Raw genomic sequence first — 57,671 nt, forward strand, 5'->3', positions numbered from 1 at the left:
TTGCGCAACAGCAGCTGATCGAGCGTCAGCAGGCCGAACGGCGCGCAGCCGAGCAGGCGGCGGCCGAGCTGGCGCAGGTCGCCCGCCAGCTGGCGGAACGCCAGCGTGCCGAAGCCGAGCAGCAGCGCCAGCGCGAGGAGGAACTGGCGGCACTGGCGGCAGCGGCGCGCCAGGCGGAGCAGCAGCGCGCTGCGGAGCTGCGCGAGGCGGAGCGCATGGTAGCGGAACGCCTTGCCGCCGAACGCCGCGCGGCCGACGAGCTCGAGCGCCTGACGCAGGCCCGCGAACGCCAGCGTGCCGACGAGCTGGCGCAGCGCCAGGCCGCCGACGAACAGGCACGCCGCGTGGCCGAGGAACGGGCCAGGTCGGAACGGCTCGCGCGCGAGCTTGCAGAAAAAGCGGCAGAAAAAGCGGCGGAAGTAGCGGCGGAAGAAGCGGCACGGCGCGCCGCCGGCGAGCGGCTGGCCGGCGCCCCGGGTCCGGCATCGGCCGGCAGCGCTGTGCCCGGTCCTGGCGGTCCTGGCAACAGCAATGGCAATGGCAGCGGCGGGGGCGGCGATGCGACCCGGCCGGGCACCGTTCCGAGCGGCGCCATGGCCAGCCGTGCCCGCGAACTGCTGCGCGGCCTGACGATCCCGAACGTGGCGCCGCCTCCGGCGCGTCCCGCCGGCGACGCCCTTGGCGCGCGCCGGGCGCTGGCCGATGGCGCCGAGCGCGACGTACCGCTGCGCCTGTACGTCGACAGCGTGCGCCAGAAACTGGAACGCACCGCCGTCCTCGGCGGCGCCAGCTTTTCCCGGCGCGAGGTGCGGATCGATCCGCTGGTCAGCCTGACGCTGCGCAGCGACGGCAGCATCGACGACATCACCATCGTGCGCTCGAGCGGCCGCGCCGACCTGGATGACGCGGTACGCCGCTTCGTCCATCTCAACGCCCGCTATTCCGCCTTCCCGCCGAACGTCGCCGCACGCTTCGACATCATCGAGATCCGCCGTGTCTGGCGCTTTGCCGACGGCCTGAAGTTACTCGAGGAACTGCGCTGAGCCGCTGCATGCCCGCAGTTTGATCAGGTACAAAGCCTGGCCTGATGGACACCGTACGCTGAACTGAACCGTTCAAGTATGACGTCTATTTTTGATAGGCAACAATCATGGCTGCGATTTGTTCAGTTGCAATATCGGGTTGCCGGCCGCTGGTACAGACCCTGGCACTGGTGCTTACCTTCTCGGCCCTCCTTCCGGGCTGCACCACCGGCATCGGGTTCGCCGCAGGCGGCAAGGACAGCGGCGGCAGGGCGCCTCCCACCGAGCTGATCACCGAATCGCTCATCGACGCGGAGCGGCGCGCGCATGCCGACCAGTCCCGGCAAGACCTGTCGCCTTTGATCGAGCGCAATCCCGCGCCCTACACCATCGGCCAGGGAGACGTGTTGTCGATTGTCGTGTGGGACCATCCGGAACTCGCCGGCAGCGGCATGACCACCGCCACCGCCTCGGTCGACAGCGGCACGGCGCCGCCCAACGCGGCCCAGCCCGGTTTCGCCGTCGACCACATGGGACGCATCCAGTTCCCGCTGATCGGCTTGCTGCATGTGGAGGGGCAGACCGAAGAGCAGGCCAGGGCGCTCCTGACCAAGAAGCTGGCGCGCTACATCGCCCAGCCCAGCCTCACGCTGCGCGTCCAGTCCTACCGCAGCAAGCGGGTCTACATCGATGGCGAAGTGAAGGCGCCGGGCCTGCAGGCGATCAACGACATTCCCATGACCCTGGTCGAAGCCCTGAACCGTGCCGGCGGCGTGTTGCCCAGCGCCGACCAGAGCCGCATCATGATCGAGCGCGGTCCCAGCCGCTACATGATCAACCTGCGCGACCTGGTGCAGAAGGGCGTCAACCCAGGCACCGTGCTGCTCAGGCACGGCGACGTCGTGCGCGTGCATTCGCGCGACGAAAGCAAGGTCTTCGTGTCCGGCGAGGTCGTCACGCCGAAAGCACTCACCATGCACAATGGCCGCCTGACCCTGAACGAGGCGCTCGGCGAGAGCGGCGGCGTCAGCCCCTTGAGCGGCGATGCGCGCCAGATCTACGTGGTGCGCAAGACCCCCGAGCGCACCCGCGTGTTCCAGCTCGATGCGCGCGTGAGCGGCGCCCTGGCAATGGCCGAATCCTTCGAGCTGCGGCCCAAGGATGTGGTCTATGTCGCCGCCTCGCCGCTGGCCAACTGGAACCGTCACCTGAGCCTGCTGTTCCCGGGCGCCCTGACCTCCGCGGTCGGCGTGACGACGCGTCCCTGAGCACCCGACCCCGAGCACGCCCATGAGCACCATCCCGAGCACTGTCCCCAGCACTGTCCCGAACACCGCTACCGAGCAAGGTCCGCAATCATGAGCAATCCCGCCGACGCCCACCCGCTGACCCACATTTCGCACAGCCCGCCCGTGCTGTCGGTGCCCTTCGATCCGCGCCCACCCGAGCCCCTGCCCGAGGAGCCCACGGTCGACCTGAAAGGCTATTTCAATACGCTGTACGACAGCCGCTGGCTGATTGGCAGCATCACGGCCTTCATCACCGTGGTGGCGGTGCTGTACGCGCTGGTGGCCAAGCCGGTGTACGAGGCCAACCTCATGATCCACGTCGAAGAGGAAAGCCCGAACGCCTCCAAGAACATCCTGAGCGAGGCCTCGTCCCTGTTCGAGACCAAGAAGGCGGCCATCGCCGAGATGGAGCTGCTGCGTTCGCGCATGGTGGTGTCGCGGGCGGTGGACAACCTCCAGCTCTACATCGAAGTGCAACCGAAATACTTCCCGGTGGCCGGGTTCTGGTTCGCCACCCAGAACGCCGGCAACCTGTCGAATCCCGGCCTGTTCGGTTATGGCGGCTATGTGTGGGGCGGCGAAAAGGCCGACGTATCGGTGTTCGAGGTGCCCGAGTCCTGGCTGAACCGCGACTTCGTGCTGACCGCGCGCGCCGGCAACCGCTACCGCTTCTCCGGCGGCGGCCAGCGCCTTGCATTCGACGGAACCGTCGGCCAGCGTTACCGGGTACCACTCCCGGATGGCATGCTGGAGATCAAGGTGGACCGGCTGTACGCGAACCCGGGGGCACGCTTCCGCATCAAGCGCAAGTCGCGCCTGGGGACGATCCAGGCCATCCAGAGTTCGATGGTGATCACCGAGCAGGGCAAGCAGTCGGGCGTCATCGAAGTCAAGCTGCAGGGTGAAAGCTCGACCCGCATCAACAGCCTGCTGAGCGAGATCGGGCGCGAGTACATGCGCCAGAACCTGGCGCGCAAGACCGAGGAAGCCGAGAAGTCGCTCGCCTTCCTGAACCAGCAGTTGCCCATCCTCAAGCGCCAGCTGGAGCAATCCGAAGACCGCTACAACCAGTTCCGCAATGCGCACGGCACCGTCGACCTGCGCGAGGAAGCCCGCATGAGCCTGACGCAAGCCGCGGCGGCGCGGACGCGGCGCATGGAACTGCTCCAGAAGAAGACCGAGCTGCTGGCGCGCTTCACCGAAGACCATCCGGTGGTGATGGCGATCAACCGCCAGCGCAAGGAAGTCGACACCGAGATCGAGGCCATCGCCAGCCGTATCCGCACCTTGCCGGAGATCGAACAGGACGAGGCGCGCCTGACCCGCGACATCAAGGTCAACACCGACCTGTACACGGCGCTGTCGAACACCGCGCAGCAGCTGCGCCTGATCTCCGTCGGGCGGGTCAGCAACGTGCGCCTGGTCGACGCCCCGATCGCGCCGGAGAAGCCGATCAAGCCGAACCGGCCGCTGATCGTTGCGATGGCAGTGGTAACCGGGCTGTTCCTTGGGACGCTGATCGCCTTTACCCGCAAGGCCATGCGTGGCGGCATCGACGACCCGCAAAAGATCGAACGCATGCTGCGCGCGCGGGTCGTGTACGCCTCGATCCCGCACAGCGGCAACCAGGACAAGCTGATGCGAAAGTCCAAGCCGGACGGCGTCCTGCCGCTGCTGGCCCAGATCCTGCCGGAAGACCCGGCCGTCGAGAGCTTGCGCAGCTTCCGCGCCGCCTTGCAGTTCTCCATGCCGCACTTCAAGAACAATGTCGTCATGATGGCCGGCCCGACGCGCGACCTCGGAAAATCCTTCATCGCCGCCAACTTCGCGGCCGTGATGGCGGCCAGCGGCAAGCGCGTGTTGCTGATCGACGCCGACATGCGCAACGGGCACCTGCACCGCTACTTCGGTGTCGATCGCGGCAAAGGCCTGTCGCGTGCAATCGCGGGCGGTGCGAGCGTCGACGAGGTCGTCCATCGCGACGTGCTGGAGCGGCTCGACTTCATCCCGACCGGCGAATTACCGACCAACCGGGCCGAATTCCTGCTGCACCTGAACTTCGGCACCCTGCTCGAGACGGTCAGCCCGCAGTACGACCTGGTGCTGATCGACCCGCCGCCACTGCTGGCCGTGGCCGACGCCCTGATCATCGGCGCACATGCCGGCGCCGTGTTCCTGGTGACCCGCGCCGCCGTGACCACCGAAGGGCAGATCAACGAATCGATCAAGCGCCTGAACCATGCAGGGATCTCGCCGCGCGGGGTGTTGTTCAACGACATGGCCCTGCGGCTGGGAGACTTCCGCTCGCAGTACGGCGGCGGACCGCAACTGGCTTACGTGGCCTGAGCGCCCGCCAGGCGAAAATGTTCCATGCGCAGGTCCGGCATCGAGCCGTGACACGGCCCAGCGGTCTTGCTTGGCTCGTGCCGCTTCATACCGGCGATCGCTCAGGTCCCTGATCCGCCGGAGTGTCCAGCAGGCCGAGTAGCTAGCGCCTGAGCACGGGGAGACCCGCTCACGCACCGCAGTTCTCAGTCCGCATGAACCGGCATGCGCCGGCGTCTTCCCATCATCCAGAATGCCGTGCCGCGCGACTTGGCCGGTGCGCGGGTTTGCGGCGGGCAGTGCAGGGCGAATGTCGCCGACTCGCGAATGCGATACGGACCGGCGCCGACACCCGTTTGGGGCCGCAGCCGGTCCGTGACTGTGAGCCCTAATCGATTGCTTCAGTCCGGCGACAGTGCGACCTGTACCGGTTTGGCACGCGGTGCCAGCAGCCAGTTTTTCAGGGCATTGCGGAGTCGGATGGTGTGCCGCTCGAACAGCAGATAGAACAGATACCCGGCCAGCACCACCGCACCGAGCATGACGACGTACCAAAGGAAATCCGTTGCGGAGTTCGGGTCGAGGCGCTCGCTCCCCAGGTGTTCGCGCCTCAGGTAGCGCATCAGGCCGATCACCGGGACGTGGAGCACGTACAGCGAGAACGAAAACTCCGAGAAGAACACCGCGACCCGGTTGGCCCGGCCATAGGCCGGCGCACGCGCGTCGACCCCTTGCTGGAACGAAGCCAGCAGGAGCAGGAAGGGAATGCTGCAGATGATGTCCTGCACGAATGACCCGGGCACAAGGTCGTCGTTGGTGCCACGCAGGCGGTAATACACGAACAGGGCTGTGGTCAGCACCAGCAACAGCGCTTGCCATGATTTCCCGCAATCGATACGGATGCGCGAAAACGCGGCGCCCAGCAGCCAGACAGCGAAATACAGCGAGATCATGTCGCGCATCGTCGCCAGCAGCAGGACCAGGGCAGCGGCGGCGGCGGCACGGCGCAGCACGCCGCCTCCGGCGATCACTAGCAGCAGCAAGGGGAACTGGATGTAGTACCAGGTTTCATGCGCCAGGCTCCACAGGGGATAGTTGCCGCCGAATTCAGGCACGCTGACAGTCTGCAGGCCGAACAGGTTGCCGGCCAGGGACGCGGCCGAGAATTCGTTGGCCGGATTGAAATCCACCGGGCCGGGCGCGGCGGCGCCGACGACCACGCCAATCACAAGTGTCAGCAGCAGGGTCGGGACCAGCACGGTCCAGAGGCGGGTGAAGCGGTCGATCGCATAATGGGCGATCGCCTGCGGCTTGCCGAAGCGGTTCATCAGGCTGCCTCCCACCAGCCAGCCGCTGATCAGGAAGAAGACGACCACCGCCTGGTGCGCGAAACCGGTGAAGAAGGCCAGACCCATGTAAGCCAGCGAGGGGTCTTCGAGCGTGCTCAGGCCCGGATAAATCTCGGCGCGCAGGTGCGCTGCCGCCACCTGCAGGGCCGCGAGGCCGCGCAAGGCGGAGATCAGGAGCGACTGCAGCGCGTTCTCGCCCAAGGGCGCTCGTGCTTGCCAATGTATCGAGGGGAAGGAAACCATGTGTCTCTCCATTTGTAGAAATTTGCTAGCCGCACGTGTCCCAGGAATAGGGCTGCGCGTTGCCTGACAGCACGATCGCGAGCTTGATCATCCAGTAGCCGACATGCGCCGATTGCATCAGCGAAGCCGATGCAAAGAAAACCGTAAGCCCGCAGATGGCCGCCGCCGGGCCGGGCACGACCCCGCGCCGCGCCGCCTGGTTCCCGGCCTGATGGTCGGCTTGAAACCCGGCTCGAAACACGGCTTGAAACTCGGCTTGAAACACGGTGCCGACGCTCGCGACTGCGCCCAGCAGCCAGCCGGCAGCCGCTTCAGCGACCGCATGTTCGTCCTGCCGGACCAGCGCGGCGGCCATCAACAGGCCCAGCGCCAGCCCGGCACCGGTAGCGGCAAGCGCGCACCTGCGCCCGGCTGGACGGCACAGCAAGTAGCCCAGCACCGGGTACACCGCAGTCACGCCGGCCGCGTGGCCGCTGAAGGCCTTGAAATCGAGCACGGCGATATCGAGGCCCCAGCCCAGGTAGGCGATCTTGCTGCCGCCGACGAGGGCGATGACGCAGGAATACAGGAGTACCCAGGCGCCCGCTGCACGCCAGGCGCGGGCACCTGCCATCCATGCGCCTGCCGCCGCAGCCAGCGGCAGGGTCAGCTCGAGGTCGCCGAGGTGCAGCAGCTGCATCGCTTGTCCGCCGATTCAAGGCTCAGCGAACGATGGCGGCGAGCGTGTGCGCGATGATCCGCACGTCGCCCCAGAAACTGCGTTCTTTCACATAGCGCACGTAGTAGTCCAGCTTGACCGGCAGCACGGCTTCGACATAGGCCCGCTCCGCGTCGGCCGCGCGCGCCAGGATTGCGTTCTCGTCCTTGTAGCGGATCGCGGCCCAGTCGGTGATTCCGGGCGCGACGGACAGCACCACGCGCCGCTGCTCGGGCGGATAGCAGTCGACATAGCGCGGCACTTCGGGCCGCGGTCCAACCAGGCTCATGCTGCCCTGGACGACGTTCCACAGTTGCGGCAGTTCGTCGAGCTTGTAATGGCGCAGGAAGCGTCCGGCCCGGGTCACGCGCGGATCGGCGCCGACGGTCAGCTGGGAACCGTCCACCGGGCGCTGCTGCATGGTGCGGAACTTGTAGATCGTGAACGGCTTGCCGCCGCGACCGACGCGCTGCTGGCGGTACAGCACCGGGCCGCTGGAATCGAACCTGATCCAGACCGCGATCAGCAGCAGCACCGGGGCCAGCAGCAGCAGCCCGGCCGCGGCGCCCAGCAGGTCGAATGCGCGCTTGCTCATGACAGCAGCTCGTGCAGCGCCGCGGTCACGCGGTCCTGGTCGGAATCGAGCATCCGGGTGTACAGCGGCAGCGTGAGCATGGCCTCGAAGCTGGCTTCGGCCACCGGGAAACTTTCCGGATTCAGGCCGCAGCTGTCGCGCCAGTAGGGCTGGCGGTGGAGCGGAATGAAATGCACGCTGGTGCCGATGCCGCGTTCGGACAACTCGTTGATGAGCTCGTCGCGTGTGACGCCGGCGCCGTCTAGCAGGCGCACCACGTACAGGTGCCAGGCATGGGTGCTGCCCAGTGCGGGACGCGCCGGTAGCCGCAGGGGCAGTTCGGCCAGCGCTTCGTCGTAGCGTTGGGCCAGCCAGGTGCGGCGCTGCTGGAAGCGGTCGATCTTGCGCAGTTGCTCGATGCCGATCGCCGACGCGATGTCGGTCAGGTTGTACTTGAAGCCCGCCGCGATCACTTCGTAGTACCAGGCCGGCACGCGCGAGGTGTAGCGGTCGAAGGCGTCGCGGCTGATGCCGTGCAGGCGCATGGTGCGCATGCGCGCCGCCAGTTCCGGGTCGCGCGTGACCACCATGCCGCCTTCGCCGGTGGTCATGGTCTTGTTGGCATAGAAGCTGAACACGGTGATGTCGCTGCCCAGCGTGCCGACCAGCCTGCCGTCGAGGCGGGTGGGGAAGGCGTGCGCCGCGTCGTCGATGACGCGCAGGCCGTGCCGTGCCGCCAGCGCCAGGATGGCGTCCATGTCGCAGGCCAGGCCGGCGTAGTGCACCGGCATCACGGCACGGGTGCGCGGCGTGATGGCGGCGGCGATGGCCTCGGGCCAGATGTTCAGGGTAACTGGGTCGATGTCGACGAACACCGGCCGTGCGCCGAGATAGCGCACGACTTCGGCGGTGGCGGTGAAGGTCATGGTGGGAACGATGACTTCGTCGCCGGGGCCGATGCCCACGCTCTCCAGCGCCAGGTGCAGGCCGGCGGTGGCGGAATTGACCGAGATCGCCTCGACGTCGCCGCCCAGGTAGGCGCGGAATTCCTGCTCGAAGTTGCGCGTGACCGGCCCGGTGGTCACCCAGCCGGTGCGCAGGCAGGCCGAGACGGCGCGGATTTCCTCGTCGCCGATGTCGGGCAGCGCGAAGGGCAGGAATGTCGGGGGCGAGTCGTCCAATGGGTCGGTATGCGACGTCGCTGCGGCTTGTGCCTGTTCAGCCATGGGTAACCTCGTGTGCGAAAGTGGTCAGGAAACGTTGTCCGAGGACGGGATAGGTCAGGTTGGCCAGTGCGTGGATGCGACCGCGCTCGCCCAGCGCGCGGCGTTCGCGCCTGGACATGGCCAGCAGGGCGGCCAGCCCGGCGGCGACGGCGGCAGGGTCTTCCGGCGCGACCGTCAGGCCGCAGCCGGCTTCGTGTACCGGATCGTTGCCGGCCTCCACGGCGTGCAGCACCGGGCAGCCGCCCATCATGTAGTCGATCAGCTTGTTCGGCGCGATGCCGAAGCGGTACAGCGGCTGGCGCTGCCAGCCGAGGTAGGCGATGTCGAGCAGGGCCATCAAGGCCGGGATCTGGGCCTTCGGGATCGGCGCCGCGAAGTGCAGGTTGGAGAGCCCCAGTTCGCGTGCGCGCCGCGCCAGGCGGGCCTTCTCGGGACCGTCTCCCACCAGGACGAAGGCCAGCGGCCGGTCTTTCATGCGGGCCGCAGCCTCGAGCAAGGTGTCGAGCGCATTGGCCAGTCCGTGGCTGCCCGCATAGCCGACCACGGTGCGGCCCTGGGCGCGCAGGCCGGCCAGCAGGGCGTCGAGCTCCTCGGGCAGGGCGGGCGGCGCTGCCAGCCACTCGGCCGGGTCGGTTCCATTGGGAACCACGTGCAGCTTGTGCGGCGCCATGCCGCGCGCCTCGAGGTGTTCGCGCACCTTGGGCAGGATCGAGACCACCGTGTCGGCGTGGCGGCAGGCGTAATCTTCGGCCGCCTGCAACAGCCGGATGAAGGGATGGTGGCGCGAGAAGCCGCCCAGTTCCATCGGCGACAGCGGCCACAGGTCGTGCACCTCGTGCAGCAGGCGGGCATTGGCAAGACGCGCGATCCGGTGCGCCGGCCAGATGTCGAGCGGGTAGGTGCTGGAGGCGATGACGACTTGCGGCGCGACCTCGCGGGCAAGCAGGCGCGCCTCGCGCCACAGGCGCAGGACGAAAGCCGCCATGTTGCGTACCCGCGCCAGTCCGTTGCCGCGGTAGGGCGGCGTCGCGAGCCAGGTGTAGTCGATGCCGTCGATGTTCTCGTCGCGCCGGTCGCGTCCCGCCATGTCCGGCGCGATGGCGCGCACGTGGGCGTGGCTGGCTGCGACGATCCGCACCCGGTGTCCGAGCCGGACCCACTCGCGCGCCAGGTAGTAGGGCCGGTATTCCATGCCGTGGTGGACCGAACCGGCATAGTGGTTGATCAGGAGGATGTTCATTGCATTCCCGGGATAAGCGCGCGTCAGGCGCGCCATGCGACTTCTTCGACCAGGCGGCGCACGTTGCAGCGCGTGCTTTCCACCCAGTTGGTTTCCCACTGCACCGGGTGGGTGAGCAGGCAGATATGCCGGTGCTTCCCCAGCGCCTCGAACGGCGACAGCGGGTAGTAATAGACTGGATGCTTGCGGTCGCTGATATAGATGTCGAAGCAGCGCAGCAGCTCGGCGTCGTAGGATTCGCATTCGATGCCGCAGCGCTTGCGCAAGCCTTCGTCGCGCAGCAGTTCGTGGTTGATGACTTTCAGGCGGCGGTTGGCGAAGTCGCCGTGGCTGGCCACCGTCGTGATCGGCGATCCCAGGCGTTCGACGATCCCGCTGATGTTGCGGGCGAACAGTTCGCGGATTTCAGGGAAACGCAGGCGCACGGCGTCGGCGCTGCGCAGCCGGTGACGCTTGGCGAAATCGGCTACCTCTTCGTAGTGGTAGCTGGCTTCGCTGCCGGCGGCTTCGATCTCGCGCATGAAGCCGAAATCGAGCGTACACAAGCGGAAGTAATAGCTCGCATGGACGCCGTGGCGCGACTCGATGTCGAACATCTTCCTGGCGGTGCGCAGGTCGCTGTCGATGTCGTGCCGGTGCACGAAGCTGGGGCTCCTGGGGCATACGGCGGACTTACCGGATGTGTCTTGTGCGCCCTGAATCTGGCGAAAGAAGTCGCGCACCGACAACTGGGCGTAGCCGGCGGCGGCCACTTCGCGCACCAGGGCATCGTATTCGCCGAGCCGGCTCGGCATCAGGTAATCGGCATAGACACGGTTGAGCATGGCGTTCATTGCAGGAAATAGCTGGCGCGGTAGGGGCGGAAACCCAGGATGGTCTTGAAGTTCCGGAGTCCTTGCTGGGCGCCGAAGAAGGTGTCGTACATGACGTAGCGGACCTTACCGGCTTGTATCAGCTGGCACACCGCCTCGCTCAGCAACAGATGCATGATGCCGTCGTTATTACGAATTCCCATCATCTGGGAAAACGAGGCAAAATTCCCGTAAATGCCCAAGGTGGCATAAGCGACGAGCTTTCCCTGCGGGTTGAATACGCCCCAATAATGGAAATGCTGTTGGTTATCAAAACGTTCCTGTTTTTCCAGGTATTTCTCGTCCATCCTGCGGCCCTGGCGAACGTCGAGACTGGTATTAATGTCGTGAATATCGTCGATGTGCTCATTACGGTCTATTTCACGTACGACATAACCGCGGCTGCGGGCCCGCTTGGCGTGATAGGCGCCCTGGTTCTTGCCCTTGATATGTTCCAGGTAGGCTTCGCCCGTTGGAAATTGCGCCAGGTCGATCAGGGCGGCGCCGATGGTTTTATGCCGGATGATCTTGAAACGGGGATGCGGTTTTGTGTAAGCGCGATAGGCCGCCTTGATATCGACCGGATCGATTTGTTGCGAGAAATAGAGCCGGGCGCGCGGCAGTTTCATTACCTCGAGAAATGTATTGTAGTGTTGCAATAACATAGTCGGTCTCATATTTCTTTGATAACTAGACAATACGGCTGATGGCCCTGGTCCCATTTGAACTAACGTAAACACCGGCCCTCCAACTTAGTCAATTGATCGGATTGAATGGGTGGCCAGGCTACCTTTCCTGAACGGATTCGTTCGATAGGGATGTGGCGCCAGCAGGTCGGCATAAAATGCGATCAGTTTGTCCTCTTCGTTTTTCCAGTTGTAGCGTTCGAGCACCGCGCGGCGGCCGTTGGCGCCCATGTCGCGCGCCTGGTTCGGATGGCTGGCCAAGTGGTCGATGGCGGCGGCGATCGCTTGCGGGTCGCGCGGATCGACGCACAGGCCGCACCCGCTGCCTTCGACGATGTCGCGCCACAGCGGAAAGTCGGAGGCGATCACGGGAACACCGGCAGCCATGTACTCGAACATCTTGACCGGCAAGGCTTCGCGGTAGCTGGCGGTCGGCAACAGGGTGACCAGGCCGGCGAAGGCGCGTTCCATCACCCCGGCGACGCCGCCGCGGTCGAGGTGGCCGAGCGCATCGACCCGGCGCCAGCCCGGCTGGCTCCTCACCTCGGCTTCGAGCTCGGCCTCGGCGAAGCTGCCGGCCAGCTTAAGGCGTGCCGGCGCGTGCAGGAGGGCGCATGCGGCCACCAGTTCGCGTATCCCGCGGATTGCCGAGATGCTGCCGACGTAGCAGACGCTGTCGCGCAGCTGTGCCGGCCCTGCCAATTGCGGCCCCATGAACTCTTCGGCGCGCGGATAGTTGTTGACGTCGACGGTCAGCGCGTTGTGGGCGGCCAGCCGGTCGCGGATCAGCGGCGTCGCCGCCAGCACCCCGTCGAAGCGGCGCAGTGCGCTGCGCTCGAGCGCCGCATAGGCGCGCGACAACAGGCGCGCGTTGCGCGGCGACAGATAGGGCTTGTCGAGCAGCTGGGAAGGCACGTCCTCATGGGCGTCGAACACCACCTTGCGGCCGGCAAGGGCCAGGCGCAGGCCGACAGGTATCAGCTCGGGATCGTGCAGCTGATAGACATCGCCCCCGAGGGCCAGGGCGGCGCGCCCGACCCGCTGCGTCGTGCGCAGCATGCGTTCGCGCCGGCTGGACGGGCGCCCGACATCGAGGATCCGGATGCCGTCGCGGTCGGCGTCACCGAGACCGTCGGCCACCACCAGGGTGAGCTCATGCCCGTGGCTGGCGAGGCTACGGCACTGCTTGACGAAGATCCGGGTATCGAAGCGCGGATGTGCCGAGCTCAAGTGCACGATGCGGGCCATGTTTCCTCTCGTACGAATAACGTGCGCAGGCGCCGAGGGTGGCGCTGAGCAGCATGTCGGTGAAATAGTGGGACGTCACCAACAGCAGCACGGTGACGCAGGCGAAGGCAAACGCGCACATGAACAGTCCGCGTGCACGGGCGGCAAAGTACTCGTGGAAGAACATCGGCGTGATGGGCAGGATCGCCAGCGCCGCCAGGTAGACCATGCCGAACAGGCCGAGGTCGACCCAGGCCGACAGCACGTTGTGCGAGTAATGACCCGGCTTGTAGCTGGCATAGTCGCCGAACAGCGGATGGGCGGCCACGGTCTGCCAGGCGTGCACGGTGAACTGCCGGCGCCTGTTGGCCGAGGTCGAATGCGACAGGTCGAGCAGTTCCAGGATGCGGTTGGAGGGAAGGGACGCCAGGATCTGGTCGAAATACATGGCGGCCAGCGCCGCAAGCATGGCGACGGCCAGCAGGAAGACCAGCTTGTGGCGCGAAAAGTAGAATTCGATCAGCGGGATGGCGAACATCAGGGCCGCGAATTCGCTACGGGCCGTGTTGACGAACAGGGTCGCCGCACCCAGGCCATGCAGCACCAGGCGCAGCGGCAGGCTGCGTGTGAAGCAGACCACCGCCAGGTAAGTAAACAGGTAAGAGCGCGAAAAGCCCTGGTAGGTGGCGAGCGCGTTCGGATCCTTGGCGATGCCCAGTGCGCCCAGGTAGAACACCCCGTCGACCGAGTTCGAGAAGGCGATCGAGGACATCGCCGCCAGGCTGAGCAGGCCGACGATCCGGAAGCGGCGGCTGTCGAAGTCGATGAAGCTGAACTGGATGAAGACCAGCGCCATGAACAGCACGCCGAGGATGTGGTTGGTGACGATGACACGGTTGGCGCCGGCCGCACCGTTGACCACCACGACCGTCAGAAAATAAGCGAAGAACAGGCCGTAATGGAGGTCGACCATCGTCAGGCGGCGTGGGTCGCGGCGCATGCGCGACAGGTAGATCAGGCCCATCGGGATGGCGAACAGCAGCGCCATCGGTGCGAAATAGCCGCCCAGGAAGGCCCCGGTGGTACCGGTGCCGAGCAGCGTGTGATAGAAGAAAAATCCCGGGAACAGTGCGAAGAAACTGCCGACCAGCACCAGCTGGTCGCGCCGCTCCCACCCGCGCAATGCCCGCTCACCCTTGCGTGGCGTGTTCATGCTGCCACCATGACGTTGCGTGAACACTGCCAGGACATGTGCAGGTACACCAGGTACAGGCAGCCATACCCGATCACGTACCACAGCACGTTCTGCACCACACTGCCCGGCGCCAGGAAGGCGCCCACCGTCACGGCGAACAGGGCTATCTGCCACCACAGGTCGGCCTGCTGGCGCCCGGCGGCGGCGAATACGTAGCTGAGCGGGCTGGCGATGAAATTCAGCAGGAACAGCGGCGCCATCAGCTGGGCCAGCTCGCCAGACTCGCGCCATTGCTTGCCGAACACCAGGGCAAACAGGTCCGGGGCGAACAACAGCAGGATCAGGGCCGGCCCCGCGCCGAGCAGCGCCAGGGCCTTGAAGGTGTGGCGGTAGGCCCGGGTGCAGTTGCCGTGTTCCTCGAACTCGCGCACGGATTCGCGCTTGAACACTTCCAGCACCGAGGCGGCGATCAGGGAAACCGGGGCCGACAGCACGCGCTGGGTGAGCGCATACAGGCCGGCGGCCAGGGCGCCGTGGCGCATGCCGATCAGGAACAGGGGCAGCTGGCTGACCGCTCCGTTGAGCAGGTTCGAGGGCAGCGAATAGCGCCAGAACTTCTGGTGCCGGACCAGGTGGCCGCGCTGCTCGGCGTCGAGGCGCCAGCCGATCGGCGCGCGGGGCGGGTGCAGCAGCCTGCGCGCGGTGGCGTAGCCGACTGAGGTCCCGAGCAGGTGGCCGAGCACCAGGCCGACGCCGCCCAGCCCCGCGTGCAGCAGGGCCAGCTGGGAGGCGACGATGACGGCGGCGGTGCTGACCTTGGCGCGCGCGGCCTTGCCGAAGGCGTTGTGCGAGGTGGCGAACGCCAGCGTGGTCTGCATGCAGCCGGTGAGCCAGGTGCCGACGCCGATGGTGAGCAGGGCGGTCCATGGCAGCCTGGCGGCGGCCTCGACGCCGGCCAGCCGGGCCCCGGCCGCCAGCAGGGTGAGCGCCAGGGCGGTGACGGTGGCGCTGTAGAACACGACCCGGAAACAGGCGCGCTGCCGTTCTGGTTCGTGATCGAGGATCATTGCCGACTCCATGCGCAGGGTGGCGCCGATTGCCGCGATCGCGACGATGCCGAGCCAGACGCTGTACGCACCCAGCTCCCCCGGAGTGCACATCCGGGTCAGGAACGGCGCGGCCAGCAGCGGCAGGGCCTGGGCGCCCACGGCCCCGCTCAGCACCGTGGCCACGTTGCGCCAGAAGGGCGGCACCGGCATCGCGCGCAGCCTCATGCAAATCAGCCTGACGCGTCCGAGGCTCATGCCGCCTTGTCGCCGGGCTGGCCCTGCACTTGCGCCTGCACCTGGACCAGCGCCTGCGCCAGTGCCTGCACGACCCGTTGGGCGCTCGGGCGGTCGAGGTAGGGGCCCATCGGCAGGCTCAGCACTTCGTGGGCCAGGCTGGCCGCCACCGGGCAGCCGCCCGGCCCGGCCCAGCGCGCGTAGGCGGGCTGCTGGTCGATGGGCACCGGATAGTGGACCGCAGTGGGTATGCCGGCCGCATGCAGGATTGCCTGCAGCCGGTCGCGCTGCTGCACCAGCACCGTGTACTGGGCAACCACGCTGGTACGGTCCGGACGGCAGCCGACCGGCTCGATCAGCTTGCCGGGGTTGCCCGGAAGCGTGCTGCCGAATGTGCTACGGATTGTGCTTCCAAGCAGGTCGTCGTAGCAGTCGGCCGCGCGCTGGCGCTGCTCGACTTCCCATTTGAAGCGGTCGAGTTTGGCCAGCACGATGGCGCATTGCAGGGTGTCCATGCGTCCGCCGACACCGATGCGGGTATGCACGTAGCGGCGCGACTGGCCGTGCACGCGGATCTCGCGCATGGCGCTGGCCAGCGACTCGTCGCTGGTAAAGATGGCGCCGCCGTCACCGTAGCAGCCGAGCGGCTTGCTGGGGAAGAAGCTGGTACAGCCGATGGTCGACAGGTTGCAGCTTTTGCGGCCGCGGTAGGTCGCGCCGAAGCTCTGGGCGGCGTCTTCGATCACGGCCAGGCCGTGGCGTTCGGCGATCGCGTTGATCTCGTCCATGTCGGCCGGCTGGCCGTACAGCGACACCGGGATGATGGCGCGGGTGCGCGGCGTGATGCGGGCCTCGATCAGGCGGTGGTCGATGTTGCAGGTGCCGGCTTCGACGTCGACGAATACCGGCGTGGCGCCCAGCAGCACGATCGCTTCGGCGGTCGCGATGAAGGAGAAGGGCGTGGTGATGACTTCGTCGCCCGGCTCGATGCCGAGCGCCATCAGGGCGATCACCAGCGCCTCTGTGCCTGAGGACACGGTGATGCAGTGGCGCGCGCCGGTGTAGGCGCTGAGTTTGCCTTCCAGTTCGGCCACCTCCGGCCCCATGATGTACTGGCCATGGTCGAGGACCGCCTGGATGCGGGCGTTGATCAGTTCGCGGGAAGCGAGGTACTGCGACTTGAGGTCGATGAAATCCATGGGATCCTCGTCAGGTTAGGAAGCCGCGCGCTCGAGGTGGCAGATACCCTCGTGCAGCACGTACAGGTCGCCGGTGTGGGGGCAGCGGGCTTCGGCTTCCGGCCTGCCTTCGTCCTGCACGGCGCCCGGCAGGGGAAGGTCGAGGCGTTCGCCGAAGCGGCTGATCCAGCCGATCTGGCGCGCCGGCACCCCGGCCACCAGGGCAAAGGCGGGCACGTCGCGGTTGACGACGGCGCCGGCCGCAACGAAGGCGTATTCGCCGACGGTGACGCCGCATACGATGGTGGCGTTGGCGCCGATGGTGGCGCCGCGCCGCACCAGGGTGCGCCGGTATTCGTGCTTGCGCATGACCGCCGCGCGCGGGTTGTAGACATTGGTGAACACCATGCTCGGGCCGCAGAACACTTCGTCTTCGAGCGTGACGGCGTCGTAGATCGACACATTGTTCTGGACCTTGACCCCGTTGCCGAGCACGACGTCGTTGCCGACATAGACGTTCTGGCCCAGCGAGCAGTCTTGGCCGATGCGGGCGCCGGCGCAGACGTGGGCAAAGTGCCAGACCCGGGTGCCGTCGCCGAGGGCGGCGCCGTGGTCGACGATGGCGCTGGAGTGGATGACGATGGCCATGTTCAATACTCCAGCGGCAGGGCGATGCGCTTGCCGTCGCGCGCCGAGCGGTAGGCGGCCACCAGCACCTCGAGCGACTTCAGGCCTTCGCGCCCGTCGGTTTCCGGCTCGGCTTCGCCGCGCAGGGTCTTGATCACGTTGTCGTAATAGAGCGGGTGGCCGAAACCGTACACCGACGTGGTCTGGTAACTGGCTTCCTTGACACGCTCGTCGTCGGGGTCGGGCGTGGCGAACTCCCACTGCTGCACCTCGTTGACGGCGACGCCGCCGATGCGCACGCTGCCGTGCTCGCCCAGGATGGTGATCGAGCCTTCCATGTTGCGCGGGTAGGTCAGCATGGTGACGTTCATTGAGCCGAGCGCGCCGTTGCGCCAGCGCAGGCTGATGACGCCGGTGTCCTCGACTTCGATGTCGCGCGCCAGGGTCGCGGTGTAGGCCTGCAGGCTTTCCACCGGCCCGACGATCCAGTCGATCAGGTCGACGTAGTGGCTGGCCTGGTTCATGAAGGCGCCGCCGTCGAATTCCCAGGTGCCGCGCCACTTGGCGCTGTTGTAGTATTCGTCCGGGCGGGTCCAGAACACGTTCAGGTTGACCATGTAGATGCGTCCGAAGCGCTTTTTCTCGACCGCGCTCTTCAGCAGCTGGAGGGTAGCGTTGCGCCGGTTCTGCTTGACGACGAACAGGCGTACCCCGGCGGCGTCGGCTGCCGCGACCATGGCCTTGCCGTCTTCCCAGCGGGTCGCCATCGGCTTTTCGGTGATGACGTGGCGGCCGGCGCGCGCCACCTGGATCGCTTGCTGCGGGTGCAGCCCGGACGGCGTGCACAGGATAAAAGCGTCGGCCTCGCACTCGGCCAGCATCCGGTCGAGGCTGCGCCAGGCGCGGGCTCCGGTTTCGCCGGCGGCGGCCTCGAGCGCACGCGGGTCGACGTCGCAGACCCCGACCAGTTCGCAGCGGTCATGGTGCTCGCGCAGGGCATTCATGTGGTTCTTCGCAATGCGGCCGCAGCCCACGAGGGCGAAGCGGATCTTGCGGTCAGTGATGGCAGGGGGGTAGGAACGCATTCTTATTCTCCGGACAATACGGGCGCTTGTTGGTCGGTAGCTTGGGGTCAGGCCTTGACGACATTCGGCAGGCGTTCGGTGTAGACGCCGCGGGTGTCGACGATCAGGTTCGCGTATTGGCGGACCAGCTCGTAGTCGAAGGCGCTGTGCGCGGTTGCAATCAGCACCACGTCGTAGGAGGCGATCACGTTCGGGTTCAAGGGCACGCTGGACAGGTCGAAGCGGTGCTCGCGCATGCGCGGGAACACCGGCACGTGCGGATCCGAGTAGTCGACGGTGGCTCCCTTGCGGCGCAGGATCTCCATCAGGGCGACCGAGGGCGATTCGCGCATGTCCTCGACATCTTTCTTGTAGGCGATCCCGAGCACGAGCACGCGGCTGCCCATGATCGAGCGGCCGCGCTCGTTCAGGGCATCGGCCACCTTGCCGATCACCCAGTGCGGCATGTCGCTGTTGATCTCGCCGGCCAGCTCGATGAAGCGGGTGTGCACGCCGTATTCGCGCGCCTTCCAGGTGAGGTAGAAGGGGTCGATCGGGATGCAGTGGCCGCCCAGGCCGGGGCCCGGGTAATAGGGGGTGAAGCCGAAGGGCTTGGTCGCGGCGGCGCGGATCACCTCGTGGATGTCGATGCCCATGCGGTCGGCAATGATCTTCATTTCGTTGACCAGGCCGATGTTGACGGCGCGGTGGATGTTCTCGAGCAGCTTGGTCAGCTCGGCCGCGCGGGTCGAGCTGACCGGCACCACGTGGTCCACGGCGGCGCGGTACAGGGCCACGCCGGCCTCGAGGCAGGCGGCCGTGGAGCCGCCGCAGACCTTGGGAATGGTGCGGGTCTGGAAGTGCGGGTTGCCCGGGTCTTCGCGCTCGGGCGAGAACACCAGGAACAGGTCGCGTCCCACCGTGAAGCCGCGCGATTCGAGCCGCGGGCGCAGTTCTTCCTCGGTGGTGCCGGGGTAGGTGGTGCTTTCCAGCGACATCACCTGGCCTTCGCGCACATAGGGCAGCAGGGCGCTGACGGTGCCGAGCACGTAGGACAGGTCGGGTTCGCGGAAGGCGTTCAGCGGGGTCGGCACGCAGATGATCAGGGCGTCGGCCTCGCCGGCACGGGTGAAGTCGGCGGTGGCTTCGAAGCCCAGTTCGCGCGCCGAGCCGATCGCCCTGGCGTCGATGTGCTTGATGTAGCTCTCCCCGCGGTTCAGGCGCTCGACCTTCTCGGTATCGATGTCGATGCCGAGCACCTTGAAGCCTTGCGCCGCGTAGCAGAGGGTCAGCGGCAGGCCGACGTAGCCGAGGCCGACAATGCCGATGACGGCGGTGCGGTCCAGCAGCTTGGCCAGCAGCTGCTCCAGGTGAGGGGAGGTGTTCTCGTCGCGCATGTGTTTCCTCGTCGGTGAGTAGCGGTGGGTGAAGGTTCAGATCCGGAATGGCACGAATCGCTTGATCAGGCTCGGGGCCTGGGTGTCGGCCACCAGGGGCGGCGGCGCCACCGGCGAGGTGGGCACGTACTCGGCGACGATGGCCTTGACCATCGATTCGATCGTGCCGCGCTCGTGGGTCTCGCAGGCCATCATCAGGCAGGTGATGCAGGTTTCCAGCACGCTGGGGCGCAGCGCGCTTTCCTTCATCCGCATGATGCGCGGGTGCTCGCTCGGGAAGACGGTGCCGTCGGTCAGCAGTTCCTCGTGCAGCTTCTCGCCGGGGAACAGGCCGACGAACTGGATCTCGATGTCGCCGCGCGGGTTCTGCGAGGTGCGCTCGGTGAGGCCCGACATGGCGATCATGGTGCGGGCCAGGTCGACGATCTTGACCGGCTCGCCCATGTCGAGCACGAAGACGTCGCCGCCCTTGGCCATGGCGCCGGCCTGGATCACCAGCTGGGCCGCCTCGGCGATCAGCATGAAGTAGCGCGACACTTCCGGATGGGTGATGGTCATCGGGCCGCCGCGTGCGATCTGGCGCTGGAACAGCGGGATCACCGAACCGGACGACCCGAGCACGTTGCCGAAGCGGACCATGCAGAAGGTCGTGTGGGCGCCGTGGCGCACGGCGGCCGCCTGGAAGATCAGTTCGGCGATGCGCTTGCTGGCGCCCATGATGTTGGTGGGACGCACCGCCTTGTCGCTCGAGATCAGCACGCAGGTCTCGATCTGGTGGCGGGCGGCTGCGCTGGCCACCACCTGGGCGCCGATCACGTTGTTGCGCAGTCCTTCGACGATGTTGGCTTCGACCAGCGGCACGTGCTTGTAAGCGGCGGCGTGGTAGATCGTGTTCACCTTGCCGTCGCGCAGGACGCGCTCGAGCAGTTCGTCGTTGCAGACCGAGCCCAGGTGGGCATGGATGGCCAGGCCCGGGAAGCGCGCGGTCAGCTCCTGGCGCACCGTGTACAGGGCGTATTCGGAGTGATCGAGCAGGTGCAGTTCGGTGGGCGTGAGCGTGACGATCTGGCGGCACAATTCGCTGCCGATCGAGCCGCCCGCGCCGGTGACCAGCACGCTCTTGCCGCGCACGCAGCGGGCGAACAGGTCGAGCCGCGGGGGCACCGGAGGGCGTCCCAGCAGGTCCTCGAACTTGAGTTCGCGGATCGAATCGCGTGCCGGCGGCCGGTCGTCGGCCAGGTCGACCAGGCGGCTCAGGATCTTGACCGGCACCCCGGCCTGGCCCAGGCGCTGCATGATGTCGCGCAGCCGCTCGGGCGACACCGAGGGCAGGGCGATCACGATGGTGCTGATGCCCTGGCTTGCTACCAGTTCGGCCAGGCGCGTGGTGTTGAATACGCGCAGGCCGGCGATGGTGCGTTCGTTCAGGGCGCGCTTGTCGTCGAAGAAGCAGACCGGGCGGTATTCGTCGCTATGGCGCATTGCCTGTACCAGGCGTGCACCGGCGTCGCCGGCGCCATACACGGCGACTGCATCCGAATTGCCGGCGGGCCGCCCGCCATAGGCACGGAGCAGGTTGCGCAGGCCGATCCGGGAAATCACGACATACGAGAAAACCACGAACCAGTAAATGGCGAGCGCACTGCGCGGAAAGCGTGGCTCGTTCATGATGATTAATACGACATACACGCATAAAATAGCGAATGCGAGTGCCGCACCGGTAAAACTGAGTAAACGCTGGTCGATAAAACGGATGACGGCCCGGTATAAATCGGATACCGAAAACGCGGCGATCGTGACCACGGCGACAAGCGCATAGGACGCCGGGCCGAAATTCTGCGCGAGCTGTAGATCGCCGCCGCGCAATATCATCGCGATCAGGAAACAGACCGGCAGTGCCAGCAGGTCGCACCCTACCATCAGGGCGATTTTGCTGGTGCGGCTCATCGACACCATCCTTATCAAAAGCTGGCTGAAAAGATCGGATCTGAAATTGGGCATGGCAATCCGCTGCGGGTTAGGAATTAATCGAAGCCTAAATACAATCGGGCGCGGTAATGCATAGAACGAGATAATCCGGTCGTTATCCAGAGGGCAGGGAATGAAACAATAAAGAAGTTTTGTAAATTTATTATCGGCCGGCTACTACTAACGGAGTTTGACCTGACTCAACGGCGGCAAGTGAATTAATTAGAAAGGTACGAAAAATAAATATAGGAAATGAAAATAAGAAATAAATCGCCTATTTCATTTCCATTGATTATTTAATTGATGAGCGGAACTGATGAGCAGGTCGCGTGCAAGGTTCTCTGCGCACGACCGAGCTTGAGGAAGGGAGCGGAAACAAAAACGCGCCGGCATGGCGGCGCGTTGCGAGGGGCAGAGCCGGAAGGCAGCGGCTCAGGCGCCAGGAATGCCCGGACGGGGCTGCGGCGCCATCGGCGGCACCGTGATGTGCTCGTTCAGGCGCAGGAACTTGAAGCCGGCCAGCACCTGTCCAGGCTTGCCCTCGCGCGCATTGCGCGCCTCGCGCTCCTGAGCGCGTGCGATGAAGGAGTCGAAGCTTTCTTCGCGTACCTGCGGCGCCTGCGAGTGCAGGAGGCGCCGTTCGCCGTCCGGCCCCAGTACCACCAGGCCGACATGCGAAGCCCAGTATTCGCCGTTGCGGGTCGAGATCACGTTCACGAAGTCGCCTTCCTGCAGCCGGGCGGCGATGGCCGCCACGCCTTCCTTGGCCACGTAGGCCTGACGGCTGCTCTCGACCGGAATGTCGCGGATGGTAGCGTGGCGGGTGCGCAGGAAGCGCGCGCGGTCCACCGTCATCGCATACGAGGGCCCGCCTGGTCCGGCCAGTTCCGCGCTGACGTCGGTCACCAGCCAGCGGTTGGCCACGTTCCAGTCCATCTCGGTGTAATGGTTGCGGCTGGCCACGCCGATCACGCCGTCGCGGTAGCGGATCCGCTGCAGCATCCAGAAGAACTCCTCCCACGACTGCGACAGCGCCATTGCATAGGTGTGTTCCGCGAACACGACACAGTCGCTTTCCTTCAGGCTGAACAGCGGCAGGTTGTCGTGTATTTCATACGGAAATTCGCCCAGCAGGTGCAGCGAGTAGGGCTGCCCGAGATTTTTGCGGCCGATCGCCGCGATGCGCTTGCGCAGGTCCGGTTCGGCGCCGTGGATGTAGGCGATGTAGCGGCCGGCTTCCTGGGGCGTCATCTGGTAGAGGGGCTTCTGCAGCACCGTGGCGAGCGGAATCTCCGCAGGCGGCGTGGTGGTGGAGGGCGCGGTCGGGGGCGCACTGGCGCAGCCGGCGAGGGCGGCGCCGGCAAGCAGCAGGCTACTGAGGCGATGGGCGAGGGGCATTTGCAAAAAAGAGACAAACGAGGTGATGAAGATGCTGCCACGCTACTACCGCTCGTGCCTGAAAGGGAATGAAATTTTGTTCTTTCACTATAACTTCGACGATGGTCGAATATGTACATTCCTGAAAGTTATATACAGGTGAAAACAAGTGATTATTCAGCAAGCATTTCATCATCAATACTCCGACCATGGCTGAGAAACGCCTACCAATTGCATACCAATAGCTATAAACTCAGGAGAGACGTCATGTTCAAGCAGAAGCCGCTCGCAGCGGCCGTATCGTTGGCTGTGTGGAGCCTGGCCGCCGCCCCGGCCCTCGCGCAGGATGCACCGGCAGGCCAGATCCAGACCGTCGAGGTGACCGGTATCCGCGCCTCGATGGCGAAGTCGCTGGCCGTTAAGCGCGATGCGGGCGCCAACGTCGAGGTGATCACCGCTGAAGACGTCGGCAAGATGCCTGACAAAAACCTGGCCGACTCGCTGCAGCGCCTTGCAGGCGTGGCCGTGCGTACCGACTACGACGAGGCCGAGAAGGTCGCCATGCGCGGCTCCAACCCCGACCACACCCTGATCCTGTTCAACGGCCACACGGTCTCGGGCGGCGACTGGTATGTCGCCGACCAGCTCTCCAGCAGCCGCTCGACCAGCCTGTCGCTGATGCCGTCATCGGTGCTGAACCAGGCGATCGTCTACAAGACCTCGCAGGCCAACATCGTCGACGGCGGCATGGCCGGCACCATCAACGTGTCCACCCGCAAGCCGCTGGCGCAAAAAGAGCGCCTGACCGGCGTGGTCAACCTCGGCGCCGTGTACTCGGAACTGCCGGGCAAGGCCGCGCACGACACCAATGCCTCCATGAACTGGAAGAACGAGGCGAACACCTTCGGCTTCATCCTGCAGGGTTTCGCCGAGAAACGCCACGTGCGCCGCGATTCGGCATCGCGCTTCGCCTACTCGGGCGGCAGCGGCTGGGACGTGATCAATACTTCCACCATGCTGGGCATCACCGACGCCTCGCTGGCCGGCACCGGCTTCAAGGCGGCGGACCTGAACGGCGTGCGCATTCCGGGTTCGATGAGCACCGAATTCGTCGAGAGCGTGCGTGACCGCAAGGGCGGCATGTTCTCGGCCCAGTTCAAGCCGAACGCCGACCTCGACATGACCATGACCGGCTTCCATTCGGAGATGAAGGCCGATAACTTCGGCCGTCTGAATGCCGGCGCCATGTTCAGCATGTTGCGCGGCCTGGGCGGCATCCAGGGCGGCGCCGCGCCGACCAGCTCCAACGGCCAGCGCGTCTACGCGCAGATCAAGAACCCGGTCATCGTCAACGAGCGCACCATCTACGGCCATGATCTGAAAGTGTTGAAGTCGGCCGACATCGTCTACCCGGCGGGCACCACCCCGCAATACATCGGCGAAACCGAGGGCGCCTACCGTGAGGGCGCCAAGGCCACCAGCGCCTTCCTCGACCTCGACGTCAAGTATCGCGTCAGCCCGGACCTGACCGTCAAGGGCCTGCTGTCCACCACCAAGGGCGTCGGCCAGACCGGACTCGACCAGGGCCTGACCTACACCCGCTATGGCACCGGCGTGCGCTATGCGCTGGGCGACCTGCGTGACGCGCCGTTCGTCCAGTACCTCGGCACCGGTCCGAATGTCCCGGGCCGCAATGCCGACGGCAGCGGTTTCATGCTGAGCGGCCGCGCCGCGTCGGGCGTGAAGACCACCGACAAGGAAACCAGCCTCAACCTCGACGCCGAATACAAGCTCGACCGCGGAATGGTGAAGTCGCTCGACTTCGGCGCGCGCCATGCCGACCACCGCCGCGAGAGCGCACGCCGCTTCCCGCAGCTGCGCACCGGCGCCCTGTCGGCGAACGAGCCGCTCGCCGGGTCGAACTTCATTCCGTATCCGTCCGATTTCGGCGCCGACCTTGACGGCCCGGCCGGCTGGGACAACACCAGCTGGACCCTGACCCCGGAAGCGCTGAAGGCCTACTTCGCCGCCAACTACAAGCCGACCAACGCCGACTGGGAGCGCCGCGTCTCGACCGAGCTGGACATGCGCGAGCGCCAGAGCGCGGCCTACCTGATGGCCAACCTGGAAGGCAACCGCTGGTCGGGCGACCTCGGCCTGCGCTATGTACGCACCAAGATCAACGCCAATGTGCCTTCGCCACTCCCGGCCGGTCTGTGCCCGCGCACGGAACCCGGCAAGCCGGTGACGACCTGCGCCGCGGTGCCGGACGCGATCACGACCGCCAGCGACGGCGTGCAGTATTACGACAACGTGCCCTTCGTGATCAATTCGGGTGTGATGTACCGCAAGCTGGCCAAGGAAAGCACGTTCAACAACCTGCTGCCCAGCATGAACATTCGCTACGAGCTGACCAAGGACCAGATCCTGCGCTTCGGCGCCAGCAAGACCATCGCGCGCCAGAACTACAACCTGCTCGGCGCCGGCTATGGCTCGCCGGCCTGTACCGACGGCGTCTGCCAGGTCACCGGCCCGAACCCGAACCTGGAGCCGCTGTTCTCCAAGAACATCGACCTGTCCTATTCCTGGTACTTCGCAAAGCGTTCGATGTTCGGCTTCAACCTGTTCGCCTCGAACATCACCGGCTATCCGAAGACCGGCGTCGCCGGCCAGGATACGGTGGAGCTGCTCGATCCGCGTGATTCGCAGATCAAGACCTTCGCGGTCAATTCGGCCTCGCAGCAGGGCGCCCGCATCCGCGGCATCGAAGTGATCTACGAACAGCCGTTCGGCGAAACCGGCTTCGGCTTCACCTCGAACGCCAGCAAGTCGCGCACCCGCGTCGACGATGGCCGTCCGATGGTGGGCGCGTCGGAATACGCGGCCAACCTGGGCGTGTACTTCGAGGACGACAAGCTGTCGGCGCGCCTGGTCGCCAACTACCGCAGCGAGTACATCAACACGTCGACCGCGCCGGCCCCGAACGCCAACAGCCAGGGCCTGTCGACCATCAACGGCATCCTGATGCCGGTCGCGCCGACCATCGCCGCACCGGTGACCACGCTGGCATTCAACGCAAGCTACAACCTGACGCAGAACCTGCAGTTGCAGTTCAACGCAACCAATCTGACCAACGTGAAGCGCGCCTACTATCGCTACAGCGAAGAAGAGCAGCAGAAGCTGGACGTCAGCGGCCGTATCTACTACCTGAACCTGAAGTACCGCTTCTGATTCATCGTCGATCCGTCTTGAAGGGGAGCTCCGGCTCCCCTTTTTTCGTCTGGGGACGGCGTACTTCCAGCCGTGCCCGCGGCCTTGTAGGAGGGGACCTATCGAAAAGTGTGCGGCACTTAACGGTGACTATCGCGACCCATCGGTAAGATGGACCTGTCTGAGTGAGGGACCTGTGCGTTACGCGCACGGTACCGACAGCTCAACAGGTTAGCCGGTCGCCTCGAGGACCGGCACCAATTCGGGCCGGCGCGCAGGCGGCGGCCCCCAACGGAAGTGGAGGTCGCCATGTCCGAGATCAAGCAGCCACCCAAGCACCTGGTACGTGAATACCTCGAACGCCGTGCACGGGACAGTGCGCCGCCGCCGACGCCGGAGGAAATCCGCCGCCAGCTCGGTTGGGGCATGCTGATGCCGTCCGATCTCAAGATGGGGACCAACCGCTCCTAACTCCGCCGTGCATACGGTGTCCACCAAGGAGACGTTCATGACCAAGAAGATCGGCAACAAACACGAGGCACAACACCGCGGCAAGGCAGAGCGCCTCGAGATCCGCCGCACCAACATCGCGCGCGAAGCGGTCAAGCTGGCAGAAGCCCGCGCCAAGTACCGCAACCAGGTCAAGGGCCGTCCGCAGATGGACCTGTCGGCTTCGGCCTGACCTGTCGACCGAAAGCTTGTCCGAAGGCCCGCCTCCATGGCGGGCTTTTTTACGTCCGTCGCCAGGCGCATCCTTCGTTCGCCGAATTCTTCGCCATTCACCGCCCGCCCACCGCCGTTCACCGAAAGCCGCTTTCGCCGGCACTCGCCCTTCCGGTAAGCTGTGTTCATGCCATCCACACACGAGGAGTGACGCAACATGCATACCGAAGAAGCTTACCGCTGGCGCAAACAGGCCGTCTGGGGCCTGCTCCTGATCGTCGTCGGCACGGTCGTCCTGCTCGACCGCCTGTACTACATCGACGCCGGCGCCTATTGGCACTACTGGCCGCTGCTGCTGGTCGTCATCGGCATCAACCAGACCATCGGCTACCCGAGCCCGCGCGAATTCGGCAACGGCCTGTGGACCATCTTCATCGGCCTGTGGCTGTTCGCCTGCTTCGAACACATCTTCGGCCTGAGCTTCCGTAACAGCTGGCCCCTGTTCATCCTGGCCTGGGGCGTCAAACTGGTGTTCCAGCCCCTGGTGGCGCGCCGCTTTGCCCAGCAGAGCGCCCTCAATCAACCGGAGAGCAAGCAATGAAAGACCAATTCCAACCGAAGGGCGTCACCAGCCAGGTCGTGCTCGGCTTGCTCGTGATCCTGATGGGCCTGCTGTTCCTGCTCGATAACCTCGACTTCATCGAGATCCGCCGCATCGTGAGCTTCTGGCCGATGGTGTTCATCATCGCCGGCACGGTCAAGCTGTGCGACACCCAGACCCGACACGGCCAGTTGATGGGCGGTGGCCTGATCGGGCTCGGGGTCCTGATGATCCTGGACCGGACAGGCGTCATCGACTTCGACGTCCGCACCTTCTGGCCGCTGTTCCTGATCGGCGCCGGCGGCTTCGTCCTGTACAAGGCGCTGGACTCACGCCGCGCTGCGGCGACCGGATCGCCTTTCAAGGATGATGGCGGTCCCGGAAACGACGTGGTCAACGTGGCCGCCATCCTGGGCGGTTTCGAGCGCCGGGTCACCACCCAGAACTTCCGCGGCGGCGAAATCACCGCGGTGATGGGCGGCTGCTCGCTCGACATGCGCACGGCCTCGATCCAGGACGAAGCGGTGATCAACGTGTTCGCGTTCTGGGGCGGCGTGACCATCAAGTGTCCGCCCGACTGGACGGTGGTCCTGCAGGGCACCCCGATCATGGGGGGCTTCGAGGAAAAGACGGCGAATCCGCCGCACAACCAGAAGCGCCTGGTCATCCGCGGCTACGCGATCATGGGCGGCGTCGAGGTGCGCAACTGATGGCGCAATCCTTGGCAACCCGGCGATGAACGGCGCGTTCCGGGCGCGGCGAAGCGTCGCCCTCTACCTGCTGGCCTGGCTGATGCTGGGCGTGCTGCTGGCGGGACTGATCGTGGCCACCACCGGCGCCGGGGCCGGCGCCAGTTTGCTGTTCGCGCTGCCCCTGACGCTGTGCTACGCCATCGCCTGCGGCTTTTCCGCTTACTACCTGTGCCGCGCCTATCCGCTGGCCCAGCGCTCGCTGGGTGCGGTGCTGTCGGTGTTCCTGTTCAGCGGTTTCAGTGCGGCGCTCCTGTGGTGCGTGGCCGCCAGCGCCTGGGCCGCCCTGTGCCGGCTGGCGCTGGCCGGTTCGGGCGCCGACGCGGTGGCGTTCAGCCGGCCCTTCGTGGCGCTGATGCTGGGGATCGGCGTGCTGCTGTACTGGATGACCGCGGTGGCCCATTACCTGGCGATCGAGTTCGAACGGGCGCGCCGCGCCGAGACGCGCGAACTGGAGTCGCGCCTGCTGGCCCAGGATGCCGAGCTGCGCATGCTGCGCACCCAGATCGACCCGCACTTCCTGTTCAACAGCCTGAACTCGGTGAGCGCGCTCACGATGATCGACGCGGACCGCGCGCGCGACATGTGTCTGCTGCTGGCCGGCTTCTTTCGCCAGACGCTCGGCCTGGAGGCGCATCGCAAGGTTTGCCTGACGGATGAAGTGGCGCTGGTGGAGCGCTTCCTGGCGATCGAACAGGTGCGCTTCGGTCCGCGCCTCGCTTTCGAATCGATCATCGGCGATGGCGCCGGGGCCTGCCTGCTGCCGCCGATGATCCTGCAGCCGCTGGTGGAGAATGCGGTCAAGCACGGGATCGGCGGGCTGCTGGAAGGCGGTATGATCCGTGTTGCCGCCGAACGCGCGGGATCGCTGCTGCGCATCCGGGTCGAGAACGACGTCGATCCGGCGGACGCCGGGGCGCGGGCCGAGGTGCGGGCCGAAAGCGGCATCGGGCTGGTGAACGTGCGCCAGCGGCTGGCGGCGGCGTATGGCAGGGAAGGCAGCGTCTACTTTACGCGCGAAGACAATCTGTTCCGGGTGGATCTCGTGCTGCCCGCGGAGAATGAGGAGAAATGATCGATGCGGGTCTTGATCGTCGACGACGAACACCTGGCGCGCGCGCTGCTGCGCGAATACCTGGCCGGCCATCCGGACATCGAGGTCGTGGGCGAATGCGCGAACGGCTTCGAGGCCGTGAAGGCGATCGGCGAACTCGAACCGGAGCTGGTCTTCCTGGACATCCAGATGCCCAAGCTCGACGGCTTCGAGGTGGTCGAGCTGGCGGGCCCCAAGCCGCACTACATTTTCGCCACCGCCTACGACGGATTCGCGCTGAAGGCCTTCGAGGTGCACGCGATCGATTACCTGCTCAAGCCCTTCAGCCGCGAACGGCTGGCGCAGGCACTGGCGCATGCGCGCAGCCGGCGGCCGCAGCCGGGGCAGATGGAAGCGGTAGTGGCCGACGCGGCGCACAGGCGCGGCATGCTGGAGCGCGTGCTGATCAAGGATGGCGCACGCGTGCATGTGGTCCCCAGCGGCGCTATCGACTACATCGAGGCGCAGGACGACTACGTGCAGGTGACGGCGGAAGGCAAGGCGTACCTCAAGAACCAGCGTCTGTCCGAGCTCGAAGCCCAGCTCGATCCGCAGATGTTCATCCGCATCCACCGCTCCTACATCGTAAACGTGGGCGCAATCGCGCGCATCGAACCGGCCAGCAAGGACAACTACTGCGCGGTGCTGAAAGACGGCGCCAGGCTGCCGATCAGCCGCAGCGGCTACCAGAAAGTGCGTGAACTGATGCGCTAGTCCACGTCCCACCAGCCGGGCAGCAGGGCGCGCACCTCGGGCCGCGCGAAGCGGTCGTCGATCAGCCAGACTACGCCGCGGTCGGTTTCGGTGCGGATCACGCGGCCGGCGGCCTGCACCACCTTCTGCATGCCGGGATACAGGTAGGTGTAGTCGTAGCCGGAACCGAACATCGCCCCCATCCGCGCGCGCAGCTGTTCGTTCACCGGGTTCACCTGCGGCAGGCCGAGGGTGGCCACGAAGGCGCCGATCAGGCGCTCGCCCGTCAGGTCGATGCCTTCGCCGAACGAGCCGCCCAGCACGGCGAAACCGACCCCGCGTCCGCCAGGTGCGAAGCGCTCCAGGAAGGCGGCGCGCTCCGCCTCGCTCATGCGCCGTTCCTGGCGCCAGGCCGGGACTTCCGGATGGCGCGCCGCGAGCGCGTCCAGGACCTGTTCCAGGTAATCGAAGCTGCTGAAAAAAGCCAGGTAATTGCCGGGACGCGTCGCATACTGGCGCGCGATCAGTTCCGCGATCGGCCCTAACGAGGCCGCGCGCTGCTGGTAGCGGGTCGAGATGCCGGCGGCGATATGGACCTCGAGCTGGGCGGCGCTGAAGGGCGAGGCGACGTCGGCCCAGGCGGTGCTTGCGGGCATGCCGAGCAGGTCGCTGAAATAATGCCAGGGACTGAGCGTGGCCGAGAACAGGGTCGCCGAGGCGGCGTGCGCGAAGCGCGGCGCCAGGAAGGGCGCGGGCACCACGTTGCGGATGCTGAGGACCGAATCCCGCAGGCCGGCACGCGACAGGTCGCACAGCGAATGCTCGCCGAAGGATTCGGCCAGGCGGATGAAGCCCAGCGCGTCGAAATGGAAGCGCTGCAAGTCCGGGTCGAGCGGGCCGCTTGAATCCACCAGGTAGTCGTTGACGGTGCTGGTGGCGTTCTGCAGCGCGTCCAGCATTTTTTGCGGCGGTTCGGGCAGCACCTGGTAAGGCGCCGGCGCTTCCTTGTCGACGCCGGTCCAGGCGCGGCCGACCCGATCCAGCGCCTTCCTGACGATCTCGGGCGCATTGGCGCGCGCCACCCGCAGGTTGCCGCGATCCAGCTCCGCGCTGTACATCGCGCGGGCACGCGAGACCAGGTTATGGGCTTCGTCGACCAGCACGCTGGCTTTCCAGCCGCGCTCGAGCGCAAGCGCGTACAGCATGGCGCTGCCGTCGAAATAATAGTTGTAGTCGCCCACCACCATGTCGGCCCAGCGCGCCATTTCGCTGCCCAGATAGTAGGGACAGACATCGTGTGCCAGCCCGACCTCGCGCAGGGCCTCGCGGTCGAGCAGCGTCGATGCCGACCTGGCGGCTGCCGCCGCGCGCGCGGCAGGCAAGCGGTCGTAGAAACCTTTCGCGAGTGGGCAGGCGTCGCCCTGGCACGCCTTGTCGGGATACTCGCAGGCCTTGTCGCGCGCCGTGAGTTCGAGTACCCGCAGGGGAATGCCGGTCCCGGCGCCCAGGCTGGTGGCGGCGTCCAGCGCCAGCCGCCGGCCTGGCGTCTTCGCGGCCAGGAAGAATATCTTGTCGAGGCTTTGCGAGGGCATCGCTTTCAGTACCGGGAACAGGCTCCCCACCGTCTTGCCGATGCCGGTCGGCGCCTGCGCCAGCAGGCAGCGCCCGCTGGTGTTGGCGCGGTAGATGTTTTCCGCCAGCTCGCGCTGGCCCGGCCGGAATGCCGCATGGGGGAAGCGCAGCGCGTCCAGCGCCGCATTGCGCGCGGCGCGGTGAGCGGCTTCCTGGGCGGCCCAGGCCGAAAAACGTTCGCACAGCCCGGCGAAGATCGCCGACAGGTCCGGCGCACTGCGCGTTTCGCGCAGCACGGTTTCCTGGCCGCTGCCGATGTCGTAGTAGACCAGCGCCAGGTGGACTTGTTCCAGCCCGAGCTGGCGGCACAGCAGGTGGCCGTACACCCGCACCTGGGCCCAGTGCAGGTGCCGGTGGTTGTCGGGAATCGACGAGAACTTGCCGCGGTAGGTCTTGATCTCTTCGATCAGGTTCTGGTCCGGGTCGTAGCCATCGGCGCGGCCGCGCACCACCAGGTCCCCCCAGCCGCCGTCGAGCGACACTTCGGTGCGGTAACTGGCCCCGCGCCGGCCCTGCACGACCGCATGCCCGGCGATGCCTTCCTGGGCGGTAGGCGAGGGTGTGAAGCGCAGGTCGAGGTCGCCCTGCTTGGCGGTGAACTCGCACAGGGACCGCACCGCAACGGTGTAGGTGGCGCCAGCCGTCAAGCGGCCTGCTCCCACTGCAGGTAGCACACCGACACCGGCATGCCGTGCGCGGCGCAGTAGTCGATCCAGCGCAGCTGGTTGTCCTGCAGGCGGTCGCCCGGGCCCTTGACTTCGATCATGGTGTAGCGGCCCTCCAGTGGCCAGAACTGGATGAGGTCGGGAAAGCCGGTGTGGTTGGCCTTGACGTCCACCAGGATGCGCTCGCACCACTTGCGCAGGTGCGCGGGCGGAATGCAGGCCAGCGCCAGTTCGAGCAGCTCTTCGCTCAGCGTCCCCCAGTAGACGAAGGGCGACGAGATGCCGGCCTTCTCCAGGAAATTGCGGCGGATGGTGTCGCGGTAGCTGCCGTCCTCGAGTTCGGCCAGGCAGGCCGCGAACTCGGCCGAGCGGCGCTGGTGGAAGTCCGGACTGTGCAGGTCGGCCGGACCGCGGTGGAAGGGGTGGAAGAAGGCGCCCGGAATCGGCGCGAACACCGCGCGCCAGCACAGCAGGCCGAACAGCGAGTTGGCCAGTGCGTTCTCGACGTAGAACACCGGCCCGTCCGCACTTGCCAGGTGGTCGCGCACCACGCCTTCGACCCACCAGTCCTCACCGGGCATCGGCAGGCACAGGTCGAGGCGCTGGACGACCGGCTTGCGCGCCGGCAGCCGGGCGTGGCCCAGGCGGCGCGCCAGGCGCGGCCCGATGCGCGCCAGCTGCTGGCGCTCGGCTTCGCTCTCCGGCGCCTCCTGGGCCAGCTGGAACAGGGCGTAGGCATCGTCAAAGCGCTCGTGCTTTTCCAGCACGCGGATGGCGCGTCCGCGTGCGCCGGGGAAGCGGCAGCGCGCGTAGACCGCGTGGGCATTGCCCCAGTCCTTCAGCTTCTCGAAGCCCTGGCCGATCTGGAACAACAGCTTTTCGCGCCGGCCGGCCAGCCAGTCGTTGTCGAACACGTGGGCGGGCAGGTCGCGCAGCACTACGTCGAGGGACTCGCCGGCGTAAAAGCGTTCCTTGCAGCCGTGCAGGAGGATGTAGTGGTCGACGTCGGCGCGTGAACGGAAACCGCGCGAGGCCTGCGAGAGTTCGACCTGTTCGAAGCGGAACATGCCGAGGTCGGCCAGCACGAATTCGGTCCAGTCCTGGTGCAGGTTGCCGAAGAAAATCAGGCGCAGGCGGTCGCACAGCGGCTTGACCAGGATGCGCAGGGCGGCGTCGCCGCAGCCTGCGTGCCAGCTTGAAAAGGGGCGGCTGTCGGCGAAGCCCGCGCGCAGTGCGTCCAGTTGCTCGCCCTTGCGTGCGTTCTTGTGCGGCAGGTGGGCGCCGAATGCCTCGGCGATTTCGGGCTTGGACAACAGGTCGAACAGCTCGTCGAGCGAGAGCAGCGGGTCGGCTTCGACCCAGCCGGCGCCGAGCAGCTGGCTTGATGCCTCGACCGGACAGCCGATTTCGGTATACACCAGCTTACTGGCGCGGAACAAGTTCCCCTTGCGCATGACCATGCGCACGAACAGCGCGCGCGCATTCCGGGACAGCGCGGGGAAGGCGGCGAGGAAGGCAAGCTCGTCCTCGTCGAGCAGGTCGCGATAGCGTTCGCCGATCCAGTCGAGGACGCGCTGGAAGTTATCCAGATAATAAAACTCGTTTTCCAGGACCCTGATCATCTCGTGCCGCCTTACTGTGCTTATGTACAGTATAACGCCACGAGGGATCACTAGCCCAGCAGTAACCCGAGTTTTCGAAGCAATTGGGGGCTTTTCGCCACGTTAATCGCGGGGCGGACGGGCCCGGCAATTGTCATTCGGGCACAAGAGCTCGGTCATCTGCGAGCCTTCGGGTGCGTGGCCGTTGGCATGGACGATGACGGCCGAGATCAGCGCCACGTCGGCATCGACGCCCCCGTCCGCGGCCCTGGAAGGGTTGACGCCGCGCTGGGCCCTGGGCTGTACTGGCCGCACGACGGTTTTCGCGACCGTGACCGGTTTCGGCCGGGTCGCGGTGGCGACCGGACGGGCGGCAGGCTTAGGCGGGGCCGGGCTTGCACTCGGCGTGGCGGCCACCGGGCGGGGCGGCGGCGTGGGCCTGTCGACGGCGCGTGCAGCCGGCGTTGGCCGGTCCTGCGCCGGACTGAGCAAACGCAGGGGCGGCGCCGCCTCGGCCGGCGGCTGGTCCACGATCACGGCCGCGCTGCGCTGCTGGGCGTCAGGTGCTCCGGCGACCGGCGCCATCGCAAGCTGCACGACCATCGCGCTGGCCGCCGTCGCGTGCAATGGCGGTGCGATTGTGGCGTCGGCCAGCACGGTTTCCTGCACCTCGGGCCGCAGGCCGTCGTTGTTGGCCGCCAGCCAGACCAGCGCGCCGGTCAGGGCCAGCGCCGCGGTGGCGCCGGCGCCGTACCAGGCATGCCGTGCGGAAGAGGCGCCCTTGCCATGCTTGCGCGCCGGCTCGCGCTCGAGCATCGCCAGGATGCTGTCCTCGCCCCTGGTGCTGAGACGCCGTGGCGACATCAGGTTCGGACGCATGGACGGGGATTGATTTTCGTCTGGTGGCCGCACGGCAATACTCCTAAGATGGGTTCTTCCAATTCTGATTAGAAACAATCTTGGAGGAAGCGATGCTGATTTTTCTCGCCCTTCTGTACTTTTGTCTCGCAACCGGGGCGATCTGGCTGGCCTTGTTCCCGTCCGGGCGGTCTTTCGTGGCACGCGGGCTATTCGGATTGCGCCAGCGCCTGTCGCAACGCGCGACCGGCTGGCGGATCGCAGGCAGCCAGGTGGCGGGTGCAGTACAGGGGAATATCCCGCGCGATATCTGGAGCAGCATCCTGGGCGTCGTTCGGCGTCACCGGATCGCGTGCGCGATCGGTGTGCCGGCCATCCTGATTCCCTCGCTGCTGGCGCTGGCCCTGAGCAGTCCGGCCATGCTGCCGCTGGTCGAAGGCGAGACTGCAGCCCCCGACGTCCAGGTTGCGGCCCTGCTGCAGGGCGAGCGCCTGGTGCCGCCGGTGGCCCTGCCGCCAATGGCCTTCACGACCGCCGAAGTCGAGCTGGTGCGGCCGATGCTGGTGAACGCCAGCCGCAACTGGGGCCTGCTGCATCCGGACTTCAGCCAGCGCCTGCTGCTGGCTTTCAAGATCATGAAGGAAAGGCATGGCTACGAAATGGCCTTGCTGGAAGGTTACCGCAGCCCGGCACGCCAGGATGCGCTGGCGGGCGCCGGGAGCCACGTCACCAATGCGCGCGCCTTCCAGAGCTGGCACCAGTACGGCCTGGCCGCCGATTGCGCATTCTGGCGCGACGGCAAGCTGGTGATCTCGGAAAAAGACCCATGGGCCATGCGCGGCTATCAGTTATATGGCGAGGTGGCCGAGTCGCTCGGGCTGACCTGGGGCGGGCGCTGGAAGATGATGGATCTTGGCCACACCGAGATGCGGGTGCGCGGCGTGATGCGCCGCTGAGGCGCTCTTTATTCCCCGGCCGGGCAACCCTTGAGCCGTCGCAAATGTTGCCCGGCGGCCCCGTGCGAGCATTTCCTATAGAACATTCCACTAACCCACCATCCGGGTCCCCACATGGCACGAATCTGGCAGTTACTGACCGACAGCCGCGTGCTGGTCGCGATCGGCGTCGCCGCGCTTGCGGCTTGCCTCTTCATCGGCGCCGGCCTGATCGGCATCGATCCCATCTGGGCCCTTATTGCGGGATTGTTCCTGCTTGGCTGCTGGGGCATCTGGTGGGCGATCCGGCGCCACGTCCGCGGACGCGCCGCCCGCCAGCTGCGCGAAGCCATCGTCCCCGGCGACGACGCGAAAGGGGGCGGCGCCTCCGGTGAGATGGCGGTCCTGCGCAAGAGCATGCTGGAGGCGGTCGCCACCGTCAAGACCTCCAAGCTGGGGCTGACGCGGGGCGCCGCGGCACTCTACGAGCTGCCCTGGTACATGATCATCGGGAACCCGGCGGCGGGCAAGAGCAGCGCCATCGCCCGTTCCGGCCTGAGCTTCCCGATCCCCGGCAGCAAGGCGCTGCAGGGCGTGGGCGGGACCCGCAACTGCGACTGGTTCTTCACCACCGACGGCATCCTGCTCGATACCGCCGGCCGCTACTCGGTGCAGGACAAGGTCGAGGAAACTGACAGGGCCGAGTGGTTCAGCTTCCTCGACCTGCTCAAGAAACACCGCGGCAAGGCGCCCATCAACGGTATCCTGATCGCGGTCAGCGTGGCCGAACTGGTGGCCGGCCCGACCAGCGCCTCGCACGAACTGGCCAAGAGCCTGCGCACCCGCGTGCAGGAGCTCACCGAGCGCCTCGGCGTGCATGCGCCGGTCTACGTGGTCTTCACCAAGGCCGACCTGGTGGCCGGCTTCACCGACTTCTTCGCCGACACCGAACGCAGCGAACGCGATCGCATCTGGGGCGCCACGCTGCGCTACAACCGCCGCAGCGCGCCACAGGATGTGCTGGGCTTCTTCGATGAGCACTTCGACGAGCTGTACGACGGCCTCAAGGAGATGAGCCTGGCGAACATGGGCGCCAACCGCAGCACCCACATGCGCCCCGGCGTGTTCACCTTCCCGCTGGAGTTTGCGGCGATCAAGACGCCGCTGCGCGCCTTCCTCTCTACGCTATTCGAAGAGAACACCTACCAGTTCAAGCCCATATTCCGCGGCTTCTACTTTACCAGCGCGCTGCAGGAAGGCAGCGTGCAGGACCTGTCGAGCAAGCGCGTGGCCAGCCGCTTCGACCTGGCGCTGCGCGAGCAGAAGGGCGGCGAGGTCGCCGAGCAGTCCGGCTACTTCCTGCTCGACCTGTTCCGCAAGGTGATCTTCGCCGACAAGGACCTGGTCCGGCGCTACACCAACCCGCTGGCTGCGCGCTGGAAGGTGGCGGCCTTTTTCGGGGCCACCATCCTGCTGGGCGCCGCGCTGGGCGGCTGGAGCTGGTCCTACATGGGCAACCGCCAGCTGGTCGCCAATGCCAAGAGCGACCTCGACAAGGTGGCCAAGCTGCAGGCGGGGCGGATCGACCTGCAGTCGCGCCTGGAAGCGCTCGACATCCTGCAGGACCGCATCGAACAGCTCTCGACATACCGCAAGGAGACCCCGTGGGCGCTGGGCTTCGGCCTGTACCAGGGCGAGGCGCTGGAGCGCAAGCTGCGCGACGAATACTTCGCCGGGGTGCGCGCGGTGATGGTGGAGCCGGTGACGGCTTCGCTGGAAACCATGCTGGCCGAGGTGAATGCGAACGCGGCCCGGCTCACGCCCGCCGCCGCTCCCGATACGGCCACTGCGCACCTGGCGTCGGCACCGGCGGGCCCGGCGGCCGGCGGACAGTACCAGAGCGTCAACGCCACCAGCGTGGCCGACGCCTACAACGCGCTCAAGACCTACCTGATGTTGGGCGACAAGACCCACGCCGAACCGGGCCACCTGAACGACCAGCTGACCCGTTACTGGCGCACTTGGCTGGACGCCAACCGCGGCAATATGCCGCGCGAGCAGATGATCCGCAGCGCCGAGCGCCTGCTGACCTTCCACCTGTCGCAGGTGAACGACCCGGCGTGGCCGCAGATGACGCTCAAACTGAGCCTGCTCGACAGCACCCGCGAACACCTGCGCCGGGTGGTGCGCGGCACGCCGGCACGCGAACGCGTCTACAACGACATCAAGACCCGCGCCGCCACCCGCTATCCGGCGGTGACGGTGGCGCGCATCGTCGGCGAACAGGACCACGGCCTGGTGGCCGGCAGCCATGCGGTGAGCGGCGCCTTCACGCGGCAGGCCTGGCGCGAGTACGTGCTGGGCGCCATCCGCGACGCGTCCAGCAGCGAGGCCCAGAGCGCCGACTGGGTGCTGAAAACCGTGTCGAAGGACGACCTTACGCTGGAGGGCAGCCCGGAGCAGATCCAGAAGGCGCTGATCGACCTGTACAAGGCCGAGTATGCGCGCGAGTGGCTGAAGTTCGTGCAGGGCGTGGCGATCGCCGACCTGAAGGGCTTCGAGGGCAGCGTGCAGGCCATGAACCGTCTCGGCGACCCGCAGTCTTCACCGATGGCCAAGCTGCTGCGCACCGTCTACGACGAGACCGTGTGGGATAACCCGGGCGCTCAAGCTGCCGGCCTGTCCAGGACCGAACGCGGCTTCGCGGACTGGTTCAAGGAAGTCATCCTGCGCCGCGCGCCCTCGGATGCGCGCACCCTGGCCAACACGGTCGACCCGTCCACGCTGCTTGGCGGGGCAGCAAGCTCGGGGGCAGGCCCGATCGGCCGTGAGTTCGCCGGCGTGGCGCGCCTGGTCGGGGTCAAGGAAAAGGACGCCTCCCTGATGACCGGCTACCTCGACGCACTGTCCAAGCTGCGCACTCGCCTGAACGCCCTGAAGAACCAGGGCGACCCCGGCCCCGGCGCCAAGCAGTTCATGCAGCAGACCCTGGAGGGCAACGGCTCCGAGCTGGCCGATGCGCTGCGCTACGTGGACGAGCAGATGCTGACCGGGATGAGCGACAGCCAGAAGGCCGCGCTGCGCCCGCTGCTGGTGCGTCCGCTGACGCAGACCTTCGCCATGATCGTGCTGCCGTCCGAGGCCGAGATCAACAAGACCTGGCAGCTGCAGGTGGTGGAACCGTTCCAGCGCATGCTGGCGACCAAGTACCCGTTCGCCGCCGGCTCCAGCGTGGAAGCGACCCCGGGCGAGATCGGCCAGGTCTTCGGACCCGACGGCCAGGTCGCCAGGTTCGTGAATACGGCGATGGGGCCGCTGGTCGTGAACCGCGGCGGGGTGCTGGCGGCGCGCACCTGGGCCGACATCGGCATCAGCCTGGCGCCGCAGGTGGTGTCCGGCTTCCCCGGGTGGATCGCGCCCTTGTCGGCCAACGGCGTGGCCGCCGGCGGCGGGCCGCAGACGGTTTTCCAGATCCTGCCGCAGGCGGCGCCCGGCACGCTGGAGTACACGCTCGACATCGACGGCCAGCAGCTGCGCTACAAGAACACCGCGCCCGCCTGGACCAATATGGTGCATCCGGGGCCGCAGGGCGTGGCCGGCGTGCGCATTTCCGCCGTCACCTTCGATGGGCGCAGCGTCGAGCTGCTCAACGAGCCGGGGCAGACCGGGCTGAAACGCATGATCGACGCGGCCCAGAAAAAGAGGAAGGACGGCGGCATCTTCGAGCTGCGCTGGAGCGCGGGGAACGTGGCGGTGACGGTCGACCTGAAGATCGTCAGCAGCGCGGCGGCCAACGGCAGCGGCGAGCAGGGCCAGGGCTTCCGCGGCCTGCGCCTGCCGACCACCATCGTCGGCCGCGCCCCCGAAATCCCGCCGGGCCAGCCGGCCCTGGCCAGCGCGAATGGAGGCCAGTGATGCGCGGCCCGGCTTCGGAACGGATCGGCTACTTCGGCAAAGTCCCGGCGCGCGCGGATTTCGTCAAGCTGGCCGACGACCCGGCCGCCATCGCCATGCTGGATCGCTGGCTGGCCCAGGTGATGACGCAATTGGCCGAGGACGCGCGCTGGCGCATCAACTACGACGCCATGCCGCCGGTGAGCTTTGCGCTGGTGGGTCCGGCGCGCCGGCACGCGATCGCCGGCCACCTGCTGGCCAGCCACGACCAGTCGGGGCGGCGTTTTCCCTTCCTGGCGGCGCGCACCCATGCGGTGCAGGATCCCGCGGCTTTTGTCACGCGCTGCCCGCTGGCTTTCGCGCCGCTGTGGGCCTTTCTCGAAGCGCGCTGCCCGCGCGTGCTGTGCGAGGCCGATCCCGCTCCGCACCTGCAAGCGATCGCCGACGCCACGGTCACGCTGGGCGACGCCGAACCGACGCTGTCGCACCTGATGGCCAACGGCACCGTCGGTTCGCTCGGGGCGCTGCTGGAAGAGCGCCAGTTCGCGCGCATGGTGCTGGCCCTCGGCCTGCTGCTGCAGCCGGTGATGCACAGCCAGCCGGCCGAACTGCATAAAAGCCTGGTGCTGCCGCTGCCGAACGATGCCGGGGCGCGCTACCCGGTGGCCGCGTTCTGGCTGCAGCTGGTGGCGCCGTTCCTGCGCCGCTCCAACTTCGACCTGGCGATTTTTATTACGCGCCAGGAGGGGCGGCCGGTGCTGGTGGTGGGTTTCTGCGCCGCGCTGGCCGAGACCCTGCGCGCGCTGGTCGATCCGCTGGTCGGCGCCGAGCAGCAGGTGCGCCTGAGCGATACCGGCTGGATCGACGAACAGCTGTATATCGACCTCGACGTGCGTTCGCTGGCCAGCTACCTGGCCCAGGCCGACCTGCCGCTCGGACTGGCGCGCGACATGTTCATGAAGACCTTCATCGGAGCGGGAACGTGAGAAATCCCATGAAACCATCTGCAGTTCTGCTGCTTGCCCTCCTTGCGGGCGCCGCTTATGCCCAGCACGGCCCGGAAGATGCGCCGGTGGTCGTCAGCGGCACAGTGGCCGACGAAACCACCCGCGCCGCGCTGATCGATCGCCTCCGCATCGTCTACGGAGCCTCGCGCGTGGTCGACCAGCTGTCGGTCGGCACCGTGGCGGCGCCCGCTCACTGGAACGAGTATGTCGCCAAGCTGATCAACCCCAACCTGAAACTGGTCAGGGGCGGCCAGCTCAAGGTCGAAGGCAGCATGGTCAGCCTGCGCGGCGACGTCGCCAACGAGGAGCAGCGGCAAAAAATCGCCGGCGACATCGCTGCCAGCCTGAACCCGACCTACACCGTCAACAACGGGCTGCGGGTGGCGGTGTCGGAGCAGGCCGTGCTGGACGCCGCGCTGGCCAACCGCATCATCGAGTTCGAGTCGGGCAAGGCGACCCTGACCGAGGCTGGGATGGGGGTGCTGGACCAGATGAGCGCGGCGATGCAGAAGCTCAAGGGCGTGAAGGTGGAGGTGATCGGCCACACCGACAACGCCGGCTCGCGCGCCGGCAACCTGTCGCTCAGCCAGGCGCGTGCCGAGGCGGTCAAGACCTACATCGTCGGGAAGGGCATCGCGGCGGATGGCATTGCGGTATCGGGCGAAGGGCCGGACCGGCCGGTGGCCGACAACCGCACGCCGGAAGGGAAGGCGCGGAATCGGCGGATCGAGTTCAAGGTGATTCAGTAGGTTGGCATATTGAACTGGGTCCCCGCGCAGGCGGGAACCCAAGTTGACGTTGAAGTCACGGCAAGCTGATCGTCACATGCGCCGCCTTCGGCGGCAGCTTCACCAGGTCGTTATAGGCCGCCATCTGCGTCCCGGTTTCGTTCGACAGCGCGGTGCGAAAGCCCAGGTAGGCCCCCAGCCCTGCCACCATGAACACCGCCCCCAGCACCCACAGCGACAAATCGCTCTGCAGCCGGTTGACCACCTGGTCGGGCCGCTCGGCATGGGGTGCGAAGCCGCGGGTGCGGCCGCGCATGCGGGCGATCTCGTCGCCCAGGCGCGCCACCAGGTAATCCAGCTTGTCGCGCCCGTCCAGCGCATAGCGGCCCTGGAAGCCGAGCAGCAGGCACATATGGAACACCTCGAGCGCCTCGACGTGCACCTGGCCCTTGGCGCGCAGGTCCTCCAGGCGGTGGAAGAAGTGCTCGCCCGCGAGCTGGTCGCCGAACACGCGCAGCTGCAGCGGACGGGTCTCCCAGGCTTCGCGCACCTCGTAGGTCGAGCGCAGGATGATCTCGTCCACCGCCGAGCAGAACGCGTACTTGGCCGCGATGACGTCGTCGGCCGAGATGCCGAGTCCCTTGGCGTTGCGGTCGACGTCGGAGAGAAAGGCGGTCATGTTGTCGGCGAAGGCCACCTTGTCCTGCGGGCCGCAGCCGTTCTTCAGCAGGAACAGGGCGTAGAAGCCTTCGTACATGATGTCCACCAGGCGCTGGGGCGGACGTTCGTGCTTCTGGCCGGGTTGCGGCGCCACGCGCCGTTCGACGAAGGCGCTCATGCCGCCACCGCGATCAGTTCGAGGCGCAGGTCGCGGATCCCGTTGGGGACATAGATCGAGATCGCCTGCGATTTCAGCATCGTTTCATACAGCATGCCACGGTTCTCCAGGGTGAAGTAATAGGTATCGGGCCGCACCGGCACCGCCGCCGGCACCTGGGGCGCGTGCACCAGTTTCACGCCGGGCAGGGCCGAGAGCACGAACTTGTCGACGTCTTCCGGCGCCCCGACCTTGAATTGCAGCGGCACCACGTCCACCAGCTGCAGGGCCGGCATGTCGGCCGCCACCGCCAGGTACAGGCTGGTCTGCAGGTTGATCCGTCCGGAGTCGAGCGCGCCCAGGTAGTAGGAAGGGCGCTCGCGGTTCAGGGCGATCGTGAAGTAGCGCGACGAGATCACGGTGTCGAGCAGGTCGCGGATGATGCCGTCCAGCCGCGCGAACTGCGGCCCGGGATCGGCGTGCACGTAGGCCGGCAGGTCTTCCAGCCGGTAGCTGCGCGAGTAGGTCATCAGGCCGCCGGCCAGCCCCAAGAGCTCGCCGAACAGCCGCTCCGGATGCAGGTCGCGGTGGCCGAGGTAGTGCGACAGCGCGGCGTAGCCGGTGCTGGCCGTGTGCAGCAGCCAGAAGCTTGAGACGTCGCCGCCGCGAATCTCGATCACGTTCTTGCTCGGCTCGCGCATGTGCCCGTACAGGGCGTTGACCTTGGCCAGCAGCTTCTCCATCAGCCGCGCCAGGTTCAGGTGCAGGCCGGGCGCCGCGTCGATCGACAGGCTGGGCGGCACGAAGGAAGGGTCGGTCTCGAAGCCGCCGGTGGGCACGCGCCGCAGGCGCACCAGCGGGAAGCTGTCGTAGGCTTCCAGCGGCTCGGTGTCGGCCACCAGCCGCAGCGCCTTGCGCAAATAGGTGATCGGGGCTTCGGCGGCGCGCGTGTACAGGTCTTGCGTGTCGCGCTCGTGGCTGGCGAAGCGGGCATCAAGCTGGGTGTCGCCCTCCGGCGCGCTATTGTCGCCCCAGGCCTTCAGCGCCGGCAGGGCGGCATGAAACGTGACCGTTTGCAACCCGGCCGGGAGTTCGCCCAGGCGCACCTGCAGGGGCAGCGGATCGCCATCCGGGGCGCGGTACACCTCGCCGTCCGGGAACAGGACCGAGAGTTCCTCGAGCCGCAGCACGTCGTGGCGCAGGGCGTCGCTGTCGACCACCAGCTTGCGCACGCCCCAGGCATAGGGGTGCAGCGCGCAGGCCGTCTGGTTCAGGCGCGCTTCGTGGTAGCGGTCCTGCTGCTGGAAATGCTGGGGCCGGAGGAACAATCCCTCTCCCCACAGTAGCTTCGCTGGCATGCTCATCGGCGCCTCCGGCTCCAGAAATTCCTAGCTTGGCGGAAACAACGCCGGATTCATTGACAGCGCACAGAAGATAGCGTCGCCGACTGACTGCTGCCGCCGACGGTGAGGGCGCAGGCATGCAGGCCGATACTCAAGCCATCGCGCTCGGCGTCGGCCGCCGCCGCCGTTGTGCGCCAGCGCTGTTGCGCCGGGCGCTGGAACAGGGCGACCACGGCGAGGTGGCTGGTTTCGCGGCTGAGCTTTTCCGTGATCTCGTAGCGCTGGCCCGGCACCAGCATGATCTCGCGCACCTCGACGAGGTCCGCACCCAGGTTCTCGCGCTCCGCCTGCGGGTTCAGGAAGGCGGAATAGGGCGCCCGCTCGAACGCGTCCTTCTGGCGCAGCTTGTACAGGCGTACCGCGAGCGCGAGCGGCTGGCCGCGCTTGTCGACATTCAGCTTGGGCGAGGCATGCAGTCGCAGCGCCACATTGCGCGACGGCTTCTGCGCCTCCGGCAGCTCGGGCGGCTTGCGCAGTCCGGTGGCCTCGAAGGCCGCATTCGCGAGACCGTTGCTGCCACAGCCGGCCGATACCCAGGCTGCGCCGAGGACTGCCAGCGCCAAAATTTTTCTCATCGCCATTTCCTTTGCTCATCGATTGCAGGTTCAAGCACGGATTGAAACCCAGTGGCGTGCTGCTGCCGTGATCGCGCGCAAGCGCAAGCAGCGAACGTGTGAAAGAAAGCGAACTCGGCTTTGATTGACAGTTCGCAACTTCGCAAAAACCGGCGTGCGAATAATGGTGGCTGGCTTAACTGTCGTGGAGAAAACCAGCATGATCTACCAACGCTTGATGCCCTTGATCCTGGGAGCCGCCGCCCTGGCCGGGTGCGAGACCATCCCGAAAGCCGACTCCAGCAAGTCGATGGCAGCGCTAGGGGAACAGGCCTTTACCGAGGCCGACGCCGCAATCGCGGCGAAGCAGGAGGAGAAGGCCTACAACTTGATGAAAGCCGCCAGCCGGTCCCATCCGGTCGACAAGCGGCCCTGGGTGAAGATGGCGCAGATCCGCTTCAATGCCGGCGTGTATGGCGAAGCGATCACCAATGCGCAGGAGGCGCTCGAACGCGACTCGGACGACACGGTGGCCCACAGCATCATTGCCGTCAGCGGGCTGCGCGTGGCCAGCAAATCCTTGTCCGACCTGACACGCAAGAACAACTTGGCCGGCAACGTGAAGAGCGAGGCACAGGACCTGGCCAAGCTGCTGCGCACCAGCCTGGGCGAGCCTGTCCTGGTCCCTCCCGCAAAAGGCGAGACGGGCAGGTCCGCAGCACCGTCCAGGTCGCGGACGTCCACCGCATCCGCCCAGTCGGCGCCGGCGACCAGGCCCGCCAGCAACGACAAGGATCCCTTCGCCGGCCTCAAATAAACCGCGCGGCCGGCGCCGCCGGCTGTTCCATCCCCCCGCAACCCTGGAGTCGACATGGCCAAGAGTGAAAGCGTGCAGAAGCGCTTGCAGAAGGTGCGCGCGCCGCGCGTACAGATGACTTACGACGTCGAGATCGGCGACGCCATCGAAAACAAGGAGCTGCCCTTCGTCGTCGGCGTCGTGGGCGACTTCGGCACGGACCCCGCGGCCGAGAAGAAGCGCCTGAAGGACAAGAAATTCGTCAATGTCGACGCCGGCAATTTCGACGAGGTGCTGGGGGCGGTGGCCCCGGTGGCCAGCTTCAAGGTCGACAACCACCTGTCGCCGGAGGGCGGCCAGTTCGCGGTGCAGCTGCAGTTCAAGGAAATGGATGACTTCCGGCCCGAGTCGGTGGTGCGCCAGGTGGCGCCGCTCAATGGCCTGCTGGAGGCGCGCACCAAGCTGGCCGACCTGCGCAACAAGCTGGCCGGCAACGACAAGCTCGAAGACATCCTCAGCGAAGTGCTGGGCAATACCGAGAAGCTGGCGGGCCTGAAGAAACAAGGCAAAGCAGAAGGGGAGGCATGAGATGGCGGCAGTCCTCGATACCGCAAAGAGTAACGCGACAGCGGCAGCTCCGGTCGAACTCGACGCCTCGCTGCTCGACCAGATCGTCGAGCAGAGCCGAGTGGCGAAGTCCAGCAGCGAGCACGAACGCGCCCGCGACATCATCTCGGAACTCGTGACCCAGGTCATGCAGGGCACGATGGTCATGTCGAACAACCTGTCCGCCATGATCGATGCGCGCCTGGCCGAGCTGGATCGCATGATCTCCGACCAGTTGTCCAGCGTGATGCACGCGCCCGAATTCCAGAAGCTCGAGCGCAGCTGGACCGGCCTGCATTACCTGGTGAAGAACAGCGCGACCTCCGCCAACCTGCAGGTCCGCATGCTCAACGCCAGCAAGCGCGAGCTGGTGAAAGACTTCCAGTCGGCGCTGGAGTTCGACCAGAGCAGCATGTTCAAGAAAGTCTACGAAGAAGAATTCGGCACCTTCGGCGGCGCCCCCTACGGCACCCTGATAGGCGACTTCGAGATCTCGCGCCAGCCCGAGGACATCTACTTCCTCGAGCAGATGTCGCACGTGGCCGCCGCCAGCCACGCGCCCTTCATCACATCAAGCGGGCCGGAACTGTTCGGCATCGACAGCTTCGGCGACCTGGGCAAGCCGCGCGACCTGGCCAAGGTATTCGACACCGTCGAATACGCCAAGTGGAAGGCCTTCCGCGAATCGGAAGATGCGCGCTACGTCGGCCTGACGCTGCCGCGCTTCCTGGGGCGCCTGCCTTACCATCCGGCCGACGGCATGACCACCGAAGGTTTCAACTACGTCGAGGACGTGGACGGGAGCGATCACCAGAAGTACTTGTGGTGTAACGCGGCCTACGCGTTTGCCTCGAAGCTGACCAAGGCCTTCGAGGACTACGGCTGGTGCGCGGCGATCCGCGGCGTGGAGGGGGGCGGCCTGGTGGAGAACCTGCCGGCCCACACTTTCAAGACCGACGAAGGCGAGGTGGCGCTCAAGTGCCCGACCGAGCTGGCCATCACCGACCGCCGCGAGAAGGAGTTGTCGGACCTCGGCTTCATCTCGCTGGTGCATTGCAAGAACACCTCGTACGCGGCCTTCTTCGGCGCCCAGTCGGCGCAGAAGGCGAAGAAGTACAACAACGAGGCGGCCAACGCCAACGCCGTGCTGTCTTCGCAGCTGCAGTACATCTTCGCGGTCTCGCGCATCGCCCACTACATGAAGGCCATGATGCGCGACAAGATCGGCAGCTTCGCCGCCGTCTCGAATGTAGAGGATTACCTCAATCGCTGGTTAACCCAATATGTGCTCCTGGACGACAACGCGAGCCAGGACCAGAAGGCCCAGTTCCCGCTGCGCGAAGCCAGCGTGCAGGTGTCGGAGGTAGCGGGCCGCCCCGGCGTGTACCGCGCGGTGTCCTTCCTGCGTCCGCACTTCCAGCTCGACGAGCTGTCCGTTTCGCTCCGACTGGTCGCGGAGCTGCCGCAGTCGACCAGTGCATGAGTTTAGCCGAGCAGTCCTTTTCAACTTGAATGGAGTAGAACATGGCAATTGACGTTTACCTGCAGATCGATGGCATCAAAGGCGAGTCGATGGACGACAAGCACAAGGACTGGATCGAGTGCCTTGCCGTGGACTGGGGGGTGAAGCAGCCGCGCTCGGCCACCGCATCGACCGGCGGCGGCCACACCGCGGAACGCTGCGAGCATGAGGAGATCTCGTTCAGGAAGCTGGCCGACCTGTCCTCGCCGATCCTGCTGCAAACCTGCGCGGCCGGCAAGACGATCCCCAAGGCCAAGCTGGAATTCATGCGCGCCGACGGCCAGGGCGAGCGCGTGAAGTACTTCGAGATCGAACTGGAGAACGTCCTGATCGGCGCGGTCAAGCCGAACGTCGCCGAGGGCAGCATCATCCAGGAGGAGGTCGGCCTGAAATTCTCGAAGATCAAGTACAAGTACACCCAGCAGAAGATCGGCGGCGGCTCGGGCGGCAACACCTCGGGCGGCTGGGACCTGGCGGCCAACAAGGTCGTCTGACGCCGGCCGGGGACTCCCGGGACGGCAACCCCACCACGCGCGGCGCACGCGTTGACTTCGCGGCGCCGCGCGCATTATTTCCACTTGTTTCCGATCGGCGGAGGGAGCATGAAGGGCTTCAAGCCGGGCCTGCTGGACCGCCTCATGGACGAGCGCCCGGACGCCGGCAAGGGCGCCACGCTGTCCTTGACCAGCGAGCAGCTCAAGGACAGCGTGGCGCGCGACCTCGAAGCGCTGCTCAACACGCGCCTGGCCTTCGATCCGGCCATCCTGAATCCCTACCCGGAAGCGCGTGCGTCCATGCTGCACTACGGGCTGCAGGACTTCGCCGGCTACTGCCTCACCAGCAGCCTTGATCGCGCCGCCGTCTGCGCCAGTATCCAGGATGCGATCGAAGCCCATGAACCGCGCCTGCGCGAGGTCACGGCCACGCTGGAGGCGGTGCCGGGCAGCGTCAACCGCCTCAGCTTCATCATCCATGCCCGCCTCGGCCTGCCGGCCAGCTGCGAGCCGGTGAACTTCAATGCGGTGCTGCAGCCTTCGTCGCTGCACTATGCGGTCAAGCGCAAGGCCCGGACAAGCGGCTAGCCGCCAGCCCGGGCTTATCCCTCTACACACTACAAGGATGCGTCACGATGGACATCAATCTCAAGACCCTGATCGGCAAGCTGAACGACACCACCCGCGCCGCCGCCACGCGGGCCGCCTCGATCTGCGTCGGCCTGGGGCAGTACGAGGTCGAGATCGAGCACCTGTTCCTGGGCCTGATCGAACAGCCGGGCAGCGACCTGTGCGTGATCGCCCAGGGCTGCGACATCAGCCTGACAGGCCTGGAGACCGATTTGCGCAACGAGATCAAGCGCTTCGCCACCGGCAGCGCGCGCACCCCGGTGTTCTCGCGCCACCTGCCGGTGCTGTTCGAGCACGCCTGGCTGATCGCCTCGCTGGGCACGCCGGCCCCTAGCCAGCAGAACCAGATCCGCAGCGGGCACCTGCTGCTGGCGCTGCTCACCGAACCTTCCCTGTCGCAGCTGGCGCTGCGCGCCTCGCCCTTGTTCCGCAAGTTCCCGATCGACCGCCTGAAGCACGAGTTCCAGAAGATCACGCGCGGCTCGCAGGAGGCGCAGGCCGTGGCGATGGCGCCGCAGCTTGAAACGGCAGGCGATGCGGCCGACGAGATCGCCGCCGGCCCGGCACGCGCCACGCCCGCGCTGGACCAGTACACCACTTGCCTGACCGGACGCGCGCGCGACGGCCGGGTCGACCCGGTGATCGGGCGCGACCCGGAGATCCGCCAGGCCATCGACATCCTGATGCGGCGGCGCCAGAACAACCCGATCCTGACCGGCGAGGCCGGCGTCGGCAAGACCGCCGTGGTCGAAGGCCTGGCGCTGCGCATCGCGCAAGGCGACGTGCCCGACGTGTTGAAAGGCGTCGAGATCCACACGCTCGACATGGGCCTGCTGCAGGCCGGCGCCAGCGTCAAGGGCGAATTCGAGAACCGCCTGAAGAACGTGATCGACGAGGTAAAAAAGAGCCCGCACGCGATCATCCTGTTCATCGACGAGGCTCACACCATGATCGGCGCCGGCGGCGCCGCCGGCCAGAACGATGCCGCCAACCTGCTCAAGCCGGCACTGGCGCGCGGCGAACTGCGCACCATCGCCGCCACCACCTGGGGCGAGTACAAGAAGTATTTCGAAAAAGACGCCGCCCTGGCCCGGCGCTTCCAGGTGATCAAGGTCGAGGAGCCGGACGAGCCGACCGCCTGCGCCATGCTGCGCGCCATGGCGCCGCTGATGGAGAGCCACTTCAAGGTGCGCATCTTCGATGACGCCGTCACCGAGGCGGTCCGCCTGTCGCACCGCTACATCAGCGGCCGCCAGCTGCCGGACAAGGCGATCAGCGTGCTCGATACCGCCTGCGCCAAGGTGGCGCTGGGCAGAAGCGCGACACCGGCCGCGCTGGAAGACTGCACCCGCACGATCGAGCGCATCGATGCGCAGGCGGCGTCGCTGCAGCGCGAGGCGAATGCCGGCGGCGGCCACGAGGACAAGCTGGCGGAGCTGCGCCAGCGCCGCGCCGCGCTGCTTGATGAGCGCATCGGCCTGCAGCAGCGCTGGAACGAGGAGCAAAGGATCGCCCTCGAGATCGGCGAGATGCGCACCGCATTGGAGGAGGGAACAACGCAGGACGCGAGCGAGCTGCGCGCCCGGATCGACCGGCTGCGCAGCCTGCAGGGCGAATCGCCGCTGGTGCCGGTGCAGGTGGACGGCCACACGGTGGCCGAGATCGTCGCCAGCTGGACCGGCATCCCGCTGGGCCGCATGGTCAAGGACGAGCTCAAGACGGTGATCAAGCTGCAGGCCATGCTGGACGAACGCATCCTGGGCCAGTCGCACGCCAGCCAGGCGGTGGCCCAGCGGGTGCGCACGGCGCGCGCCAACCTGGACGACCCGAACAAGCCGAAGGGCGTGTTCCTGTTCGTCGGCACCTCGGGCGTGGGCAAGACCGAGACCGCGCTGGCGCTGGCCGACATCCTGTACGGCGGCGAGCGCAAGCTGGTCACCATCAACATGAGCGAATACCAGGAGGCGCACAGCGTATCAAGCCTGAAAGGCTCGCCGCCGGGCTATGTGGGCTATGGCGAAGGCGGGGTGCTGACCGAGGCGGTGCGCCGCAATCCCTACAGCGTGGTGTTGCTCGACGAGGTGGAAAAGGCCCATCCCGACGTGCTCGAGTTGTTCTTCCAGGTCTTCGACAAGGGCGTGCTGGACGACGCCGAAGGACGCCAGATCGACTTCCGCAACACGATCATCATCCTGACCTCCAACGTGGGGTCGAGCCAGATGATGGGGGCCTGCCTGAACAAGCCGCTGGACGAGGTGCCGGCGCCCGAGCAGCTGGCGGAGCTGATCCGCCCCCAGCTGATGAAGCACTTCAAGCCCGCCTTCCTGGGGCGCCTGGCGGTCGTGCCCTTCTATCCGATCCGCGACGAGGTGCTCACCGACATCATCAAGCTCAAGCTCGACCGCATCAAGGCGCGGGTGATGGACAACCACCGCGCGCGCTTCGAGTACGACGACGCGCTGGTGTCGGCGGTGCTGAGCCGCTGCACCGAGGTCGATTCGGGGGCGCGCAACGTCGACAACATCCTGAACGGCACGCTGCTGCCCGAGATCGCCGACAGCGTGCTGGCGCGCATGGCCGAGGGCGGCGCGATCGCCCGGGTCAAGGTGGGGGCGACCAAGGCCGGCAAGTTCAAGTACGCGATCGAATAAGGAAAGACGATGCTGAATATCGCGATGCTGCATTTCGATCAATGCCTGGTCCCGATCAGCGCGGACCAGCCCTGCGGCGAGGACCTCGCGTTCTCGCCCGAGTTCGACGCCATCAACCGCGCGCGCCAGGCCGATGATCCGTCGATCGAGCAGGGCGCCTGGGTGACGACCTTGAAGGAGGCGGACTGGAAGTTCGTCGCCAGGCGCTGCACCGAGCTGATGGAAAGCCGCAGCAAGGACTTGCAGCTGGCGGTCTGGCTGGCCGAAGCGGCGGCCAGGACCGACCGACTGGCGGGCCTGGCCGCCGGCCTGCGCCTGCTGGCGGCCCTGTGCGCGCAGTATTGGGAGGGGGTGCATCCGCTGCCCGACGAGGATGGCCACGAGCGCCGCATCGGCAACCTGGCCTGGATCGCCGCCCGCATCGCGCCGCTGGTGAAGGAAGTGCCGGCCGCCGCGGGCCTGAGCATGATGGCGTGGGAGGCGGCGCGCGCACGTGGGGCCGAGGCGGTAGCCGAGCTGGAAGCGCTGCGGGCGAAAATACCGGTGGCTGCGCGCCAGGCGCTGGCGCAGGACGCGGAACACTGCCTGGCGGCGCTGGCGGAGCTGGAGCGGATCGTCGACGAGCGGCTCGGCGCCGACGGTCCGGGCTTCGGCGCCGGGCGCGCGGCTTTGCGCGACTTTGCCGACATGGTGGCGCCGCCCTCGGCGCCATCCGCACAAGTGGCGCCGGTAGCGGGCGCGGCGCCGGTGCTGCCGGTCGCGGTCGTATCCGGGGCGCCGCTCCGGGTGCTGGAAGGTCCGCTGCAAAGCCGCGAACAGGCCCTGGCCCAGTTGCGCGGCGTGGCCGAGTTCTTCCGCCGCACCGAGCCGCACAGCCCGGTCGCCTACCTGGCGGACAAAGCGGCGCGCTGGGGCGAACAGCCACTGCACGCCTGGCTGCGTTCGGTGATCAAGGAGGAAGCCTCGCTGGCGAGGCTGGAGGAACTGCTGGGGATTGACAAGGAAGCAGGCTGAAAGAAAATTTCATTCTTGCGGCAACAATGAAATTTTCTTTCACGGGGTGGACGACGGAGCCGTCCACCCACGGTCATCAGGATTTCTGCATGCCCGGCTGAACCATCGACGAGGCTTTTGCAATCTGCGCCTCCACGGTCTGCACCGCCTGGCGCGTCGCCTGGGTTACCTGCTCATAACCCTTGAAGGCATTGTCGATCGCGGTCTTGATGATCTCGACCGCGTTCTCGGAACCTGGCTTGACGTTCTGCGTCACGTCGTAGATCAGGGCCGACAGGGTGCTCTTGGCTTCGGCCACATGGGTGTCGGCGGCCTGGCGGAATTCCTGGTGCATTTCCTCGATAATGGATTGCAGTTGCTCCCGGTATTCCGCGGCGCCGGCTGCGCCCGGCTGCATGCGTGCATGCAGTGCGGCGATCGCCGCTTTCGGGTCGCCACCGCCCGCCATTCCTTTTGCCATCTCCTGGCTGGCGGCGATGGAGCCTGCCATCGAACTCCTTGCTGCATTCATGTTCAGCGCCACCACCTGCTCCACGCCCTTCACCGTTTTATCGGCGAGGGTGTTGAAGGTCTGCATCTGCAGGTCGAACAGGGTCTTGGTGGCATTGGCGAACTGTTCCGGACTCGTAAACATCGGTGTCTCCTCAGTATTGGAATAATCGGACAAAGGTTCGAATTAGCTGCGGCTTGCACCCCATTATTTAGCAACAATGGGTTTTTCGCAACGCGCGTCCCGGTAGGGTCCGGCAGATTTTTCCCAGCCCGGACCCAGGGGCGTTTGAGAACATGCAGTCGCGCCATTCAATTTGCTGCGCCATTGGTAATAGGGCGCAGGACCGGCAAGGGCGACATGGGCCGCCAGGCCCACCGCGAGAAGGAGAATGAAATGCTTCATGAGCTGCCGAGCTTACCCGCATCTCGGCACAAGTCAAGCAGCGTTCCAATTTCCTTCACGCAGGGCCGCGGGGCCTATGCCACGCGGGTGTAACGCAGCACGATCTCGTAACGGCTGTCTTCGTCGTCGCTGATGTACTCGCGCCGCTCGCGATACTGGCCGGGAATCTTGTCGAGCGGCGTCACCCTGACCCTGATCCCTTGCGGCGTGATATGTTCGCTCGGCGCGGGCATGGCCACATCGACATTCGTCAACTCGACCAGATCCTGGCTGCTCGGGCCGATCATGTCCTCGATGATCGGATCGGCCGGCGCCCACAAGGCGACGAACACATCGATCGCCACCACCACCGCGGCCGCGATGGCGGCGGCAATCAGTCCCTTCAGGCCGTAGCTGGCCAGCTTCGCTGCGATCTGTCCGGCCTCCTTGAGGTGGTCCATGACGAATGCCAGCTGGTCTTTCAGGATGGCGATGAAGGCGTCAAGCGTGCTCTCGATCTGCTGTTCGAAGGCCTCTTCGCCATCGATCTCGAAGCCCCTGATCGACAGCGCGGCGCCCAGGATCGGCTGCCCGTGCGAGAACAGCAGGTGGTCCATGGCGCGGGTCTCGCCGCTGTCGACGTCGCCGAAACGGATCGGCTCGCCGCCATTGGGCAACTGCGCCTCGCCGGAGCTCAGGTCGGGAAACAGCGGCAGCGCCAGGATCCGGAGGCCGACTTCGTCCGAGCCGAACGAGGCCGGCGAGGTTTCGGCGCGCGCATGCAGGGATTCGCTGCGGATCTGGAAGCGCGCCGTCGACGGCGTGGCGACGCCGATGTACTCGGTGTTCGACAGCAGCACCGGCCCATGGCCGGGGTGGGTGCTGAGGTTGGGCACCGCGACCTGGAATCCATACACGCCCGGAGAGAGGTCGGCCGGCACCTGGAAGCTGAGGCGGTCGTGCACGCGGCAATCGAGGATGAGGCGGTCCTGGTCGCCGATGCGCTCGGTGAGCGGGGTTTCGTCATCGCCGCAGACCTGGGCCGGGACCTCGCGCAGCACCGTTTCCGGGGTGGCCCTGGCGAATATCCGCACCGTCGCATCGACGCTGGAAAAGTTCACGCCCTCCAGCAGCATGCCCTGGCCGGCCTCGATCTCGAGCACGCGCTGGCAGGCCCCGGCCACCGTGTTGCCGGGGCAATCGGTGGTCTGCACGTCGCATACCTGTTTCGGTACATTGCCCTCCAGGATCACGCGGCAACGCTGCTGCACTTCGTCCGGCGTGTATTCACCCGCCGAAAGGGGCGGCGTGAAATAGCTGGTGCGCAGGCCATTGACGCGGCAGATCCGCACCAGGGGATCGAAGTTCTCCTCGCCCGGGATGTAGGGCCGCACCCGCACCCGGCCCGGATGTTCCTGGGTGGCGCAGGCCGCATCGCCGAAGGCCTGCACGCCGACGCGGTCCGCGATCTCCTGGGCGAAGCCCACCGACAATTGCTCAAGATTAATCGGCTGGTCGACGGCGGGCAGCAAACCAGTCGCGATCAGGCGCTCGCGCTCGCCCGCGGTGAGGGAGTCGAGCGAATCGTTGGCGCAGGCCAGCACCCGTTTCAGCTCCGCCGGCAATCCGCGCAGGGTGGCGAAGCCGCGTTCTTCGAGCGCATTGGCAGGCGTCTTGCCCGCCAGGTAGCGGCGCGTCAGGTGGAAGAAAGCGGCGCCGAGCGTGCTCGGCACCAGGTTGTTGGCGAGCAGCCGGTCGAGCTTGTTGCGCAGGCTTTGCTTGGGCTTGGCGCCGAGCGAGGGCGGCACGCAGGCGCCGGGAACGTCGGGCGGGCAGGGCTTGTCGTCGGGCGGCGGCGCGCACGGCGGCTCGGGCGGCGGTGACCCGGAGCAGTTATAGATGTTGATGGTGCCGCTGTTCTTGATCCGGATGTTGATGGCGCACGCGCCTTCATGACGAGGCTTGTGATTGCCTGATGCATTGTCGTTGCTTGATTTCATGATGTCATCTCCGTAGGCGGCGACGGCCGCAACGCGTGGACCGATGTCTGGACCATTAAGCGGACTCGGCATGAGTGACCGTAGCGCGCGATGCGGCGGCGGCCTTGGATTGCGCTCAATGACAGCGCTCGGAGCGAGCAAGAGGAGAAGACAATACAGGCAGGAAACCGATCGGCCTGCTGAAGGAGGCGAACGCAGCGCTGGAAGGAGGGTTAACGCAAAACGCCGTAAGCCTTTTTCAAAGCTTACGGCGTTTTGCGGGACCTGAGGTCCTCGGACTATGCGTCCCGGTAGAGTTTGGTGCCCACGGAGGGACTCGAACCCCCACACCTCGCGGCACATGGACCTGAACCATGCGCGTCTACCAATTCCGCCACGTGGGCACTGATGCTACTTCGATACTGCTATCAACTACTCCAGCTTCCGCACCGGCGGGAAACCCGCCGGGCCTACGATACTGCATACTTCTACGGAATTCTATGGTGCCCACGGAGGGACTCGAACCCCCACACCTCGCGGCACATGGACCTGAACCATGCGCGTCTACCAATTCCGCCACGTGGGCATGTTACAACTTCGATACTGCTATCAACTACGCCGCATTCCGCACCGGCGGGAAACCCGCCGGGCCTACGGTACTGCTGCGGAGTACTTCCGGTAGAGTGGTGCCCACGGAGGGACTCGAACCCCCACACCTCGCGGCACATGGACCTGAACCATGCGCGTCTACCAATTCCGCCACGTGGGCACTGAACTGCTAACTCTGCTACAATATCAGGCTTTGGCATTTTTCGCTAGATCAACTTTCGTTCGATCCCGGCGTCCGACGCACTTCCTGCTACTGCTTTCTCTCTCGCTCAAGCTTGCGGCCCTTGCTGAAGAGACCGAGATTATAGCGGAAGGATTTCAAAAGTCAAAGACCCAACACGGGCGTTCGCGGGAAATCCCCGGAGCACGCTTCACTGCACATGTTAGGCGAATCCCCCGCCTCTCCGTTACACTACGCCTGTCAAGGTGTCAATCAACCGGCGCCGCCCTGTCCGGGTTTGCCGCAGCTGCGATGCCGATCACTAAGCCATCACTAAGAGAAATAAGAAAACGACTTGAAGCAACCTACTCATACCATTCCTAGCCGCGAGGAAATCCTCGCCGTCTTCCGCAATGCCAAGGGCCCGCTCGGTGCGGCCGAACTGGCGCGTACCCTGAAGGTCAAGCCCGCCGCCCAGGAAGTACTCGGCCGCCGGCTGAACGCGATGGAGCGCGACGGCCAGATCCGTGGCGACGTCGGCGGCGCCTATCTGCTCGCCGACCAGTCCGGTTTCATCCTTGGGCGCGTCAGCGCGCACCGCGACGGCTACGGCTTCGTCATTCCGGACGAGGGCGGCGACGACCTGTTCCTGAACGACAAGGAAATGAACAAGGTGCTCAATGGCGACCGCGTGCGCGCACGCGTCACCGGCACCGACCGCCGCGGCCGCCTCGAAGGCACGATCGTCGAAGTGACCCAGCGCGCCAACACCCACCTGATCGGCCGCCTGATGAACGAAGGCGGCGTCTGGATCGTCTCGCCCGAAGACATCCGCATCAGCCAGGACGTGCTGGTGTCGGGCGGCCCGGGCAAGGCCAAGGCGGGGCAGGTGGTGAGCGTCGAACTGATCGAGCAGCCATCGCGCTTCCAGCAGCCCACCGGCAGGATCGTCGAAGTGCTCGGCGAGCTGGATGATCCGGGCATGGAAATCGAGATCGCGGTGCGCAAGTTCGGCGTGCCGCACGTGTTCTCGGCAGCGGCGCTGAAGCAGGCCAACCGCCTGCCGAACGAAGTGGTGGACGCCGACCTGCGCGACCGCGTCGACCTGCGCGACGTGCCGCTGGTGACCATCGACGGCGAAGACGCGCGCGACTTCGACGATGCGGTCTACTGCGAGCCGGTCACGGTCGGCGGCGTGCGTGGCTACCGCCTGCTGGTGGCGATCGCCGACGTCAGCCACTACGTCAAGCCGAACGACGCGCTCGACGAAGATGCGATCGAGCGCAGCACCTCGGTCTACTTCCCGCGCCGCGTAATCCCGATGCTGCCCGAGAAGCTGTCCAACGGCCTGTGTTCGCTGAACCCGGCGGTCGACCGCTGCACCCTGGTGTGCGACATGGTCGTCACCGAAGATGGCGAAGTCACGGCTTACCAGTTCTACCCGGCCGTGATGCACTCGGCCGCGCGCCTGACCTACAACGAGGTTGCCGAGATCCTCGGCAACACGGGCGGTCCGGAAGCCCAGCGCCGGCCCGGCATCGTGCCGCACCTGCTGCACCTGAACGAAGCGTTCCGCGCCCTCTTGAGGGCGCGCCAGGAGCGCGGCGCGATCGACTTCGAGACCACCGAGACCTACATCGTCTGCAATGCCGTGGGCAAGATCGAGAAGATCATCCCGCGCACCCGCAACGATGCGCACCGCCTCATCGAAGAGTGCATGCTGGCCGCCAACGTGTGCGCGGCCGACCTGCTCATCCGCCACAAGCACCCGGGCACCTTCCGCATCCACGGTACCCCGACCGAGGAGAAGCTGCTGCAGCTGCGCACTTTCCTGAAGCTGGTCGGCCTGAACCTGGGCGGCGGCGCCAAGCCGACCGCAAAGGACTACGCCGAGGTCATGCAGAGGATCAAGGAGCGTCCGGACGCCGGCCTGCTGCAGACCATGCTACTGCGCTCGATGCAGCAGGCCGTCTACAGCCCGGACAACGTCGGCCACTTCGGCCTGGCCTACGAGGCCTACGCCCACTTCACCAGCCCGATCCGCCGCTACCCCGACCTGCTGACCCACCGTGCCATCAAGGCCATCCTGCTCGGCAAGAAGTACGAGCCGAAGGGCATCGAGCTGGGCAAGCTGAACACGACCATCTCGAACTCGGCGCGCAAGCAGGCGGCGAAGGACAAGGCTGCCGGCACCAAGAAAAACGAGAAAGACCTGACCATCTGGGATGCGTTGGGCGTGCACTGCTCGGCCAACGAGCGCCGCGCCGACGAAGCCTCGCGCGATGTCGAGAACTGGCTGAAGTGCTACTTCATGCAGGACAAGCTGGGCGAAGACTTCACCGGCACCGTGACGGGCGTGACCCCGTTCGGCATCTTCGTCACGCTCGACCAGCTCTACGTCGAGGGCCTGGTGCA

The 57,671-nt window shown here is 66.3% G+C and carries 46 protein-coding genes and 3 tRNA genes (2 of these 49 running past the window's edge); 22 read left to right on the forward strand and 27 right to left on the reverse strand.

Going from position 1 to position 57,671, the window contains the following annotated elements; genetic code table 11:
• The 3 genes from AC56LU_RS10560 to AC56LU_RS10570 form a co-directional block, all read left to right on the forward strand.
• Window positions 1-1,043, forward strand: the 3' portion of a protein-coding gene (locus AC56LU_RS10560) for an energy transducer TonB (RefSeq protein ID WP_497175551.1). Its footprint begins 805 nt before the window's first position; the window shows 1,043 of its 1,848 coding nt (coding positions 806-1,848); its start codon lies off the left edge, out of view; the stop codon is at window positions 1,041-1,043.
• Window positions 1,044-1,213: 170 nt separating this feature from the next.
• Window positions 1,214-2,290, forward strand: a complete 1,077-nt coding sequence (locus tag AC56LU_RS10565) for a polysaccharide biosynthesis/export family protein (protein ID WP_497175552.1) — start codon at window positions 1,214-1,216, stop codon at window positions 2,288-2,290.
• Window positions 2,291-2,380: 90 nt separating this feature from the next.
• Window positions 2,381-4,657, forward strand: coding sequence for a polysaccharide biosynthesis tyrosine autokinase (locus tag AC56LU_RS10570; protein WP_497175553.1), 2,277 nt, complete (start codon window positions 2,381-2,383; stop codon window positions 4,655-4,657).
• Between the two features lie 380 nt (window positions 4,658-5,037).
• On the opposite strand, the gene AC56LU_RS10575 is transcribed toward AC56LU_RS10570, so the two are convergent.
• From AC56LU_RS10575 to AC56LU_RS10650, 16 genes are all read right to left on the reverse strand, one after another.
• A complete protein-coding gene (locus tag AC56LU_RS10575; RefSeq protein ID WP_497175554.1) occupies window positions 5,038-6,186 on the reverse strand; it encodes an acyltransferase family protein in 1,149 nt (382 codons plus the stop codon).
• A 67-nt stretch (window positions 6,187-6,253) separates the two neighbouring features.
• On the reverse strand, window positions 6,254-6,907 hold the full coding sequence (locus AC56LU_RS10580; RefSeq protein ID WP_497175555.1) for a hypothetical protein: 654 nt from the start codon (window positions 6,905-6,907) through the stop codon (window positions 6,254-6,256).
• A 22-nt stretch (window positions 6,908-6,929) separates the two neighbouring features.
• Entirely contained in the window at window positions 6,930-7,520 is a 591-nt protein-coding gene (locus AC56LU_RS10585) for a sugar transferase (protein ID WP_497175556.1), read from the reverse strand.
• Window positions 7,517-8,725, reverse strand: coding sequence for a DegT/DnrJ/EryC1/StrS family aminotransferase (locus AC56LU_RS10590; protein WP_497175557.1), 1,209 nt, complete (start codon window positions 8,723-8,725; stop codon window positions 7,517-7,519). Before AC56LU_RS10590 ends, AC56LU_RS10585 begins: the two co-directional genes overlap by 4 nt.
• A complete protein-coding gene (locus AC56LU_RS10595; protein ID WP_497175558.1) occupies window positions 8,718-9,965 on the reverse strand; it encodes a glycosyltransferase family 4 protein in 1,248 nt (415 codons plus the stop codon). The genes AC56LU_RS10590 and AC56LU_RS10595 overlap by 8 nt, the downstream gene beginning before the upstream one ends.
• Window positions 9,966-9,988: 23 nt before the next feature.
• Window positions 9,989-10,789, reverse strand: coding sequence for a hypothetical protein (locus tag AC56LU_RS10600; protein WP_497175559.1), 801 nt, complete (start codon window positions 10,787-10,789; stop codon window positions 9,989-9,991).
• A gap of 5 nt (window positions 10,790-10,794) precedes the next feature.
• Entirely contained in the window at window positions 10,795-11,445 is a 651-nt protein-coding gene (locus AC56LU_RS10605; protein WP_497175560.1) for a hypothetical protein, read from the reverse strand.
• A 123-nt stretch (window positions 11,446-11,568) separates the two neighbouring features.
• Window positions 11,569-12,750: a glycosyltransferase family 4 protein gene (locus tag AC56LU_RS10610; RefSeq protein WP_497175561.1), complete on the reverse strand. Its 1,182-nt coding sequence runs from the start codon at window positions 12,748-12,750 to the stop codon at window positions 11,569-11,571.
• Complete coding sequence (locus tag AC56LU_RS10615; protein WP_497175562.1) at window positions 12,677-13,942, reverse strand: hypothetical protein; 1,266 nt, start codon at window positions 13,940-13,942, stop codon at window positions 12,677-12,679. The genes AC56LU_RS10610 and AC56LU_RS10615 overlap by 74 nt, the downstream gene beginning before the upstream one ends.
• Complete coding sequence (locus AC56LU_RS10620) at window positions 13,939-15,198, reverse strand: lipopolysaccharide biosynthesis protein (RefSeq protein ID WP_497175563.1); 1,260 nt, start codon at window positions 15,196-15,198, stop codon at window positions 13,939-13,941. The genes AC56LU_RS10615 and AC56LU_RS10620 overlap by 4 nt, the downstream gene beginning before the upstream one ends.
• Before the next feature lie 26 nt (window positions 15,199-15,224).
• A complete protein-coding gene (locus AC56LU_RS10625) occupies window positions 15,225-16,406 on the reverse strand; it encodes a DegT/DnrJ/EryC1/StrS family aminotransferase (RefSeq protein WP_497175564.1) in 1,182 nt (393 codons plus the stop codon).
• A 15-nt stretch (window positions 16,407-16,421) separates the two neighbouring features.
• On the reverse strand, window positions 16,422-17,033 hold the full coding sequence (locus tag AC56LU_RS10630) for an acyltransferase (RefSeq protein ID WP_497175565.1): 612 nt from the start codon (window positions 17,031-17,033) through the stop codon (window positions 16,422-16,424).
• Between the two features lie 2 nt (window positions 17,034-17,035).
• Window positions 17,036-18,097 (reverse strand): Gfo/Idh/MocA family protein, encoded by a 1,062-nt coding sequence (locus AC56LU_RS10635; protein WP_497175566.1) that lies wholly within the window; start codon window positions 18,095-18,097, stop codon window positions 17,036-17,038.
• A 47-nt stretch (window positions 18,098-18,144) separates the two neighbouring features.
• Complete coding sequence (locus tag AC56LU_RS10640) at window positions 18,145-19,473, reverse strand: nucleotide sugar dehydrogenase (protein WP_497175567.1); 1,329 nt, start codon at window positions 19,471-19,473, stop codon at window positions 18,145-18,147.
• 36 nt (window positions 19,474-19,509) lie between these two features.
• Window positions 19,510-21,420 (reverse strand): polysaccharide biosynthesis protein, encoded by a 1,911-nt coding sequence (locus tag AC56LU_RS10645; protein WP_497175568.1) that lies wholly within the window; start codon window positions 21,418-21,420, stop codon window positions 19,510-19,512.
• A 453-nt stretch (window positions 21,421-21,873) separates the two neighbouring features.
• Window positions 21,874-22,839 carry an N-acetylmuramoyl-L-alanine amidase-like domain-containing protein gene (locus AC56LU_RS10650; protein WP_497175569.1) on the reverse strand — a complete coding sequence of 322 codons (966 nt, stop codon included), beginning with the start codon at window positions 22,837-22,839 and terminating at the stop codon, window positions 21,874-21,876.
• Window positions 22,840-23,085: 246 nt separating this feature from the next.
• Between AC56LU_RS10650 and AC56LU_RS10655 the strand changes: the two genes are divergently transcribed.
• The 7 genes from AC56LU_RS10655 (at window position 23,086) to AC56LU_RS10685 (ending at window position 29,848) form a co-directional block, all read left to right on the forward strand.
• Window positions 23,086-26,049: a TonB-dependent receptor gene (locus tag AC56LU_RS10655; protein ID WP_497175570.1), complete on the forward strand. Its 2,964-nt coding sequence runs from the start codon at window positions 23,086-23,088 to the stop codon at window positions 26,047-26,049.
• A gap of 288 nt (window positions 26,050-26,337) precedes the next feature.
• Window positions 26,338-26,499: a hypothetical protein gene (locus AC56LU_RS10660; RefSeq protein WP_169728101.1), complete on the forward strand. Its 162-nt coding sequence runs from the start codon at window positions 26,338-26,340 to the stop codon at window positions 26,497-26,499.
• A gap of 37 nt (window positions 26,500-26,536) precedes the next feature.
• Entirely contained in the window at window positions 26,537-26,710 is a 174-nt protein-coding gene (locus tag AC56LU_RS10665) for a hypothetical protein (RefSeq protein WP_497175571.1), read from the forward strand.
• A 198-nt stretch (window positions 26,711-26,908) separates the two neighbouring features.
• Window positions 26,909-27,292, forward strand: coding sequence for a LiaF transmembrane domain-containing protein (locus AC56LU_RS10670; protein ID WP_497175572.1), 384 nt, complete (start codon window positions 26,909-26,911; stop codon window positions 27,290-27,292).
• The gene (locus tag AC56LU_RS10675; protein ID WP_497175573.1) at window positions 27,289-28,002 is read left to right on the forward strand and encodes a LiaI-LiaF-like domain-containing protein; all 714 of its coding nucleotides are present in this window, start codon (window positions 27,289-27,291) and stop codon (window positions 28,000-28,002) included. Before AC56LU_RS10670 ends, AC56LU_RS10675 begins: the two co-directional genes overlap by 4 nt.
• Window positions 28,003-28,027: 25 nt before the next feature.
• Window positions 28,028-29,116 (forward strand): sensor histidine kinase, encoded by a 1,089-nt coding sequence (locus tag AC56LU_RS10680; RefSeq protein ID WP_497175574.1) that lies wholly within the window; start codon window positions 28,028-28,030, stop codon window positions 29,114-29,116.
• 3 nt (window positions 29,117-29,119) lie between these two features.
• Window positions 29,120-29,848, forward strand: a complete 729-nt coding sequence (locus AC56LU_RS10685; RefSeq protein WP_497175575.1) for a LytR/AlgR family response regulator transcription factor — start codon at window positions 29,120-29,122, stop codon at window positions 29,846-29,848.
• Here AC56LU_RS10685 and AC56LU_RS10690 read toward each other — a convergent pair.
• From AC56LU_RS10690 to AC56LU_RS10700, 3 genes are all read right to left on the reverse strand, one after another.
• On the reverse strand, window positions 29,845-32,106 hold the full coding sequence (locus AC56LU_RS10690) for an ATP-dependent DNA helicase (protein WP_497175576.1): 2,262 nt from the start codon (window positions 32,104-32,106) through the stop codon (window positions 29,845-29,847). The two genes, AC56LU_RS10685 and AC56LU_RS10690, sit on opposite strands and share 4 nt — an antisense overlap.
• Window positions 32,103-33,746, reverse strand: coding sequence for a VRR-NUC domain-containing protein (locus AC56LU_RS10695; RefSeq protein ID WP_497175577.1), 1,644 nt, complete (start codon window positions 33,744-33,746; stop codon window positions 32,103-32,105). Before AC56LU_RS10695 ends, AC56LU_RS10690 begins: the two co-directional genes overlap by 4 nt.
• A 102-nt stretch (window positions 33,747-33,848) precedes the next feature.
• The gene (locus tag AC56LU_RS10700; protein ID WP_497175578.1) at window positions 33,849-34,604 is read right to left on the reverse strand and encodes a hypothetical protein; all 756 of its coding nucleotides are present in this window, start codon (window positions 34,602-34,604) and stop codon (window positions 33,849-33,851) included.
• Window positions 34,605-34,696: 92 nt separating this feature from the next.
• Here AC56LU_RS10700 and AC56LU_RS10705 point away from each other — a divergent pair, with 92 nt between their 5' ends.
• The 4 genes from AC56LU_RS10705 to AC56LU_RS10720 all read left to right on the forward strand — a co-directional run bounded on the left by AC56LU_RS10705 (window position 34,697) and on the right by AC56LU_RS10720 (window position 41,168).
• On the forward strand, window positions 34,697-35,539 hold the full coding sequence (locus tag AC56LU_RS10705; RefSeq protein WP_497175579.1) for a M15 family metallopeptidase: 843 nt from the start codon (window positions 34,697-34,699) through the stop codon (window positions 35,537-35,539).
• A gap of 114 nt (window positions 35,540-35,653) precedes the next feature.
• On the forward strand, window positions 35,654-39,433 hold the full coding sequence (gene tssM, locus AC56LU_RS10710; RefSeq protein ID WP_497175580.1) for a type VI secretion system membrane subunit TssM: 3,780 nt from the start codon (window positions 35,654-35,656) through the stop codon (window positions 39,431-39,433).
• Window positions 39,433-40,398, forward strand: coding sequence for a type VI secretion system-associated protein TagF (gene tagF, locus AC56LU_RS10715; protein WP_497175581.1), 966 nt, complete (start codon window positions 39,433-39,435; stop codon window positions 40,396-40,398). Before tssM ends, tagF begins: the two co-directional genes overlap by 1 nt.
• An 8-nt stretch (window positions 40,399-40,406) precedes the next feature.
• Window positions 40,407-41,168 carry an OmpA family protein gene (locus AC56LU_RS10720; RefSeq protein WP_497175582.1) on the forward strand — a complete coding sequence of 254 codons (762 nt, stop codon included), beginning with the start codon at window positions 40,407-40,409 and terminating at the stop codon, window positions 41,166-41,168.
• Window positions 41,169-41,223: 55 nt separating this feature from the next.
• Here AC56LU_RS10720 and icmH read toward each other — a convergent pair whose 3' ends face one another.
• The 3 genes from icmH to tssJ are packed head-to-tail and all read right to left on the reverse strand — an operon-like array spanning window position 41,224 to window position 43,942.
• A complete protein-coding gene (icmH, locus tag AC56LU_RS10725; RefSeq protein ID WP_497175583.1) occupies window positions 41,224-41,985 on the reverse strand; it encodes a type IVB secretion system protein IcmH/DotU in 762 nt (253 codons plus the stop codon).
• On the reverse strand, window positions 41,982-43,328 hold the full coding sequence (tssK, locus tag AC56LU_RS10730) for a type VI secretion system baseplate subunit TssK (protein WP_497175584.1): 1,347 nt from the start codon (window positions 43,326-43,328) through the stop codon (window positions 41,982-41,984). The genes icmH and tssK overlap by 4 nt, the downstream gene beginning before the upstream one ends.
• Before the next feature lie 50 nt (window positions 43,329-43,378).
• Complete coding sequence (gene tssJ, locus AC56LU_RS10735; RefSeq protein WP_497175585.1) at window positions 43,379-43,942, reverse strand: type VI secretion system lipoprotein TssJ; 564 nt, start codon at window positions 43,940-43,942, stop codon at window positions 43,379-43,381.
• Window positions 43,943-44,141: 199 nt separating this feature from the next.
• Here tssJ and AC56LU_RS10740 point away from each other — a divergent pair, with 199 nt between their 5' ends.
• From AC56LU_RS10740 to tssA, 7 genes are all read left to right on the forward strand, one after another.
• Window positions 44,142-44,738, forward strand: a complete 597-nt coding sequence (locus tag AC56LU_RS10740) for a tetratricopeptide repeat protein (protein WP_497175586.1) — start codon at window positions 44,142-44,144, stop codon at window positions 44,736-44,738.
• A gap of 54 nt (window positions 44,739-44,792) precedes the next feature.
• Window positions 44,793-45,305: a type VI secretion system contractile sheath small subunit gene (gene tssB, locus AC56LU_RS10745; RefSeq protein ID WP_497175587.1), complete on the forward strand. Its 513-nt coding sequence runs from the start codon at window positions 44,793-44,795 to the stop codon at window positions 45,303-45,305.
• Between the two features lies 1 nt (window position 45,306).
• On the forward strand, window positions 45,307-46,806 hold the full coding sequence (tssC, locus tag AC56LU_RS10750) for a type VI secretion system contractile sheath large subunit (protein WP_497175588.1): 1,500 nt from the start codon (window positions 45,307-45,309) through the stop codon (window positions 46,804-46,806).
• A 41-nt stretch (window positions 46,807-46,847) separates the two neighbouring features.
• On the forward strand, window positions 46,848-47,339 hold the full coding sequence (locus AC56LU_RS10755) for an Hcp family type VI secretion system effector (protein WP_497175589.1): 492 nt from the start codon (window positions 46,848-46,850) through the stop codon (window positions 47,337-47,339).
• 108 nt (window positions 47,340-47,447) lie between these two features.
• Window positions 47,448-47,927: a type VI secretion system baseplate subunit TssE gene (gene tssE / locus AC56LU_RS10760; RefSeq protein WP_497175590.1), complete on the forward strand. Its 480-nt coding sequence runs from the start codon at window positions 47,448-47,450 to the stop codon at window positions 47,925-47,927.
• A 47-nt stretch (window positions 47,928-47,974) separates the two neighbouring features.
• A complete protein-coding gene (gene tssH, locus AC56LU_RS10765) occupies window positions 47,975-50,620 on the forward strand; it encodes a type VI secretion system ATPase TssH (RefSeq protein WP_497175591.1) in 2,646 nt (881 codons plus the stop codon).
• Window positions 50,621-50,629: 9 nt separating this feature from the next.
• Window positions 50,630-51,634 (forward strand): type VI secretion system protein TssA, encoded by a 1,005-nt coding sequence (tssA, locus tag AC56LU_RS10770; RefSeq protein ID WP_497175592.1) that lies wholly within the window; start codon window positions 50,630-50,632, stop codon window positions 51,632-51,634.
• Window positions 51,635-51,710: 76 nt separating this feature from the next.
• Here the strand turns inward: tssA and phaP are convergent, their stop codons facing one another.
• The 5 genes from phaP to AC56LU_RS10795 all read right to left on the reverse strand — a co-directional run bounded on the left by phaP (window position 51,711) and on the right by AC56LU_RS10795 (window position 55,256).
• Complete coding sequence (phaP, locus tag AC56LU_RS10775; RefSeq protein WP_497175593.1) at window positions 51,711-52,268, reverse strand: TIGR01841 family phasin; 558 nt, start codon at window positions 52,266-52,268, stop codon at window positions 51,711-51,713.
• A gap of 335 nt (window positions 52,269-52,603) precedes the next feature.
• Window positions 52,604-54,508 carry a hypothetical protein gene (locus AC56LU_RS10780; protein WP_497175594.1) on the reverse strand — a complete coding sequence of 635 codons (1,905 nt, stop codon included), beginning with the start codon at window positions 54,506-54,508 and terminating at the stop codon, window positions 52,604-52,606.
• 298 nt (window positions 54,509-54,806) lie between these two features.
• A tRNA-Leu gene (locus AC56LU_RS10785) sits at window positions 54,807-54,891 on the reverse strand.
• 97 nt (window positions 54,892-54,988) lie between these two features.
• Window positions 54,989-55,073 (reverse strand) — tRNA-Leu (locus AC56LU_RS10790).
• 98 nt (window positions 55,074-55,171) lie between these two features.
• Window positions 55,172-55,256, reverse strand: a tRNA-Leu gene (locus tag AC56LU_RS10795).
• A gap of 355 nt (window positions 55,257-55,611) precedes the next feature.
• On the opposite strand from AC56LU_RS10795, the gene rnr reads away from it, so the two are divergent.
• Window positions 55,612-57,671: the 5' portion of a ribonuclease R gene (gene rnr, locus AC56LU_RS10800; RefSeq protein ID WP_497175595.1), read on the forward strand. The gene runs 544 nt beyond the window's last position; only the first 2,060 of its 2,604 coding nucleotides appear in the window; its start codon is at window positions 55,612-55,614; its stop codon lies beyond the right edge, outside the window.

This window comes from Telluria sp. PB2R4 (assembly GCF_059685695.1).

Excerpts from the sequence above, each read along its gene's own strand:
- AC56LU_RS10600 (WP_497175559.1), bottom strand. The coding sequence starts at position 10,789 with ATGCTCAACCGTGTCTATGCCGATTACCTGATGCCGAGCCGGCTCGGC.
- AC56LU_RS10630 (WP_497175565.1), bottom strand. The coding sequence starts at position 17,033 with ATGGCCATCGTCATCCACTCCAGCGCCATCGTCGACCACGGCGCCGCC.
- AC56LU_RS10670 (WP_497175572.1), top strand. The coding sequence starts at position 26,909 with ATGCATACCGAAGAAGCTTACCGCTGGCGCAAACAGGCCGTCTGGGGC.
- phaP (WP_497175593.1), bottom strand. The coding sequence starts at position 52,268 with ATGTTTACGAGTCCGGAACAGTTCGCCAATGCCACCAAGACCCTGTTC.
- tssB (WP_497175587.1), top strand. The coding sequence starts at position 44,793 with ATGGCCAAGAGTGAAAGCGTGCAGAAGCGCTTGCAGAAGGTGCGCGCG.
- AC56LU_RS10705 (WP_497175579.1), top strand. The coding sequence starts at position 34,697 with ATGCTGATTTTTCTCGCCCTTCTGTACTTTTGTCTCGCAACCGGGGCG.
- AC56LU_RS10620 (WP_497175563.1), bottom strand. The coding sequence starts at position 15,198 with ATGAGGCTGCGCGCGATGCCGGTGCCGCCCTTCTGGCGCAACGTGGCC.
- tagF (WP_497175581.1), top strand. The coding sequence starts at position 39,433 with ATGCGCGGCCCGGCTTCGGAACGGATCGGCTACTTCGGCAAAGTCCCG.
- AC56LU_RS10595 (WP_497175558.1), bottom strand. The coding sequence starts at position 9,965 with ATGAACATCCTCCTGATCAACCACTATGCCGGTTCGGTCCACCACGGC.
- tssM (WP_497175580.1), top strand. The coding sequence starts at position 35,654 with ATGGCACGAATCTGGCAGTTACTGACCGACAGCCGCGTGCTGGTCGCG.
- AC56LU_RS10755 (WP_497175589.1), top strand. The coding sequence starts at position 46,848 with ATGGCAATTGACGTTTACCTGCAGATCGATGGCATCAAAGGCGAGTCG.
- AC56LU_RS10685 (WP_497175575.1), top strand. The coding sequence starts at position 29,120 with ATGCGGGTCTTGATCGTCGACGACGAACACCTGGCGCGCGCGCTGCTG.
- tssC (WP_497175588.1), top strand. The coding sequence starts at position 45,307 with ATGGCGGCAGTCCTCGATACCGCAAAGAGTAACGCGACAGCGGCAGCT.
- icmH (WP_497175583.1), bottom strand. The coding sequence starts at position 41,985 with ATGAGCGCCTTCGTCGAACGGCGCGTGGCGCCGCAACCCGGCCAGAAG.
- AC56LU_RS10605 (WP_497175560.1), bottom strand. The coding sequence starts at position 11,445 with ATGAAACTGCCGCGCGCCCGGCTCTATTTCTCGCAACAAATCGATCCG.
- AC56LU_RS10780 (WP_497175594.1), bottom strand. The coding sequence starts at position 54,508 with ATGAAATCAAGCAACGACAATGCATCAGGCAATCACAAGCCTCGTCAT.
- AC56LU_RS10580 (WP_497175555.1), bottom strand. The coding sequence starts at position 6,907 with ATGCAGCTGCTGCACCTCGGCGACCTCGAGCTGACCCTGCCGCTGGCT.
- tssE (WP_497175590.1), top strand. The coding sequence starts at position 47,448 with ATGAAGGGCTTCAAGCCGGGCCTGCTGGACCGCCTCATGGACGAGCGC.
- AC56LU_RS10615 (WP_497175562.1), bottom strand. The coding sequence starts at position 13,942 with ATGAACACGCCACGCAAGGGTGAGCGGGCATTGCGCGGGTGGGAGCGG.
- AC56LU_RS10695 (WP_497175577.1), bottom strand. The coding sequence starts at position 33,746 with ATGATCAGGGTCCTGGAAAACGAGTTTTATTATCTGGATAACTTCCAG.
- AC56LU_RS10740 (WP_497175586.1), top strand. The coding sequence starts at position 44,142 with ATGATCTACCAACGCTTGATGCCCTTGATCCTGGGAGCCGCCGCCCTG.
- tssJ (WP_497175585.1), bottom strand. The coding sequence starts at position 43,942 with ATGAGAAAAATTTTGGCGCTGGCAGTCCTCGGCGCAGCCTGGGTATCG.
- AC56LU_RS10720 (WP_497175582.1), top strand. The coding sequence starts at position 40,407 with ATGAAACCATCTGCAGTTCTGCTGCTTGCCCTCCTTGCGGGCGCCGCT.
- AC56LU_RS10635 (WP_497175566.1), bottom strand. The coding sequence starts at position 18,097 with ATGCGTTCCTACCCCCCTGCCATCACTGACCGCAAGATCCGCTTCGCC.
- AC56LU_RS10585 (WP_497175556.1), bottom strand. The coding sequence starts at position 7,520 with ATGAGCAAGCGCGCATTCGACCTGCTGGGCGCCGCGGCCGGGCTGCTG.
- AC56LU_RS10650 (WP_497175569.1), bottom strand. The coding sequence starts at position 22,839 with ATGCCCCTCGCCCATCGCCTCAGTAGCCTGCTGCTTGCCGGCGCCGCC.
- AC56LU_RS10625 (WP_497175564.1), bottom strand. The coding sequence starts at position 16,406 with ATGGATTTCATCGACCTCAAGTCGCAGTACCTCGCTTCCCGCGAACTG.
- AC56LU_RS10665 (WP_497175571.1), top strand. The coding sequence starts at position 26,537 with ATGACCAAGAAGATCGGCAACAAACACGAGGCACAACACCGCGGCAAG.
- AC56LU_RS10655 (WP_497175570.1), top strand. The coding sequence starts at position 23,086 with ATGTTCAAGCAGAAGCCGCTCGCAGCGGCCGTATCGTTGGCTGTGTGG.
- AC56LU_RS10675 (WP_497175573.1), top strand. The coding sequence starts at position 27,289 with ATGAAAGACCAATTCCAACCGAAGGGCGTCACCAGCCAGGTCGTGCTC.
- tssK (WP_497175584.1), bottom strand. The coding sequence starts at position 43,328 with ATGAGCATGCCAGCGAAGCTACTGTGGGGAGAGGGATTGTTCCTCCGG.
- tssA (WP_497175592.1), top strand. The coding sequence starts at position 50,630 with ATGCTGAATATCGCGATGCTGCATTTCGATCAATGCCTGGTCCCGATC.
- AC56LU_RS10700 (WP_497175578.1), bottom strand. The coding sequence starts at position 34,604 with ATGCGTCCGAACCTGATGTCGCCACGGCGTCTCAGCACCAGGGGCGAG.
- AC56LU_RS10570 (WP_497175553.1), top strand. The coding sequence starts at position 2,381 with ATGAGCAATCCCGCCGACGCCCACCCGCTGACCCACATTTCGCACAGC.
- AC56LU_RS10590 (WP_497175557.1), bottom strand. The coding sequence starts at position 8,725 with ATGGCTGAACAGGCACAAGCCGCAGCGACGTCGCATACCGACCCATTG.
- AC56LU_RS10640 (WP_497175567.1), bottom strand. The coding sequence starts at position 19,473 with ATGCGCGACGAGAACACCTCCCCTCACCTGGAGCAGCTGCTGGCCAAG.
- AC56LU_RS10645 (WP_497175568.1), bottom strand. The coding sequence starts at position 21,420 with ATGAGCCGCACCAGCAAAATCGCCCTGATGGTAGGGTGCGACCTGCTG.
- AC56LU_RS10660 (WP_169728101.1), top strand. The coding sequence starts at position 26,338 with ATGTCCGAGATCAAGCAGCCACCCAAGCACCTGGTACGTGAATACCTC.
- AC56LU_RS10610 (WP_497175561.1), bottom strand. The coding sequence starts at position 12,750 with ATGGCCCGCATCGTGCACTTGAGCTCGGCACATCCGCGCTTCGATACC.
- AC56LU_RS10680 (WP_497175574.1), top strand. The coding sequence starts at position 28,028 with ATGAACGGCGCGTTCCGGGCGCGGCGAAGCGTCGCCCTCTACCTGCTG.
- tssH (WP_497175591.1), top strand. The coding sequence starts at position 47,975 with ATGGACATCAATCTCAAGACCCTGATCGGCAAGCTGAACGACACCACC.